Here is a 56,689-nt window from a genome sequence, read left to right as displayed (position 1 = left end):
GACGTCGGCGGACTGCGGTGCCGCGTATCGGCATGGCCGCCCCACCCAGCAGTGAGTGCCTGGCGCACGTGCCGCCGGGCCGTAAGCCTGATTTAGCAACGCCGCAGTAGCCCCTGAGCTGCGCTTTAGTAGCGGCCCAAGCGCTGGCGCACAGCCGACGCTGGACGCTACCGGCTACCTGATGTGGGAGGTGGACTGGGAAAACGCTCCGGCATCCTTTGATGGAGCTGGTGCTTCGCCAAGCTGCCGGGGGTTCGGCCCCGTACGGGGAGCGACTTCGGTCGGCCCGGCCGGTCGTGCCGCGGGTGGGCGTCAGCCGCCGGTCACGCGCACGTAGTCGACGGTCAGTTTCTGCGGGAAGACGGTGCTGCCGTTCGGGTCGCCCGGCCAGTAGCCGCCGACGGCGAGGTTGAGGATGAGGAAGAACGGCTTGTTGAACGCCCACTGCTTGCCGCCGAGGTCGGCCGGGGTGCGGGTCTGGTAGACCCGCCCGTCGACGGACCAGGTGACCTTGTTCGGCGACCAGTCCACGGCGAAGGTGTGGAACTTGTCCGCGAACGCCTCGCCGCCGGGCAGCGTGTACGCCGCTCCGATGCCGCCGGAGCCGGAGTAGCCGGGGCCGTGCAGCGTGCCGTGGACCGTGCCGGGCTCGAAGCCGACGTTCTCCATGATGTCGATCTCACCGCAGTTCGGCCAGCCCACACTGCCGATGTCGGTGCCGAGCATCCAGAACGCGGGCCACATGCCCTGGCCCCTGGGCACCTTCATCCGGGCCTCGACGTGCCCGTACGCCTGCGTGAACCTGCCCGCGGTGTTCAGCCGCGCGGAGGTGTACTCGCAACGGCCGTACCAGCACTGGTAGTTGGCTGGGTTCTCCTTGCGCGCGGTGATGACCAGGTTGCCCTGGCCGTCGAGGGCGGCGTTCTTGTTGCCGGAGGTGTAGTACTGCCGCTCGTGGTTGTTGACGTTGTCGCCGGTCTCCAGCTGCCACTTGCCGCCGTCGACCGCCGCGCCCGCGGGCCCGTCGAAGTCGTCGGAGAACGCGAGGGCGGCGGGACGCGGCGCGGGCGGGGCCGATGCCGCGGCGGGGGCCACGGCGAGGGCGCAGCAGGCCGCGGCGAGCGCGCCGAGCGCCGCGCCGCGTCGGTGGAGGGGGAGGCGGTGGGGGCGGCCGTGGGGGAGACGGCGAGGGAGCGCGGGGGGAAGCACTGTCATCACATCGCTTCGCGTGGGGGAGTGCGCATGACAATCAAGCGTCGGGAAGTGAACGCTGAGAGCGCTCACAGCCCTGCGGTGCCTCTACTTGGTTTAAGGCAAGCGGAATAGGGCCGTCAAGCAGTCGGTCAGCAGTCGGTGCGGACCAACTGCCTTACGCCCGCGGCACCCTGGCGACGGGCCGGGCCCTCGGCCCGTCGCCTGAGGCGTGCGCTACTCGTCGACCGCCGTACCGAACGCGGCCCCGCTGACGGGCACTCCCAGCGTCTTCACGCCGAACGTCCAGGACCCGGCGGCGGTGACGCCGCCCCTGGTGCCCGGGAGGAACCACGCGACCCCGTCACCGGCGTTCTCGCCCGGCGCCGACGCGATCAGGTCGAAGCGGCCGTCGCGGTTCGGGTCCGCGAGCCGCACCTGGGCGCCCCACCGGTCGCCCTTCTCGGCGAACCCGGGGACGCCGTCGGTGTTCTGCGTCCAGGAGGCGACGCCACGCGCGGTCAGGCCGCCCCGCGTGCCGCGCAGCACCCACACCGCGCCCGCGTCCCGGACCGCCCCGACGTCCTCGCCGGGCGCGCCGATCGCGACGTCCGCGTAGCCGTCGCGGTTCGTGTCGTCCACCGACAGGTCGGCGCCCCAGCGGTCGCCCTTCTCCACGATTCCGGGGACGCCCGCGGTGCCCTGGGTCCACCACTTCACCGTCGGCGAGGGGCCGTTCGCGCTGCCGTAGCGGACGCCGACGAGCCCGCCGGTCAGCGTCTCGCCGCCGTCGTCGGGGGAGTCGGGCTCGCCGGTCACCAGGTCGTCGAAGCCGTCGCCGTCGATGTCTCCGGTGGCGGCGACGGGCCCGCCGCGCAGCTCGCGCTCCTTGGTGAGGCCCTCGGCGTGGCCGGAGTAGTACGTCGACCAGCCGTGCCCGGGTTCGCCGCCCGCCGTCACACCGGAGACCACGAGGTCGGCGAAGCCGTTGTCGTCGTAGTCCCCGGTGGTCAGCGACTTGGGCAGCACGACGCGGCGCGCGGCGGCGCGCGCCCCGGCGGCTCCGGTCAGGCGCTGGGACGACTGCCGCAGGAACGGCCGGTCTGCGGGTATGTGCGGCTGGTCGCCGTAGGTGTAGGTGTCCAGCTCGTCGCGGTCGGTGATCGCGAGGACGTCGCCCTCGGTCGCGCCGCTGAACCGGGCGGCGGCGACCCCGGTGCCGAACCGCTCGCCCGCGCGCGGCTCCTCGGCCTCGATCCAGTCGCTGAGGCCCGGCCTGAGGCCCTGCTTGGTGCCCCAGAAGATCGTCACGCGGCCCGCGTCGCGCTGCCCGTCGACGTCCTCGCCGGGTGCGGCGATCACGGCGTCGTCGTAGCCGTCGGAGTTCAGATCGCCGCTGGCGACGGTGGTGCCGAAGCCGTCGCCCGCCTCGGGCGTGCCGTCGCCGCCGGTGGAGGCCTCGCTGAGGCGGGCCACGCGGGTGGTGCCGATGCCCCGCGACGAGCCGTACTGCACGGTGACGAGCCCGGCGCCCTCGTGCCCTTCGACGGTCGCGCCGGGCGCGCCGACCAGCAGGTCCTCGTGGCCGTCGCCGTTGTAGTCGCTGTTGCGGTCGTTGGCGTGCGTGCTGCCCGGCGTGCCCGCGAGCGCGGCGGGGGCGGCGGCCACACCCGCGCCGGTGAGCAGCAGGAAGGAGGCCGCGGTGAGCGCGGCCGAACGGTTCTTGCGCAAGAAAGGCTCCCGTTGAGGAAAGGTGGGGAAGGACGGCGCGGGGAGGGTCCGGAAAGGCCCGTTCCGTGCCTCCGGCGCCCTGTTCGACCAAGGATGGGGTACCAGGGTTGTACGGGGCACGCGTTTCGCCCGCGCGTCGTGGGCCGGTCCCGCGGGGTCAACTCACGGCCGGGGTTACCCGATTGGGGTCGCGGGTAGGGTGCGTCGCGAGATCCGTCGGCAGGTACGGGAGGCGCGCGCATGAATTCCGGTCCGCACGGCACTGGTGGTCTGCCGCCCGCCTTCCTCGCGCCCGGGACCTCGTCCTTCGTGGACTTCCTCGCGGCGCACGCGCCCGACGCGCTGCCCGCCCACCGCGCCCTGCCCGCCCCGCACGACGGCTTCGAGGCGCCGCACGGCACCACCATCGTCGCGGCCACGTACGCGGACGGCGTCCTGGTCGCGGGCGACCGCCGCGTCACGGCGGGCAACGTCATCGCGCACCGCGAGTACGACAAGGTCTTCCCCGCCGACGGGTACTCCGCGATAGCCATCGCGGGCACGGCGGGCATCGCCGTCGAACTCGTCAAGCTCTTCCAGCTCGAACTGGAGCACCACGAGAAGATCGAGGGCACCGCCCTGTCCCTGCCCGGCAAGGCGAACCGCCTCACCACGCTGGTCCGCGGCAATCTCGGCATGGCGCTGCGGGGTCTGGCCGTCGTCCCGCTGTTCGCCGGGTACGACCTGGACAAGGGCGTGGGCCGCGTCTTCTCGTACGACGTCACGGGCGGGCGCAACGAGGAGCGGGAGACCGCCGCCACCGGCTCGGGCTCGGTCTACGCCCGCGGCTCGCTGAAGAAGCTCTACCGCCCGGGCATGTCCGAGGCCGACATCGTCCTGGCCGCCGTGCAGGCGCTGTACGACGCCGCGGACGACGACTCGGCCACGGGCGGGCCCGACCTCACCCGCCGTCTGTTCCCGCGCGTGTGCCTGGTCACCGAGGACGGCTACCGGCAGCTGGCGCAGGACGAGGTGGCCGAGGTGGCCCGGTCCGTGGTGGACGGGCGCCTGGAGGCGCCGAACGGCCCGCGCGCGCCCGTGCTCTGAGCCGCCGCCGATACGGGGCGCCGCGGGGGTCACCGGGCCCCGGTCAGATGGGCGAGGACCCGCTCCGCGCCGTCGGGGCCGAAGGCGTCGTCGACGGCCCCGGCCGCTCCTTCGGCGGCTTCGGCGGACCGCGGCAGGAGGACCTTCTCGTAGGCGGCGACCGCCTGTTCGACGGTGGTGCGGTCGATGAGGGCCCGGGCCAGGTCCGCGCCGTCGAGCATGGCGAGGTTGGCGCCCACGCCGGAGAACGGCGCCATGAGGTGGGCGGCGTCTCCCAGGAGCGTGAGGCCGGGCGTCGGCTTCCAGATGTGGGGGACGGGCAGCGCGTACAGAGGCCGGTTGACGTAGCCCGTGTCGGTGTCGGTGATGAAGCCGAGCAGCCGGTCGCTCCAGCCGGTGAATTGGCTCAGGAGGGCGGCGCGCACGGCGGCGGTGTCGGCGAGGTCGACGCCCGCCCGCCGATGCCAGTCCTCGTCGGCGCGCAGGGCCACGTACACGCGGATGTGTCCGCCGCTGTTGCGCTGGGCGACGAAGCCCCGCCGGTCGTGGAGGGCCATCATGGTGCCCGCGCCGGTGAGGGCGGCGAGGCGCGGGTGGCGGGTGTCGACGTCGTCGAAGCCGGTCTCGACGAAGGTGACTCCGGTGTAGCGGGGCAGCGCGCCCGTCAGGAGCGGGCGGACCTTCGACCAGGCGCCGTCGGCGCCGATGACGAGGTCGGCGTCGGTGCTCGTGCCGTCGGCGAAGCGCAGCCGGTGGACGCCGTCGCCGACAGGCTCGACGCGGGTGAGCCGGTGGCCCCAGCGCACGGTGCCGGGTGCGAGGGAGCCGAGGAGCAGGCCGCGCAGTCGCCCGCGGTCGATCTCGGGGGTGCCCTCGGAGGTGTCGGCCTCGGGCGGGGTGCCGTCGAACACGATCCGGCCGTCGGCGCCGACCACGCGCATCTGCTGCCCCTCGGGCCGGGCCAGGGCGAGGAAGTCGGCGAGCAGGCCGGCGGCGCGCAGGGCGGCTTGGCCCGTGCCGGGGTGCATGTCCAGGGTGCCGCCCTGGTCCCGGGCTGCGGGAGAGGCGTCGAGGTCGTGGACCGTGACGGGGATGCCGTGCCGCTGGAGGACGCGGGCGCAGATCAGCCCGCCGGGCCCGGCTCCGACGATCGCGATGCGGGGGACGGTGGCGTTCATGGAGGTGCCTTCTCTCAAGGTGTGGAGCGCGCGGTGCGGATCGCGGGGTGAGGAGCGCGCGGTGCGGTGAGGAGCGCGCGGCCACAAAAACACACTCATACAGAAAGTGCAACGACACAACTTTTTGCCTCAGTGGTGTTTCTGTAAGATGCAGACATGACTGCCACCGCCGGGCGCCGCGAGCGCAAGAAGGCCGCCACCCGCCGCGCCCTCGCCGACACGGCCCTGGCCCTGTTCCTCGACCGCGGCTACGACGACGTCACCATCCGCGACATCGCGGACGCCGTGGACGTGTCGACCACCACGCTGCTCAAGTACTTCCCCACCAAGGAAGCGCTCGTCTTCGACGAGGACACCGAGCAGGAGGCCGGGCTCGTCGCCGCCGTCCGCGACCGGCCGGAAGGGCAGGGCGTCCCCGAGGCGCTGTGCGCGTACGTCAAGCGGGTACGGATCGACGCCGGTGGCGGGGACGCGCGGTTCGCCGCCTTCCTGCGTCTGGTCAACGACACTCCGGCCCTGAGCGCGTACGGGCACCGCATGTGGATGCGCCACCAGGACGCCCTCGCCCGCGCCGTCGCCGAGTCCACCGGCGCCCGGCCCGACGACTACCGGTGCGCCGCCTTCGCCCACTTCGCCCTGGAGGCATCGGCGTTCGCCCTGCGCGCTGACGATCCCGAGCGCGCGCTGGACGCCGCCTTCGCGCTCCTCGGGGACGGCTGGGGTCCCAGCTAGTGCGCGCGGGTCAACGGGCCCGGCCGCGGCCGATGAGTTCTTGAGGGCTGGGGAGTCTCACCCGTGTCGACGACACTGGAGGGACCCATGGGTCAGCTGTTGAGAGTGCAGAACTTCAACGTCTCGCGGGACGGATTCGGCGCGGGGGAGGACCAGAGCCTGGAGCGGCCCTTCGGCCACGCCGACCCCGGGGCCATGTTCGCCTGGGCCGGTGCCACGGCAAGCTGGCCGATGCGCACGGACCCCGGCGGGAGCCGCGGCCTTGACGACTACTTCACGCGGGACTACGCGCGGGGCATCGGCGCCGAGATCATGGGCCGCAACAAGTTCGGTCCCCAGCGCGGCCCCTGGGAGAACCTCGACTGGCGCGGCTGGTGGGGCGACGAACCCCCGTTCCGTACGCCGGTGTTCGTCATGACGCACCACCCGCGCCCTTCGTTCACCCTCTCCGACACCACGTTCCACTTCGTGGACGACGATCCGGCCGCCGTCCTGGAGCGGGCGAAGGAGGCGGCGGGGGGCAAGGACGTGCGGCTCGGCGGCGGGGCCGCCACCATCCGGGAGTTCCTCGACGCGGGCCTCGTCGACACTCTGCACGTGGCGGTCTCACAGGTGGAGCTGGGGTGCGGGTCCCGGCTCTGGAAGTCGCCCGACGAACTGCTCGACCGGTACCACCTCGACGTCGTGCCGAGCCCGAGCGGGGTGACGCACCACTTGTTCTGGCGGAGGTGACCCGGAGGCGGCCGGGGCCGCTCCGGGCGCGGGCGGCCGGAGGGCCGGCGGGGCGGCGGGGTGGCGTGCCGGCTCAGCCGGTCGCCGCCTCGATCACCTCGTCCAGGATGTCGCGGGACCGCACCAGATCGCCGATCATGCGGTTGATGCGGTCCCGCTCCTCGCTGAGCTGGGCCACCAGGAACGGGGTCGCCGTCTCGGAAGGCCCCCCGTCCGTGTCCCGGATGCAGGGCAGCAGATGCACGATCTTCGAGCTGCACAGGCCCGCGGCGAACAGCTCCTGGATGCGGATGACCCGGTCGACCGCGCTGTCGGCGTACTCGCGGTGGCCGCCGGGCGTGCGCTCGGCCGCCAGCAGCCCCTGCTTCTCGTAGTAGCGCAGGGAGCGTTCGCTCACCCCGGTGCGCCGGGACAGTTCGCCGATCCGCATCGTCCACCTCGCTCGCCGTCACAGGTCCGCGGCCGCGCGGGAACCTGACATGGATGACAGTTTCCACCCTACCGCCGGCGCGGCACCTTTGGCGTGGGCGGCGACCCCGCCCGGCTGCTCGTCGGCATCGTCGCGGTGGCCGGACCCGGCCGGGCCGGACTCAGTCGTCGACGTACTGTGCGGCGAACTCACCCGCCGGGGCGATGGGGGTGATGACGTCGATCAGGACGCCGTTCGGGTCGGCCACGATGAAGTGGCGCTGACCGAAGTCCTCGCTGCGGAGGGCGAGTTCGGGGCGCAGGCCGCCGCGGACGACGAGCCGCTCCCACTCCGCGTCCACGTCCTCCACCTCGAAGTTGAGGAGCAGGCCCCGCGCGGGGGCGCGAAAGCCCTCCGGGATCGTCGAGTGGGTGTGGTCGAGCAGGGCCAGCTCGTAGGGGGAGTCGCCCGGGCGCCGCAGGCTCACGTACCAGTCGGCCTCGAAAGCCGTCTCGAATCCGAGGAGTCGGGTGTAGAAGGCGTGGGACTCCCGCAGTCGCGCGGTGCCGATCGCGGGGTAGAAGCCGGTCAGTTTCATCTGGACCCCCTAGTTCGCATACCATCGGTATGCGAACGAACCTATTCGCGTACCATCGGTATGTCAATGCGAGGGAGGGCTGATGGCGGAGCAGGGCATCCGGGCCCGGCAGCGGGAGCACACGCGCGGGCGGCTCGTGGCGGAAGGGCGGCGGCTCTTCGCCGCCCGTGGATACGCGGCCGTGGGCCTCGCGGAGATCGTCCGCTCCGCGGAGGTCACCAAGGGCGCGCTGTACCACCACTTCACGGACAAGGCCGATCTCTTCCGCGCGGTCCTGGAGGAGGTGCAGCAGGAGGTGGGCCGCCGCGTCGCCGACGCGGCCGACGCGCACGGCGACCCCTGGGCGCGGCTCACGGCCGGCTGCCGGGCGTTCCTCGCCGCGACCGCCGCGCCCGAGGTCCAGCGCGTCATGCTCGTCGACGGGCCCGCGGTGCTCGGCTGGAGCGCGTGGCGGGCCATGGACGAAGCCGCCTCCGTCCGGCACCTCGACGACGCGCTCGCCGACCTCGTCGACAGCGGAGTGCTGAGTCCTCAGCCCGTCGCCCCGCTGTCCCACCTGCTGTCGGGCGCGATGAACGAGGCGGCTCTGTGGCTGGCCTCCTCGACGGACCCGGAGGACCTGGCCCGCACCCAGGCCGCCCTGGAGCGGCTGCTCGACGGGTTGCGCACCGGCTGAGGCGCGGCGCGGGCGCGGCCCCGGGCGGGCTCTAGGGCAGGAACCCTTCCGGCAGCTCGTCGTGCGGGTCGAGGACGAAGCGGTGCTCCCCGGTGCGGAAGGACCGGCCGGTGGTCTCCGTGACCGTACCCGGGCCCGTGGCGGGGAGCGCGCGGCCGGTGAAGACCGTGCCCGCGATCGACTCGTGGCGCAGCACCTCGTCCGGGGCGAGCAGCCCGTCGGCGGCGAGCAGGGCGAGCCGGGCCGACGTGCCCGAGCCGCACGGGGAGCGGTCGAACTGCCCGTCGGCGAAGACGGTGACGTTGCGCTGGACGGGCCCCTCGGGGCGGCGCGGCAGCTCTTCGTGGAAGACGACGCCGTAGACGCCCGACAGATGGGGGCGCGCGGGGTCGAGGCTGCCGGGGTGGCCGGCGAGGGCGGACCGGATCTCCTGCCCCGCGGCGACGAGGCGGGGCAGCGTCGCGCGGTCCACGGTGAGCCCGAGCGCGGCGGCGGGCACGGAGGCGTAGCACGCCCCGGCGTGGACGAGGGCGGCGTCGACGGGGCCCGCCCCGGTGCTGACGCGCACGCCGCGCGCGGTGACGCGGGCGGGCACGTTCCGGAAGGTGACGCCCGTCGTGCGGCCGCCCGCCCGGTGCACGGTGGCGGCGACGCGCCCGGACGGCACGTCGACGCGGACCTGGACGGAGCCGTCGGCGGGCGCGGCCACGATCCCCTCGTCGACGGCCCAGGCGCCGAGCGCCATCGTGCCGTGGCCGCAGGCCGTCGAGTACCCGTCCTTGTGCCAGAACAGGGCGCCGAAGTGGGCGCCTTCGTCGTCGGCGGGGATCACGAAACAGCCGTACATGCCGGAGTGGCCCCGGGGCTCGCGGACCAGCAGCCGGCGGACGTCGTCGAGCGGCCCGCGGCGCGGCGCGGTGGGAGCGCCGCCCGCGCCGACGGCGGTGGCGAAGCGCTCGGCGACGGTGTCGCCGGGGATCGGCGGCAGCCCCTCGCGCACGATGCGGAAGGGCTCGCCTGCGGTGTGGTAGTCGATGGTGCGCACGTCGGTCACGGGTGAACTCCGGGCGGCAGCAAGGGCGTCGGACGGTCCGGGCCCGGGGGAGGCTACCCGGCTCCGGCGGCGGGCCGAACGCGTGGCGGGCGGACCGACGGGGGCCGGATGGCGCAATCTCCCCCTCTTGACTTAAGGACTTGATTGATGGTGCGCGGATATTGACGTGACTCGTTCACAAAATTTATGGTCCGTGGACCCTCGCAGATCACCATGACGGAGAACAATGACGTACTCCCTGGTCACGCGGTCCCGCGCCGCCCGTCTGTCCGCGGCGGCGCTCGCCGGGGTGCTCCTCGCCGCCGTCCCGCCCACCGCCAGCTCGCAGCCGGAGCGGCGCGCGGCGTCCACCGCCACGCCCGCCAACTGCCCCACGGGCGAGGGCTGGTCCCTCGACAGCACCCGCATCGACCCCAAGGACTCCCACCACGCCTTCGTCGGCAACGGCTATCTGGGGCAGCGCGTCCCGCCCAACGGCGCCGGGTACACCGACAGCGAGGCCAAGACCGGCTGGCCGCTGTACACCCCGCGCTACGACGGCTCCTTCGTGTCGGGTCTGTACGCCCACCATCCGCGTACCGCGGCGGACCGGCAGGCCGTCGCCGCCCTTCCCACCTGGACCCCGCTCACCGTCACCACCGGCGGGGAGCGCGGCGACACCTTCAACTCTTCGACGCCGCCCGGCCGCGTCTCCGCCTATCGGCAGCGTCTCCTCATGCGCTGCGGCCTCGTGCGGACCACCCTGACCTGGACCGCCGCCGACGGCCGCAGGACCGACCTGACCTACGAGGTGGTCGCCGACCGCGCGAACCCGCACGTCGGCGCCGTACGCCTGCTGGTGCGGCCGCACTGGAGCGGCGAGGCGACCGTCACCGACCTCGTCGACGGCCGGGGCGCCCGGCGCGTGCGGCAGACCGGCGGCGGGGACCGGACCGGCGGCGACCGGCACGGCCGCTCCGGACCCGCCATGGACGTCGCCTTCCGCACGGACGGCACGAAGGTCGACGGCGCCGTCGCCTCCACCCTGCGCGCCGGGCGCGGTGTGCACGACGCCCGGGAGCGCAGGGCGGCCCCCGCCCGCGGGCTGACCGCACGGCAGAGCCTCACCCTGCCGGTGCGCGCGGGCCGGACCTACGAACTCACCAAGTACGTGGGCGTCGACACCGCCCTGACCTCGCGCGCGCCGCGCGAGGACGCCACCGCGGCCGCCCGCCGCGCCGCGGCGCGCGGCTGGGACGCGTTGCTGCGCGCCCACACCGCCGCCTGGGCCCGCCTCTGGCGCAGCGACATCGAGGTGCCGGGGCGGCGCGACTGGCAGACGTGGGTGCGCTCCGCCCAGTACGGGCTGCTCTCCAGCACCCGCGAGGGCGCCGCGAACAGCATCGCCCCGGCGGGCCTGACCAGCGACAACTACGCGGGCCTGATCTTCTGGGACGCCGAGACCTGGATGTACCCGGGGCTGCTCGCCACCCGGCCCGAGCTCGCCAGGTCCGTCGTCGACTACCGCTACCGCACCCGCGCGGCCGCCCGCGCCAACGCCCGCTCCCTCGGCTACAAGGGGCTCTTCTACCCCTGGAACAGCGGCAGTTCGGGCAACCTCGCCAAGGAGTGCCACAGCGTCGACCCGCCGCACTGCCGCACGCAGATCCACCTCCAGTCCGACGTCTCCCTGGCGACCTGGCAGTACTACCTGGCCACCAAGGACACCACCTGGCTGCGCGAGCGCGGCTGGCCGGTGCTGAAGGGCATCGCCGAGTTCTGGGCGGGCCGGGTCAGCCGCAACGCCGACGGCAGCTACTCGATCAAGGACACCGCGGGCCCCGACGAGTACAGCAACGGCGTCGACGACGCGGTGTTCACCAACGCGGGCGCCGTCACCGCGCTGCGCCACGCCACGCGCGCCGCGGCCCTCATCGGCGAGCGGGCCCCCGCCTCCTGGACGCGCGTCGCCGACAAGATCCGCATCCCGTACGACGCCCGGCGCAAGGTCTTCGAGCAGTACGACGGCTACCGGGGCGGCAAGATCAAGCAGGCCGACACGGTCCTGCTGATGTATCCGCTGGAGTGGCGGATGCCCGAGGGCGCCGCGGCCGCCACGCTCGACTACTACGCGCAGCGCACCGACCCCGACGGCCCCGCCATGACGGACTCGGTGCACGCCGTCGACGCCGCCGGGATCGGCGAGCCGGGCTGCTCCACGTACACGTACATGGAGCGCTCCATCAAGCCCTTCGTGCGCGGCCCGTTCGCGCAGTTCTCCGAGGCGCGCGGGGACAAGGCCGGGGCCGAGGACCCGCTGTCGGGCTCGCCCGCGCACGACTTCCTCACCGGCAAGGGCGGCTTCCTGCAGACCTTCACGCAGGGCCTGACCGGCATGCGCATGCGCGAGGACCGGCTCCGCCTCGACCCGATGCTGCCCCCGCAGTTCGACGAGGGCGTCGCGCTGCGCGGCCTGACCTGGCAGGGCCGTACGTACGACATCGAGATCGGCGCCCGTCGCACCACGGTGCGGCTCACCGGCGGGAAGCCGATGACGCTCGACACGCCGCAGGGCGAGCAGATCGTCAGCGAGGGCGCGCCGGTCGTCCTCAAGACCCGGCGCCCCGACCTCGCGCCCACCGACAACGCGGCCCGGTGCGTCGCCGCGAAGGCGTCGTCGGAGGAGCCCGGCATGTACGCGGGCGCCGCCGTCGACGGCAACACGGCCACCGCCTGGGTGCCGGACAAGGCGACCGGCGCCCTCACGGCGGACCTGGGCGAGCCCGTCCGGGTCGGTGGGGTCACGCCGACGTGGACCGGGACCGAGCCGGTGTCCCACGACGTCGAGGTCTCCCTCGACGGGCGGCACTGGTACCGGACGGCCGACTCCCCGCGGCTCGCCCGGTACGTGCGGGTGACGGTGCGCGGCGAGCCCGGGGCCGAGGAGCGGCCGGGCATCACGGAGCTGACCGTGCGTTAGCCGCCGCCGTCCGCCACTCCCGCACCGACGAGACCCCGGGCCCCACGGCCCGGGGTCTCGTCGTATTCCGCCCCCTCGCGGGGCCTCACGGAGCCTCAGGGCGGGGCTCTCGCTGGGCTGTTCGGTGATCCGTTCTCACTCGTTCGCATCCCTTGATCATCTCAAAGCGGGAAAAGTCGGATAAACAGATCTTGCGTTTCGGCCGGACCGGAACGGTGCCAGTGCCGTCTTGCCGTGCCCGATGCGAAGGGGTCTCTCGATGCAACACAACCTCGGACGGCGCCCGGCCGCGCGCCGTTGGCCGCGCGGCGCGGTGGCCCTCGCGGCCGGTGCGGCGGCCCTGGTCGCGCCGCCCGCCGCGGCGGTCACGGCGGCCGCCCTCGCGGCCTCGCCGACTCCGTCGCCGTCGAGCGCGCCGCCTGGCCCGGCGTCAGGTCCGGTGGCAGGTCAGGCATCAGGTCCGGTGTCCGGCTCGGCGACCGGCTCGGCGGCCGCCGAGGTGCCGCCGTCCGCGTCCGCGTCGTCCGCGTCCGCGCCCGCATCCGCGTCCGCGCCCCCGCCCCCGCCCTCCGGTGACGCCGCGTCACCCAGCGCGGGCGCGTCGCCCTCGCCCTCGGGGTCCCTGCCCGCGTCCGCCTCGCCGACCCCGGCGGCATCGGCCGCCCCCTCGGGCACGCCCGCCGCTACGCCGGTGCCCTCGGCCTCGGCGTCCCGCACGGGCACGGGCACGCCGCGGCAGGGCCCGCAGGCGCTGCCCCGCGAGGCTTCGCCCGCCCGGTCGGCCGCGGCCCCCGCGCGGACGGGCCCGCCCCCGCGCGCCCCGCGCGCCCCGCACGACCCGCCGGTTCCGCGCGACGAGGCGGAGCCCGGGCGCACCACCCCACGGGCGTCCGCCCCGCCGCCGTCGCGGTCCCCGGAAGCCCGCAAGCACCGCGGCCGCCCGGCGTCGGCCGCCAGGGCCGACCTGGAGGTCCGCTCGCGCCCCGGGGCGGGCCCGGAGCGGCGCGCCGCGGGCTCGGCCCCGGCGCCGGACGGCGTGTACGACTACCGCATCACCGCCGTCAACCACGGCCCCTCGCAGGCCGTCGGCGTCACGGTCCAGGACCGGCTCCCGGACGCCCTCGTCTTCGTCTCGTCGGCGGACGGCTGCACCGCGAGCGGACGGACCGTCACCTGCGGCCCCCTGCCGGAGCTGGCCGTCGGCGCGTCCCACACCTGGGTGGTGACCGTGCGCCTCGCCGACGACTACGAGGGCGACGGCCGGGACATCGTGAACCTGGCCTCGGTGTCCTCGCAGACCCGCGACCCCGACGCGAGCAACAACACCACGTCCGTGACCGGCCTGCCCGTTCCGCCGGACTGGGCCCGCGCCGACCTGTCGCTGACCAAGACGGCCGTGCTGCCCGACGGCCGCTCCTGGGTGCGGCCCGGCGAGACCTTCACGTACCGGATCACCGTGCACAACAACGGTCCCGGCACGGCGCGCGGCCTTCGGGTGACCGACCCGCTGCCCGCGGGCCTGCGCTTCGTCGGCTCCCCGGACGGCTGCGCCCCGGACGGCGGCGGACGCCTCGTCGTCTGCCCGGGCCCCGACCGGCTCGCCTCGGGCGCTTCGGTCTCGTACGCGCTCACCGTCCGCGTGGCGACGGCGCAGACCCGCCACCTCGGCAGGATCGAGAACGTCGCCACGGTCACCTCCACGACGAAGGACCCGGACCCGAGCGACAACCAGAACCCGCCGTACACGGTGTACGTCAGGACCGGCGACCACGGCGAACTGCCGGACACCGGCCGTGAGGTGCCCGCCTGGCTCGGCTGGGTCGCGGGCGCGGCGGTGACCTGCGGCGGCCTCCTGGTGGCGGCCGTGCGGCGCCGCGGGGCGGGGGAGGGGCCGCGGCGATGACGACCTCCCGGCACCCGGCGGGCCCGCGACGGCTCGCCGCCCTGCTGCTCGCGCTCGGCGCCCTGCTCTGCGGGGCGCTCGCCCCGGCGGCGGCCTCCCTCGCGCGGGCGGAGCTGGCCTTCCCGGTCCACGAGAGCTTCGACAACGGCAACGACCTGGGCACCGCCACGGGCAGCGCCACCTATCAGAACGGCTGGCTGCGGCTCACCCCCGCCCAGACGTCCAAGGCCGGTTCGTGGCAGATGAAGGACTCGTTCCCCACGAGCCTCGGCATCGTCGCCGAGTTCACCTACGCCACCTACGGCGGCACCGCCTTCGACGGCAAGCGCGGCGACGGAATGGCGTTCTTCCTCGCCGACGGTTCGGCGGCCACCGGCACCGGAGCGCTGGGCGGCGCCCTCGGCTACGCCTGCTCAGGCACCGCGTCGCGCTGCACGAGCAACGGCGTGCCCGGCGCGTTCCTCGGCGTCGGCATCGACGAGTTCGGCAACTTCTCGGCGAGCATGACCGGGGCGAGCGGCCCCGGCACCCAGGCCAACAAGATCGTGCTGCGCGGCGGCGGCAACGGCACCTCCGGCTACAAGTACGGCACGGCGGCCAGCGGTCCCGGCAGCACGGTCGAGACGGGCAGCCGCGCCAACTTCCGCACCGTGCGGGTCACCGTGCAGCCCCAAGGCGGCAAGCTCCTTGTGTCGGTCTGGTCCGACTCGGGACCCGGCACCGACTTCACCAAGGTCATCAGCGACTTCGACGTGTCGACCGTCACCGGTCAGCCCGCCCTTCCGTCCACCCTGCGCGTCGGCTTCTCCGCGGGCACCGGCGGCGCCACGAACAACCACGAGATCGGCGACCTCAAGATCAACGTCCCGACGGACCTCAGCATCGCCACGTCCGGCAAGCCCGCCACCGCCGCGGCCGGGAGCAGACCCCTCACGTACACCGTCACCGTCACCAACAGCGACGCCAACGCGGTCACCGGCGCGGCCGTGAAGGACGCCGCCCCCGGGCTCACCGACGTGACGTGGACGTGCTCGGCGAGCAGCGGCAGCGCCTGCGGCAAGGCCTCCGGCACCGGCCCCCTCGACACCACCGCCGACCTGGCCCGCAGCGGCACCGTGACCTACACCGTCACCGGCACCGCCCCGGCCCAGCCGACGACCCTGACCAACACGGCGACCGTCATCGCCCCCGGCGACCGGACCGACACCGACCCGGCCGACAACACGGCGACCGCCTCCACGACCGTCACGGCGCGAGCCGACGCGTCGATCGTCAAGGAGGGTGTCGGCAAGGGCCCGGTGCGCCCCGGTGAGGAGTTCGAGTACCGGATCACCGTCCGCGACAACGGGCCCTCCGACACCACCGACGTCAAGGTCACCGACACCCTGCCGACCGGCCTGACGTTCGTGTCCTCCGCCGACGGCTGTACCGCGTCCGGACAGACCGTCACCTGCCCCACCAGGGGCAGGCTGGCCGCGAGCGCCTCGGTGTCCTGGACGTTCCGCGTCAAGCTCGACGCCGCGTACCAGGGCGACGGCTCCGATCTCGGCAACGTCGCGAAGGTCACGCACGGCGTCACCGACCCGAACACGGCGAACAACACCAGTACGGAGGCCACGCCGCCCGGCGGGGTGCGGGCGCCCGCCGCCGACCTCGCGACCGTCAAGAAGACGACGACCACCGCGCAGATCGCCCCGGGCGAGGAGTACGCGTACACGGTGACGGTCACCAACAAGGGCCCGTCCGTCGCCCGCGCCGTCAAGGTCACGGACCCCCTGCCGACCTCGCTCGCCTTCGTGTCGTCCGCCGACGCCTGCACGCTGTCGGGTCGCACGGTCAGCTGCGGACCGGTCGCGACCCTGGCGCCGGGAGCCTCCGTGTCGTGGACGTTCCGGGTGCGGCTCAACGCCGACTACAGCGGCGACGGCACGGACGTCCTCAACGTCGCCACGGCCGACGCCGACACCGCCGACCCCGACACCGGCAACAACAGCGGCAGCGCCACCGTGCCCGGCGGCAAGGTCAAGCCGCCGACCGCCGACCTCGAATTCGGCAAGACGGCCGAGAACACCCCCGCATGACGGGTCCCGCCGCGGTGGCGGGACACCTCCCCTTTGCGCGTCCGTACAGCGGTGTACGCGACCGGAGCACGAACGGAACCGATGTGAGATGAGTACGACACGACATCGCCGACGCGCCCTCGTGGGCGTGGCGGTCGCCGCGCTGGTCTGCGCGCTGCCGCAGTGGTCCGGCCAGGACCCGGCGCGGGCGGCGGCGCGGTCCGGCGCCGCGCCGCGGGTGACCACGGAGCTGAGCCGCTCCCTGCCCGCGGCGGGCCGGGCGGACACACCGCCCGGCGGACTGATCACGTACACGCTGACGGCCAAGAACAACGGGCCTTCGGTGGCCCGCAACGTGACGGCGTCGGACACCCTGCCCGAGGGCATGTCGTTCGTCTCGTCCGCCGACGGCTGTTCGGCCAGCGGCCGCACGGTGACCTGCGGCCCGGAGCCGCAGCTCGGCGTGGGCCAGACCAAGAAGTGGACGTTCCTCGCCCGGCTGAGCTCCTCCTACGACGGCGACGGCTCGGACCTCGGCAACAGCGCGTCGGGCACGTCGGACGCCACCGACCCCGACCCGGAGAACAACAAGCCGGACCCGGTCAAGCCGCCCGGGCCCTTCACGCCCGAGTCGGACGTCTCGACCGTGAAGACGGCCCTCGGCACCGGGCCGATCGTGCCCGGCGAGGAGTACGAGTACGAGATCGAGGCCTCCAACGCCGGTCTCTCGGACGCCCGCAACGTGAAGGCCACCGACACGCTGCCCGACGGCGTCACGTTCGTGTCGTCGGCCGACCCCTGCACGGCGTCCGGACAGCAGGTGACGTGCGGCCCGCACGCGAAGCTCGTCCCCGGCGCCTCCGTGAAGTGGACGTTCAGGGTCAAGCTCAGCGCCGCCTACCAGAGCGACGGCTCCGACCTGCGCAACACCGCGACGTCGACGTCCGACTCCAAGGACCCCGACCTCAGCAACAACACCAGCAGGGCGGTGCTCCCGCCGGGCGGCGTGACCGAGCCCCGGGCCGACCTCTGGGCGGGCAAGGAGCCCACGACCACCACGCCCATCGCGCCGGGCGAGACCTTCGAGTACGCCGTGACCGCCACCAACGACGGACCCTCCCGGGCGCTCGACGCGAAGGCGACCGACACCCTGCCCGCGCGCCTCGCCTTCGTGGGCTCGGCGGACGGCTGCACCGCCTCCGGGCAGGAGGTCACCTGCGGGCCGCAGGCCGTCCTCGAACCGGGCGCGTCGAAGACGTGGACGTTCACCGTCCGGCTCGACTCGGAGTACACCGGCGACGGCAGCGACATCCGCAACACCGCGACCGTCTCATCGGACACGGCGGACCCCGTCCCGGCCAACAACACCAGCGCCGAAGCGGGCCTGCCGGGCAGCAAGGTCAACAAGCCCACGGCCGACCTGGCCGTGACCAAGACCGCCGTCGGCGACACCGCGCCGCGCCCCGGCGAGACCTTCGACTACAAGATCACCGTCACCAACCAGGGCCCCTCGGCCGACGCCTACAACGTCAAGCTCACCGACGACCTGCCCGCGGGCCTGTCGTACGTCTCCTCGTCGCCCGCGGGCTGCACGGTCTCCGGGCAGGTCGTGAACTGCCGGCGCACGACGCCGCTCAAGGTCGGCGAGACGGTGGAGTACGTCCTCACGGTGAAGGTCGACCCCGCCTACCAGGGCGACGGCAGCGACATCAAGAACACCGCCCACGTCACCGCCGACAACATCGACCCGAGCAGCGACAACGACACCGACACCGCGGGACCGCCCGACGGCGGGGTCGCGGCGCCCGCCGCCGACCTGGCGATCGTGAAGAAGCCCGCCACGGACACGCCCGTCGCGCCCGGCGAGACCTTCGACTACACGCTGACGGTCACCAACAAGGGCCCGTCCCAGGCCGAACAGGTCCAGGTGTCCGACGTCCTGCCCACGGCGCTGCGCTTCGTCTCGTCGGACGACCCGTGCACCGCGGGCCGCACGGTCACCTGCGGGCCGCTGGCGACCCTGGCGCCCGGCGCCTCGGTCAGCTGGGTCTTCAAGGTGAAGCTCGCCGCGACCTACACCGGTGACGGCGACGACCTCGCCAACACGGCCACGGTGTCGTCGGCGACCAAGGACCCGGTCAGTGACAACAACTCCAGCACCACCGGACCGCCCGGAGGCAAGGTCACCAAGCCGACGGCCGACCTGGAGGTGACCAAGCAGATTCCCTGACGCCCTTCCGGCGTCAGTACGAACCCCTGTGGGGCGGGCCGGACAGGCCCGCCCCACAGGGGTGTTCGCACGCTCTACGCCGTGCCGCGCACGTGCCCGTCGCGGGCCGCGCCGAGGCCCACCACGACCTGCGGGACGAGCAGCACCAGGAGGACGACGACCGGGATCGTCCAGTCGTGGGACACGTCGTGCACGGCGCCCAGGATGGCGGGCCCGGTGGCGGCCAGGACGTAGCCGAAGCACTGCGCCATGCTGGACAGCTGCGCGACGTGCCGGGCGTCCGGCGCCCGCTGCACGAGGAACAGCAGCGCGAGGCTGATCGCCGCGCCCTGGCCGAGCCCGAGCAGGCTCATCCACACGTACGCGCCGCCGACCGGGGCGGCGAGGAGGCCCGCGTACCCGGCCGCGCACAGGACCGCGCCGAGCGTCGCGAGCCGCGCCGCGCTGAGCCGCCCGCCGACGACCACCGGGGTCACGAACGAGCCCGTGATGCCGAGCAGCGCCGAGAACGACAGCATCCACCCGGCGTCACCCGCGCTCATCCCCGAGTCCTGGAGCAGGGTCGGCAGCCAGGCAGCGGCGGCGTAGTAGTTCAGCGACTGCAGACCCATGTACGCGGTGACCTGCCAGGCCAGGGGCGAGCGCCACAGGCCGCGCACCGGGTGCGCCGCCTGCCGGGCCGCCGCCGCGCCGACGCGGGTGCGCGAGCGCACCTGCGGCAGCCACACCACGAGGGCGAGCACGGCGAGGGCGCCCCAACAGGCGAGCGTGGTCCGCCAGTCCATGCCCGAGGCGTCCCGCACCGGCAGCGTGACACCGGCCGCGAGCGCGGCGCCGCCGAACAGCGACATCGAGTACAGGCCCGTCATCAGACCGGCGCGCCCCGGGAAGTCCCGCTTGATCAGGCCGGGCAGGAGCACGTTGGCGACGGCTATGCCCGCGCCGATGACGACCGTGCCCGCGAACAGGGCGACCACCGAGTCCAGCATCCGCAGCGCGGTGCCCGCGCAGATCAGCGCCATGGTGCCGAACAGCGAGCGCTCCATGCCGAAGCGGCGGCCGAGGCCCGGCGCGACCGGCGCGAGCAGGCCGAAGCAGAGCAGGGGAAGGGCGGTGAGCAGGCTGGTGGCCGTGGCCGACATGCCGCTGTCGTCCCGGATGACGTCCGCCAGCGGGGAGACGGCGACCAGCGCGGGGCGCAGGTTCAGGGCGAGCAGGACGACCCCGAGACCGAGGTACAGGGCGCGGCGCCCGGTGACGCCGTGCGGGCCGTGCGGGGCCTGACCGGGCGCCGTGTCGATGGTGTCGTCGTCCCGCGCCACGGTGGCCGTGGCGGCGGGCGCTTCCCTGCGCATGCCGTGTCTCCTGAAGGGGTGGGGTGTCAGTGGGCGGACGCGGGGGTGTCCGCGTCCGCGTCGTCCGCGCCGGGGCCGTCCAGCGGCCGCTCGCGCAGCGCGGCCATGCCCTCGGCCAGGTGGGCGAGCACGGCCGACTCGGCCGCGGCCGGATCCCGCGCCTCGATGGCGTCGAGGATCGCCTGGTGGGCGCCGATCTGGTGGCGTACGGCCTCGGGGACCGGGGCGCCGACCACCGACTGGAGGGTCGAGCGCAGCGCGTCGCTGAGGTGCCCGTACAGATCGGCGAGGACGCTGTTGTGGGCGGCGTCCGCCACCGCCCGGTGGAAGGCCATGTCCGCGTCGATGAACGCGTCGATGTCACCGGCCTCCCAGGCCCGGCCGCGCTCGGCGAGGGCCGTCCGCAGCACGTCGAGGTCCTCCGGGGTGCGGCGCTCGGCCGCGTACCGCGCGGCGTCCCGCTCCAGGGACGCCCGCACCTCGTACGCCTCCAGGTCGCCCGCCTCGCGCAGCCGCCGCTGCACCGCCGCGCCGAGACCGCTGCTCGCGCGCACATAGGTGCCGTCGCCCTGGCGGGGTTCGAGCATCCCGGTGTGCACCAGGGCGCGGACGGCCTCCCGCACGGTGTTGCGGCCGACGGAGAGCTGCTCCACGAGCTGCGGCTCGGCCGGGATCTTCGCCCCGACCGGCCACTCGCCGTCGGCGATGAGGCTCTCCATCTGGGCGATCACGAGATCGACGAGGTTGGTCCGTGCGGTGGTGCGCAGCGGCATCGGTCGGGGCCTCTCTGCCGAACGGTTCTCTCCTGGACGCGCATCTCTTCTGGACGCACGTCTCTCCTGGATGCCCAAACATGGGAACATCCCATGTTTGTGGGTGTCAAGCCGCCGGGACTATGCCGACCCCTGGAGGAACAGCGCGAGCAGCGCCGCGACCAGGGTCAGCGTCGCTCCGAAGGCACCGCCCGCGCGCAGCAGGGCGGCGGGCACGGACGCGCCGTCCCAGCGGGCGAGCAGCGCGGTGGCGACGGCGGCGAGGAGCGCGACGAGGACCGCCGCGACCAGCGCGAGGGCCAGCAGGGCCCAGGGGGCGGGGGTGGAGGTCATGAGGGAGGTTCCTTCCCGTGAGGAGCGGATGCCCGATGGGAAGGAAGATGTCCGAAGTCCCGTACGGCGACGTTCAGTTGGACCAAGATGAACAGGTCCGAACGACGAGGGGGCGCTGTCCGTGGAGGGGCCGGTGGGGGAGAGCGGGGACGGGCCGGGGCCGTTGGAGCCACTGGCTGACCTGAAGGCGCGGCTGCGGAGCCTGCGGGCGCGGCGGCGCCTCTCGATGATCACGCTCTCCCGGCGGGCCGGCCTTGGCCGGACGACCGTGAGTCAGGCCCTGAACGGCACGGGGGTGCCGACCGACGCGACGGTGGCGGCGCTGGCCGCCGCGCTCGGCGGTGACCCGGAGGAACTGCTGCGGCTCCGCGACCGGGCCGTACCGCCCGCCGCCCCGGCCGAGGCCGCCACCGTCGGCTCTTCCGGCGCGCGGGAGCGGTTCGAGGCGTGGTACCGGACGTACGTCGCCCACCGGTACGGGCAGCTCTCGGTGATCGGCCTGGACCTGTCGCGGCCGGAGCGGAACTGCTGGCCGCTGGACGCCGCCTACCTCAGCCTGGAGTTCGCCACGCCCGCCCACGGGCTCCCGCCGGGCGCCTACGGCGTCGACCGCGTCGACGGGGCTGCGGTGAGCGTCGAGCGCGCCGAGCAGGCCCTCGCGGGACGGCTGCGGACGCTGGTACGGGGCCTCGCGGGCAGCGGCAAGACCACCCTGTTGCAGTGGCTCGCGGTCGCCGCCGCACGCCGTGAACTCCCCGGCGAACTGGCCCACTTGAAGGACTGCCTGCCGTTCGTGCTGCCCCTGCGGACCCTGGTCAGGCGCGGTGAACTGCCCGCCCCGCACGAGTACCTGGCCGCCACCGGCTGCCCGCGCGAGGACGCCCAGCCGCCCGGCTGGGCCGACCAGGTCCTCCTCGACGGCCGGGGGCTGCTGCTCGTCGACGGCCTCGACGAGGTGCCGCAGGCGCAGCGCGCCCGGACCCGGCAGTGGCTCCACGAGCTGCTCGCGGCCTATCCGCGCGCCGCGTACGTGGTGACGACCCGGCCCTCCGCCGTGCCCGAGGGCTGGCTCGCCGACGGCGGCTTCGCCGAGCTGACCGTACGGCCGATGGGCGGCCGGGACGTGGCGGTGTTCCTGACCCGCTGGCACGACGCGGCCGCCGCCGACGCCGCGAGCACGCAGGAGCGCGACCACCTCGCCGCGCTCGGGGAGTCGCTCAAGGACACCGTGCGCTCGCAGCGCGAGCTGTCCCGTCTGACCACCACGCCGCTGCTGTGCGCCCTGGTCTGCGCGCTCCACCGCGACCGGCGCGGTCATCTGCCGCACGGCCGCATGGAGTTGTACGACGCCGCCCTGTCCATGCTGCTGCACCGGCGCGACCGCGAACGCGACATCGACGCCCCCGAGGGCCTTGGCCTCACCGAGCACCAGAGCGTCCAGATCCTGCAACGCCTCGCCTACTGGCTCATCCGCAACGGCCAGGACGAACTCGACCAGGACACCGCCGTCGACCTGATCGCCGGTGCGCTGCCCGCGATGCCGCACGTCGCCCGGCAGGCCGACGCGGAGGGCGTCCTCACCCACCTCCTCGCCCGCTCGGGGCTGCTCCGCCAGCCCAGCGCGGACACCGTGGATTTCGTCCACCGCACCTTCCAGGACTACCTCGGCGCCAAGGCCGCCGTCGAAGCGCGCGACATCCCCCTCCTCGTCCGCAACGCCCACGACGACCGCTGGGAGGACGTCCTCCGCATGGCCGTCGCCCACGCCCGCCCCGCCGAACGCGCCGGCCTCCTGCGCCGCCTGATCGCCCGGGGCGACCGCGTGGCCAAACACCGGGTGCGGCTGCACCTGTTGGCCACGGCTTGCCTCGAGTACGCGACGGAGCTGGATCCGGTGGTGCGGGAGGAGGTGCGGGGGCGCACGGCGGACTTGCTGCCGCCGCGCAGCGACGCGGAGGCGCGGGCGTTGGCGGAAGTCGGGCCGGTCATCTTGGATCTGCTTCCCGGGCCGGAGGGCCTAGAGGACGACGAGGCGGATGCGGTTGTCCGCACAGCCAGCTTCATCGGCGGCGACGCGGCCCTCACGGTCATGAAGAAGTTCCGGACGAGTGCGGTCCTCAGGGTACGCAACGTCCTGCAGTCGAGCTGGCACAGCTTCGACACGGCTGACTATGCCCAGGAAGTCCTGGGCCACATGCCCAGTCTCAGCCTTTTGGACATCCACTCGCCGGAGCAGCTGTCTTTGCTGCACACCTTGACCCCGCCCCAGGGCCTTCACTTCCACGGCGACTTCACGGCCAGCGACATCGTGTCGGCGGGTAACCCGGAAAGGCTTCGCATGCTGTACCTCGTGAGCAATTCCGTGCTGCGAGACGTGGAACTCCTCCGATCGTTCCCTTCTTTGGAATATGCGAGTCTGACCGACTGCGACAATCTCACGGACTTCTCCGCCCTGGCTCGTGCGAACATCAGGCGCTTCTACCTCAGCGGAGAACGCATGCAAGGTGGGGCGGGGCTTCAGCATCTGCCGGACCTGGAGTTTCTGGCACTCAACGTGGATCTTGAGCCCGGGGCTCTGCGGACGCTTCCGATCCATGTGGGTCTGGACAGCCTCATGCTCGGCGACAGGGCGTGCAAGTGCCTCGGCACGCTGGACGGGATCGGCCGGTGGGCGGGCCTGTCCACTCTGAACCTGTGTGGTTCTGTCGACGGACTGCGTCTGGCGGCGTCGCTGCCATGCCTGAACCGACTCATGCTGCAACTCGAGGCCGGTATGGCCATGCTCGAACAACTGCCACCGGCACCGCAGATCCGGAGCCTGATGCTGAATTGCAGTGATGGCGTCGGCGACCTCGCACGTGTGCGAAGCGCCCTGCCCAACCTCACGACGTTGGAGATCTACTGCTGGAACGAGCACCGGAAGGTCGACCTCACCCCCTTGCGCGGCATGCCCGACCTGACCGTCACCCTTCACAACGCAGAGGAAGTGACCGGCGCCGAACACTTCCCGCCCGGCGCCGTCACCCGCTACCCCCGCCCCCGTACGAACCCCCGAAGCACCTCCCGCACCGCCTCCGGCCGCTCCAGCCACGGCTCATGACCAGCCCCGTCGACCCGGGTCAGCGGCACGTCGAGCCGGAGTGCCAGGGCTTCGAGGGCCGACAGCGGGCGGGGGTCCTCGGTGCCGCCGAGGATCTCCACGCGGGCGGGCAGGCAGCGGCGCAGGGCGTCGAGGTGCTGGTCGAGCGGGTCCGCGCGCCCCGCCCCGCCGAGTTCGCGGTTCATGACCCAGTTGACGGGCCGCCGCTGCCGGGCGTCCTGGGCGGCCCAGTGCCAACCGCGTTCGGGGTCGGCGTGGTCGGTGAACCAGGACAGGGTGAGCAACTCGACCTCCTGGTCCTCCGTGCGGCGCGCGAGCCCCAGTAGGGCACGGAGCCGGGACTGCTGGGCCGCGGACATGCGGCGGTCGCGTGCCGCCCGGTCGCCCGCGCGCCAGTCGCCGACGAACGGCCCGCACAGCAGCAGCATCCCGGCCACCCGGTCCGGATGGGCCAGACAGAACCGGCTGGCCAGGTCGGCGCCGTAGGAGTGCCCGATCAGCACCGCCGATGCCGCGCCCCAGGCGTCGAGGAGCTCGGTGAGGTCGGCGACGTGCCGGGCGAGCGTGTGACGGCCGTACCAGGGGGACCGGCCCGTGCCGCGCTGGTCGTAGCGGTACACGGGCGCGAGGTCCGCGACCGTCGCGGCGACGGGGCCCAGGTAGTCCGGCAGGCCGGGGCCGCCGTGCAGCAGGACGACGGGTGGCTGCCCGGTCCGCTCGCCCAGCGCCGTCCAGTGGATGCGAGCCGCGTCGGTCATCGGCGCGACGCCCTGCTTCTCCGTCAACTCACTGCCCCTGTTCGATGATCGTCTTCAGCATGGTGGCAGCCTCGGCGCCGCGAGGGAACATGGCCCGCTCGTACGCGGTGAGCGCGGTCTCGATGTCGTCGGGGTGCGCGGCGATGGCCCGGCCGAGTTCGGCGCCGTCGAGCATGGCCAGGTTGGCCCCCTCGCCGTTCGGGGCCGCGAGGTGGGCGGCGTCGCCGAGGAGGGTCACGCCCGGTACCCGGTCCCAACGGTGCCCGGCCGGCAGGGCGTGGAGGGCGCGCAGGACCGGCGGGGTGTCGGTGTCGGTGATCAGCGCGGTGAGCTCCGGCGCCCAGCCGGCGAACTCCCGCGCGATCCGTGCCGTGGTCGCGGCCGCGTCGGCGAAGTCGAGGGCGTCGAACCAGTCCTGCGGCTCCTCAAGTCCCACGTAGGCGTGCAGGGTGTCGCCCGTCTCGCGGTGGGCGAAGATCTCCCTGCCCGGCGTGAGCGTGATCACCGACCCGCCGCCGACCGCCTTCGCGGTGGCCGGGTGCCGGGTGTCGGCGTGGAAGAGGTAGGTCTCGACGACCGATTTCCCTGTGTACGCGGGGGCGGCGGCGCTGAGCAGCGGGCGGATGCGTGACCAGGCGCCGTCCGCGCCGACCAGCAGGCCGGTGACGACGGTGCCGCCGTCGGCGAACGTCACCTCGTGGCGGCCGTCGCCGAGGGCGCGGGCACCGCTGACCTTGTGCCCCCACCGCACGGTGCCGGGCGGGAGCGAGTCGAGCAGGATCCGGCGCAGTTCCCCGCGCTGCACCTCGGGGCGTCCCCCTGTCCCGTCGTCCGCCGTCTCGTGCAGGACGGCCCCGTTCGGATCGAGGACCCGCATGGCCTGGCGGCCCTCCAGGACGATGCCGCGGAACGCGTCCATCAGGCCGGCCGCGGCGAGCGCGAGCTGCCCGTTGTAGTCGTGGATGTCGAGCAGTCCGCCCTGTGCGCGTGCCGTCGGCGAGTCCTCGGCCTCGTGGACCGTGGCCGGTATGCCGTGGAGGTGCAGGACGCGGGCGAGCGTGAGGCCGCCGAGTCCGGCGCCGACGATCGTGACGGGGGTGGGCATGGGGCGGCACCTTTCCGGGTCGGGGCCGCCCGGTGGACTCCGGTCGGCCGTCCCGCGAAACGGTGCTGGACCCCGCCGACGGGCCGCCGACAACGGGCCTGTCGTCCCCGACAGCGGACCTACAGCTTCCGGCCCTGCGGTTCCCCGTGCCGCCGTCTCACCTCGTACGCGCCGAGCACGATCGCCACCGTCAGGAGGCTCAGCCAGAACTGCGCCCGGCTGTCGGGCAGGAAGGCCATGGCGAGGATGACCGCCGCCATCGCGGCGATGGTGACGCGGCTCAGCCACGGGTAGCCCCACATGCGCAGGGTGAGCCGGTCCGGGGCCTCGCGCTCCAGAGTGCGGCGCATGCGCAGCTGGGCGACGGCGATCGCCAGGTAGACGAACAGCGCGATGGCGCCGTAGGAGTCGATGAGGAACTGGAAGACGACGTCGGGGGAGATCCACGCCGCGACGACCGACGCGTAGCCGACGGACGTGCCCGCGAGGATCGCGCGGCGGGGCACCCCGCCCCGGCTGAGCCGCGTGAAGCCGCGCGGCGCGTCACCGCCGCGCGTGAGCGCGAAGAGCATCCGGGACGAGGTGTAGAGCGCGGAGTTGAGGCAGGACAGGACCGCCACGAGCACGACCGCGTTCATGACGGTCGCCGCCGCGGGCACGTCGAGGCGCTCCAGGACCGCCGCGTAGGGACTGACCTCCACGGCCTCGTCGGTCCAGGGCACCACCGCGACGACGACGAGGATCGACAGGACGTAGAACGCGACGACCCGCAGCACGATCGACCGGATCGCCGCCGCGACGGCGCGCTCGGGCTCGGTGGACTCCGCCGCCGCGATGGTCACGATCTCCGCGCCGGTGAAGAACCCGACGCACGGCACGACGGCGGCGAGCACCGCGCCCACGCCCTCGGGCGCGAAGCCGCCGTGCGCGGTGAGGTGGCCGAGGCCGCCGGACGCCTCGGGCCAGAGCCCGAGTACGTACAGCGCGCCCAGGAACAGGAACACCACGATGGCGAGCACCTTCACGGACGAGAACCAGTACTCGAACTCGCCGAAGGAGCGCGCGGAGACCATGTTCGTCGCGGTGAGCAGGGCCATCAGGACGAGGCTGATCGCCCACAGCGGCGCGTCCGGCAGCCACAGCCGGACGATCCGCCCGCCCGCCACCGCCTCCACGGCGACCACGATCACGAAGAAGTACCAGTACAGCCACCCGACGGCGAACCCGGCCCGGGCGCCGAGCGTCTCGCGCACATGGGCGTAGAACGAGCCGAGCGCGGGCCGGGCCACCGTCATCTCGGCGAGCATCCGCATGATGAGCACGGTCAGGACGCCTGCGGCGAGGAAGGAGAGGACGGCCGCGGGCCCGGTCTGCCGCACGACCACGCCGCTGCCCACGAAGAGCCCGGCGCCGATCACCCCGCCCAGGGCGATCAGGTTCATGTGCCGCCGCTGGAGCCCCTTCTCCAGACCGCCCTGGCCGGGAGTGTTGTCGTCCGGTGGGGCCGAGGTGTTCCGTGTGTCCGTACTCACGACAGGCGACGCTAGGCGGCCAACCCTGCGGGGGTGTTGCCGCGGTGTTGCGGGTGCGTGGAGGCGGCCGCCCCGGCGGGGTCAGACCGCGGCGCCGGTCAGCCGCGCACTGATCTCCGCCGCGTCCAGGACGCGCGCGAACCCCTTGCGCAGCACGGCGAGTTCCGGCTCCTGGCGGGTCTCGTCGTCGGTCGCGGTGACGTCCGCGCCGAACACCACGTGGTAGCCGCGCTCGTACGCCTGCCGCGCCGTCGTGCCGCAGCAGTAGTTGGTGAGCGTCCCGGTCACGACGACCGTGTCCCGGCCGAGGTTGCGCAGGATCGTGTCCAGCGGGGTGTCGTAGAACGCGCCGTACGACGGCTTGCGGATGACGACCTCGTCCTCGCGGGGGCCCATCTCGTGCCAGATCCGCGCGGGCCCCGGCCTGGTCCAGTCGTGGGAGCCGTGCGGCAGGTGGCGCAGGGCGTGCGGACGGTCGAGGCCGAGGTGCGTGTCGTCGAAGACGGTCCAGACGACCGGCACGTCCGCCGTGCGGCAGTGCTCCACCAGGCCGCGCAGCCGGGGCGCCATGCGCGTGGCGGCGGGCACCCAGTACGGGCTGAAGCCCGGGCGAACGAACTCGTCCTGCATGTCGATGACAAGGAGCGCCGAGCGCTCGGGGCGGATCGGGAAGGACGCCTGCCCGCGCTCGTAGCCGTCCCTGGCCCGCGCCGTCACCCATTCCTCGGTGAACACCGTCGCACCTCCACAACTGGTCGTGTCCCGAACCGATGCACAGAGGCGTACGGACGTACAGACGTACAGGCGTACAGCTATGCATCGATTCGAGGTATCTCGATTCGAGGTGGACGATAGCAGCATCCGGCGCTCCGCGGCGCGTGCCGGTGCGAGATCCTGGACGGATGCTGACTCCAGAGGAAGTGCGGGACCTGCTGGTCCCGCGGGTCGTGGGGAAGTGGGACGAAGGAGGGTGCGTCGCCCTGGAGGTCACGGACCTCGAAGTCGTCGTGCGGGGGCGGAAGTTCGACGTGTACCTGGAGGTCGTCGCCCCCGATGGCCGCTGGTCGGTCCGCTCCGAACGCGACAGCAGCGACATCAACGTCTTCAACGGAAGCCCGCCAGAGGACCTGCTGGCGTGGATAGCGCGGTCGTTGCGGATCGACGTCTCCGAGTGGTGGCACACCAAGGGGAGGGAGGCCTACGCGAGGAAGCAGGGCGTACGGATCGACGGTTGAGGCGCCCGCGAGCACCGGTGATCGCGGCCTCGGTGGCGCCGGGAACGGGCTGATGCCGTGCCGTGAAGTGATCTATGGGGCACCGTTACATGATCTTCGGATAGCCGTAATGACGGGTGAACTAGGTTTATTCCGTACCCGCCGGGCAGCACGGACGACGGGGACAAAACGGGACCGCACCGCGCGGCACCGCCCGACGGCGGAGCCACGCCGTGCACGCGAACAGACTCATGACCGTGAAGGGGAACACCGTCGTTATGCGCACCACCACCCACCGCCGCAGCGCCCTCCGTACCGCCACCGTCTCGGTCCTCGCCGGTACGGCCCTCCTGGCCCCGGCCGCGGCCGCGCTTGCGAGCGCGCCCGCCCCCGAGCGCCCCGCCGCGGTGCAGAGCGTCGCCGCCAAGTCGGTGAAGATCGACATCGGCGCCGGCGTCACCCTCACGGTCAAGGGCGGCAAGCCGTACTACAACGGCAAGGCCCTCAAGCCGGGCCAGACCGTCGACGACGGCATCTACCTGCACCTGAGCGCCGACGGCAAGCGCCTGTACAGCAAGACGCAGGGCGGCGGCACCCCGTACGCCATCTGGGACGTCAAGACCGGCAAGAGCCTCGGCACCCAGAAGGCGAGCCCCACCGCCAAGGCGAAGGCCGCGCTGACCGCCAAGCCGTCCGCGACCTCCGTGAAGGCCTGGCAGGAGCTGCGCGTCAGCGGCAAGGCCACCGGCATCAAGGCGGGCGCCAAGGTCGGCCTCCAGCAGAAGCAGCGCGGCACGTGGAAGGCGCTGCCCGCCTCCACCACCGTCAACAAGTCCGGCGCGTACACCCTGCGCGTCAAGCTCGGCCTCAAGGGCAAGAACGAGCTGCGCATGAAGAGCGGCGCCACCCTGTCGCCCGTCTTCACGGTGACGGTGCGATAGCCCTTCGGCACCTGACCCACCCGGGCCCCCGGCGCGTCCCTCAGTGGACGCGCCGGGGGCCCGAGCGCGTTCACCGGCCGCTTCCCGCGGTCCGTAAACCGCGTGCCATCGGGCAGTTGACCAGGGGATCCTGGGGCGGGCGCACGCCGCCCCGCCGCCCTGCCGCACAACGGAAAGGTGCCACCGTGCCCCTCGTCCCCGCCGACCCCACCGTCCTGCACCCGATGCCCGGCCAGCCCCGCGTGGTGCTCCTCAAGCCGCTGATCACCTCGCCCCTCATCGAAGTGGGCGAGTTCTCGTACTACGACGACCCGGACGACTCGACGGGCTTCGAGACCCGCAACGTGCTGTACCACTACGGGCCCGAGAAGCTCGTCATCGGCAAGTTCTGCGCCCTCGGCGAAGGCGTGCGGTTCATCATGAACGGCGCCAACCACCGCATGGACGGCCCGTCCACGTTCCCGTTCCCCATCATGGGAGGTTCCTGGGCCGACCACTTCGACCTCATCAGCGGGCTTCCGGGCCGCGGCGACACCGTCGTCGGGCACGACGTGTGGCTCGGCTACCGGACCCTGGTGATGCCGGGTGTCCGCATCGGCCACGGCGCGGTCGTCGCCTCCGGCTCCGTCGTCGTCGACGACGTCCCCGACTACGGGATCGTCGGCGGCAACCCGGCCCGTCTGCTGCGCCACCGCTTCAGCGCCGACGACATCGCCCGACTGCTCGAACTGGCCTGGTGGGACTGGCCGTTGGAGCACCTCACGCAGCACATCCCGGCGGTGATGTCGGGCAGTGTCGCCGACCTGGAGGCGGCGGCGCCCCGGACGTAGCCCTCCCAGCAGCTCTGGACTTTCTGTCCAAGGCGTGTACGTTTGGTCCAGAGCTGCTGCGGAAGCCGTCACGGCAGTTGCTGCGGCAGTTGTCACGGCAAGGGAGGGGGCCGCCCCATGAGCGCCGAGAGCGTCGAGAGCACCGAGGGCACCGACGACGTACGCGAAGCCGAGCGCGACGCGATCATCGCCGCCCTCGCCCCGGTGGTCGAAGGCCTCGTCGCCACCTTCGGCTCGCTGTGCGAAGCGGTCGTCCACGACTACCGGCGGCCGGAGAAGTCCGTCGTGGCGATCGCCGGAGCCGTCACAGGCCGCAGCGTCGGCGGCTCGATGAGCGAGATCGGCATGGGCATGCTGGCACGCGGCGACGCGGCGGCCGACGAGCTGAACTACCTCACCCGCACCCAGGACGGAAAGCTGGTCAAGTCGTCCACGATGCTGCTGCGCGACGGCGGCGGCGCGGTGTTCGGCGCGCTGTGCGTCAACCTCGACATCACCGCGGTCCAGCAGGCGAGCGCCCTCATCGGCGAACTCGCGGGCGTGGCGGTGCGGCCGGAGGTGCCGACCACGACGTTCGGCGACGACGTGGAGTCCGTCGTCAGCTCGATCGTCGACAGCCACCAGCTCCGGCAGAGCCGCCCGTGGAGCGAGCTCGACCGCGACGCACGCGTCGAGCTCTTCCGCGGTCTCGACGACCAGGGCGTCTTCGCCGTACGGGGCGCGGTCCCGCAGGTCGCCGCCCGCCTCGGCATCTCCCGCGCCTCCGCCTACAGCTACCTCGCCAAGTCCCGCGCCCAGGGCGCACCGCCGCCCGGGCCCGACACCTCACCAGGAGCACCCGCATGACGAGCACCCCCCTGGTCACCCTCGACGACGTGCGCGCCGCCGCCGACCGGATCAAGGGCGTGGCCCACCGCACGCCCGTCCTCCGCTCGCGCACCCTGGACGCCCGCGTGGGCGCCGAGACCTTCCTCAAGTGCGAGAACTTCCAGCGGATCGGCGCCTTCAAGTTCCGCGGCGCCTACCACGCCGTGTCCCGGCTCACGCCCGAGCAACTGGCCAAGGGCATCGCCTCGTTCTCCTCCGGCAACCACGCCCAGGCCATCGCGCTCGCGGCCCGCGAGCGGGGCAGCAGAGCGGTGATCCTCATGCCGGAGGACACCCCGCTCTCCAAGCGCGAGGCCGCCGAGGGGTACGGCGCCGAGATCGTCACGTACGACCGCTACGCCGGCGACCGCACCGCCATCGGCAGGCAGCTCGCCGCCGAGCGCGACCTCACCCTGATCCCGCCGTACGACCACCCGGACGTCATCGCGGGCCAGGGCACCGCGGCGCTCGAACTCCTCGAAGAGGTGGGGGCGCTGGACGGCCTGGTCAGTCCGGTGGGCGGCGGCGGTCTGATCGCGGGCAGCGCCACGGCCGCGAAGGGCCTGGACGCGCGGATCCGGGTGATCGGCGTGGAGCCGGAGGCGGGCGACGACACCAAGCGGTCCCTGGAGGCCGGCCACCGCGTCTCCGTGCCGGTCCCGCGCACCATCGCCGACGGCCAGGCCATCGAGACGCCCGGCGAGCTGACGTTCCCCATCAACCAGCGCCTCGTGGACGAGATCGTGCTCGTCTCCGACGACGAGATCCGCGACGCGATGCGGTTCGCCTTCGAACGCCTGAAGATCGTCATTGAGCCCAGCGGCGCGACCGGCCTCGCGGCCCTCCTGGCCGGGCGCCTCCCGCAGGTCCCGCCGCGCGTCGGCGTCATCATCTCCGGCGGCAACATCAACACCCGCCGCTTCGCGGAACTCTGCGGCGACTAGACGACTAGGCGCTGTGACAGCCGGGAGGCTCCGCCGGGACCGCCGTGTCCGTGACCGCCTCGACGAACGCGCGGACCCGGGCGTCCTCCTGGCTGGTGCGCCACACCATGGCGCGCTCCATCGGAGGCATGTCGGTGAACGGCAGATAGGTGATGTCGGGGCGCAGTCGGTACGTCGTCATGTCGGCGCCGCCCACCGTGACCGCGCGCCCGGCCGCGACCATGGCGAGGACCTCGGTGAAGGTGTCGCACCGCTCGGAACTGCGGGCGATGGGACGACCGCTGGGCGTCCGGCGGGCGTAGAAGTGGTCGATCCAGTACTCCGGTACGGATGCGGCGAGCGAGGCCCAGGTCTCCCCGGCGAGGTCCTCCACGCACACCGAGGACTGCCGGGCCAGGGGGTTCTCCGACGACACCGCGAGGTGCAGCGTGTGCCGGACGACGACCGGGCCCACGGTGAGGTCCGGCTCCTCCACCGGCAGGGGGATGACGACGATGTCCGCCTCGCCGCTGCGCAGTTGGGCGCAGTGGTGCCGCATCTGGGTCTCGACCACGCGGACCGCGCAGCCGGGGTGACGCTCCCGGAAGACGTTCGCCACGGCCTGGCAGATGTTCCCGGCGAGCACGCCCATGAACCCCACCGTGACCACGCCCTGGAGGCCCCGGACGGAGTTCTTGAACCGGTCGACGGCCTCCTGGATCCCCTGGAAGTGCGGGGCGATGTCGGCACGCAGCCGCTCGCCGGGCCCGGTCAGCGCGACCTTGCGACTGGTGCGTTCGAACAGCGGGACGCCGAAGCGGCGCTCCAGCTTCTTCACGGTCTGGCTGACCATCGCGGGCGACAGCCGCAGCCGCTCCGCCGTGCGGCCGAAATGCAACTCCTCGGACAGCGCCAGGAAGATCTCCATCTCGTACCGTTCCATCCCCCGTGCCTCCCCCTTCAGACGCCGCCCAGCGGGGCGGCGCAGTGCTCCCCCGTAGGCCGAATCCAGCCCACGCGGCCCAACTTTACGCAGGTCAAAGGCGTGAGGTAAGCGGGAGTGAACGTTGGGTTCAGTGCTTCGCCATTGATCCGCTCCGGGCCCCGGAAGGAGGGTTGGCACGTCGGCGCGATCGCCGGGCCGACCGCTTCGCAGCCCTGGGAGACCTCATGGACAAGCTCTTTACCGGCCTGACTCTCGGCAAGCTCGACCTGCCGAACCGCCTCGTGATGGGCCCGATGACGCGCTCGCGCGCCAACGACGCCGGTGAGATGCCCGCCCTCGCGGCCGAGTACTACAGCCAGCGCGCCTCCGCGGGGCTGATCATCAGCGAGGCGACCCAGGTGAGCGCCCTGGGCAAGGGCTACATCAGCACGCCGGGTCTGCACACCGGCGAACAGGTCGCCGCGTGGCGCACGGTGACCGACGCGGTGCACGCCGCGGGCGGCCGGATGTTCGCACAGCTGGTGCACTGCGGCCGGATCGGGCACCCGAGCCTGTACGAGAGCGGCGAAGCGCCCATCGGCCCCTCCGCGATCGCCTCCGGCGAGCGGCTCTTCACGGGAGCGGGCATGGTGGACCACCCGGTGCCGCGCGAGATGACCCCCGCCGATCTGGAGCGCACCCTGGGCGAGTTCGTCGAGGCCGCCCGCAACGCGATCGACGCCGGGTTCGACGGCGTCGAGGTGCACGCCGCCAACGGCTTCCTGCTGCACCAGTTCCTCTCGGACAACACGAACCGGCGCACCGACGCGTACGGCGGCCCGGTCGAGAACCGCATCCGCTTCGTCGTCGAGGTGATCGAGGCCGTCGCCGCCGCCGTCGGGCCCGAGAAGGTCGGCGTCCGCCTCTCCCCGGGGATCACCTTCAACGGCATGGCCGAGAGCGACGCCGCGGCGGTCTATCCGGCGCTCGCACGGGCCCTGCGGTCCACGCCGCTGGCGTACCTGCACGTCCTGGAGATGGTCACGCGCGACATCACCAGGGCGATCCGCGGCGAGTGGCGCGGCACGCTCCTGCTGTGCGCCCACCCCACGCCCGAGTCGTTCCCCTCGACCCCCGAGACCGGCGCCGCCGCGGTCGAGGAGGGCATCGCCGACGCCGTCGTACTGGCCACCGCGTGGCTCGCGAACCCGGACCTGCCGGAGCGCATCAGGCAGGGCGGCCCGTACAACGAGGCCGACTCCACGACGTTCTACGGCGGCGACCACCGCGGCTACACCGACTACCCGACGCTCGGCGCCTGACCGTCCCCCGCCTCCGCGGCACCACCGCACCACGGCCGGACCACACCCCCGTACAGAAGGAGCGCCGCGATGCGCGCACTGTTCCACGGACCACAGGGACTTCACCTGGCGCCCGCCCCGGACCCGGAGCCCCGGGACACGCAGGCGCTCGTCGAGGTCGCTGCCGTCTCCCTCAACTTCGGCGAACTGGCCTTCCGTTCGCCGGACACACCCGCGGAGCACATTCCCGGCTGGGACGCGGCGGGCGTCGTCCGCAGACCCGCCCGCGACGGCTCGGGTCCGCCCGCGGGCACCCGCGTCGTCGGCTTCGGCTGGTCCGGCGCCTGGGCCGAGCTGCGCGCCGTCGACACCGCGGACCTCGCGGTCGTCCCCGACGCGGTCGACCTGGGCGCGGCCAGCGCGCTGCCGGTCGCCGGGGTCTCCGCCCTCCAGGCGGTGCGGCGTCTCGGCGCGGTCGAGGGCCGTCGCGTCCTGGTCACCGGCGCGTCCGGGGGCGTCGGCCGCTTCGCGGTGCAGCTCGCCGCGCTCGCGGGTGCGCACGTCATCGCCTCGACGGGCAGCCCGGAGCGCGCCGCGGGCCTTCGCGAACTCGGCGCGGCGGAGACGGTCCAGGGGCCGAAGGGCCTGACCCGGCCGGTGTACGGCGTCCTGGACACCGTGGGCGGAGCACAGCTGGCCGAAGCGTTCTACCGGATCGAGGACGACGGTGTCGTCCAGGCCGTCGGCCGGGCGTCCCGCGAACCCACCACCATCGACTTCGAGCTGGCGGGCACGAGGTCGGCGCGCGGGCGCCTGGAGAACTTCAACGTCACGGCGCCTTTCGGCAAGGACCTCGACCACCTCCTGGGCCTGTTGGAGGAGGGCCGCCTCGACCCCCAGATCGGCTGGCGCGGCCCGTGGGAGGCCGCCGCGGAAGCCGCCGACGCCCTCCTCGGCCGCCGCGTCCGCGGCAAGGCCGTTCTCGACGTGAAGGAATCCCCGGCGGACCGATGACTCCGCCCGGCCCGCCCGCAGGCCATCGGGACCATGTCCCTGCGGGGCGGCTGCCTCCCGTCGGGGCCTGTCCGGCAGCTGCCGCCGGACAGGCCCCTGGTGCGCGGCTCAGCGCTTCAGCGTGAAGGTGAAGCCGTCGGAGACCTTGCCGGTGAGGCGGACCGCGGAGACGAGCTTCCCGTCCGTGATCAGCCTCTCGACCTCGGCCCGGGAGAGGCCGCAGCCTTCGGCGATCAGCCGCACCGGCCGGAGGGGTATCCGCGCCGCGAAGCGGACCGATATGTCGACCGCCTCGCGGTCCAGATGGTCGGATCCGCCGGTGTCCAGACGCCAGGCGCCGTCCCAGTCGAGGGCGACACGGTTGCGGCGCCGCAGGAGCGGATCCTGGAGCAACTCGGCCGCCAACGAGGGGTCGTTGGCGTGCAGCCGGTCGAGCAGCTCAGGCCGTACGGAGCGCACCTGCGCCCGCTCGAAGACCGTGAGCTTGGCCGTGTCCCCGCACGAGGCGCAGAGCACGAGGAGCCAGGCGTCGATGAGCTTGTGGTGGGCGTTGACGCGGAACTTGCCGTTCGCCCGGAAGCGATCGGACGCGCACGCGTGGCAACGGCGGAGGACGAGCGGAAGGCAAGTGGGCATGACAACCCAGGTGTTGAGCACAGAAGTACACCGGTTCCCGTGAGAAGACCGCAGCAGAAAGGAGCGCGGCGCACAGGTGCGACGCGCGACGCATCAGCGCTCGGGGGGTCTCACAGGGTGTACAACGGCACGTCCTTGCCTGGGCCATCTGGTCCGGCAGCACCGTAGTGGGCCGCGACGGCGCCGCTCCACCGATTTTCGAACGGCTAGCCCGACCCGGCCGCCGCCACCAGGGCCGCGCCCGCCCGGGTGCGCGCGTACAGCACCTGGCGGCCCGCCCGGTGCGCGCTCACCAGGCCCGCCGTGCGCAGGAGCGTGAGGTGCTGGGAGACGCCGCCCGGGGTGAGGCCGGTGCGCCGGGCGAGGGCGGTGGTCGACGCCGGCGCGGCCAGCTCGGCCAGGAGGGTCGCGCGGGAGCGGCCCACCACCCCCGCGAGGGCATCGGAGACCGGGACGGGCCGGGACTCCCAGAGCGTGCCGACCCCTCGCGGCGGATAGCGCAGCGAGGGCTGCCACGGCTCGTTGAGGACCGAGAAGACGCGCGGCCACACGAAGGCGGACGGCACGAGCAGCAGACCCCGGCCGTCCAGGGGGCGCGAGCCGCGGGCGGTGCGGTGCTCCAGCTGGAGCGTGCCGCCCGCCCAGGCGACCTGCGGATCGAGATCGGCGAACAGCTGCCGCGCGCCGCCCGCCACCAACCGGCCCGCCCGATAGCGGATGTCGTTCTCCAAGAGGGTGAGGATCCGCGACCAGTACGGGGCCAGGGCCAGCTCCCAGTACGCCTCGATCGCGTCCGAGATCCGGCCGAGCTCCCCGGCCGGATCCGCGCGCAGCGCCGCCATCCGCGCGGGCGGCACGTCGGCCTTCGTCCGCAACAGCGCCGGGGGAGTGGCCCGTACGGTCGCCAGCTCCACCGCGAGCGACGGCAGCGGCGTCGTGGGCGGCGGGCAGAGGAAGCCGGGGACGTAGCCCGCCCACGGAGGACGCGGCGGGACGGGGACGAGGTCGAGCAGCGGGGACAGATCGGCGTCCGCGGCGGCCAGGCGCGGCCGCACCTGCTCCACCCACGCACGGTGCAGGCCCTGTTCGTCCGCGCCCTTCAGCACCCGCACGCTCGCCACCACCTCCCACAGCGGCGACAGCGCGAAGCGCGTGCGGACCACGTCCTCCATGCCGAACTCGATCTCGATCATTCAGCTCAGGCTAAATCAGTGGGCGGGGCCCCTGTGATCGCGCACCGTGTCGCGCATGAACCCAGCCTCCGGCTCCCCGTGGCGCGTACGCGACTTCCGTACGCTCTTCGCGGCCAGCGCCCTCAGCCACCTCGGCACCAACGTCGGTCATGTGGCGGTGCCGCTCCTCGCCGTCACCGTCCTGGACGCGGGGCCCGGCCAGGCGGGCGCGCTCGCCGCGCTGTCCACCGCCGCGTTCCTGCTGATCGGGCTGCCCGCGGGGGCGTGGGTCGACCGGCTCCCGGCGCGCCGCGTCCTGGTGGCCGCCGACGCCGCCCGCGCGGTGCTGCTCGCCTCCGTCCCGGTCGCCTGGTGGCTCGACGCGCTCTCGCTGCCGCAGCTGTACGCGGTCGTGCTCCTGAACGGCTGCGCCACCGTGTTCTTCGACGTCGGCTCGCAGAGCGTCCTGCCCGACCTCGTCGGCCGGGAACGGCTCGTCCCGGCGAACACCGCCGTCGTGAGCCTCATGGCGGGCGCCAACATCGCGGGCCGGGGCGCGGGCGGCTTCCTGGTGCAGCTCCTCACGGCCCCGCTGGCGGTGGCGGGCGGCGCGGTGGCCTACCTCGCCTCCGCGGCGGGCCTCACCGGCGTCGGCCGCGGGCGGCCGTCCCCGGAGCCGAAGGGCGACCGGCGACGGCTGCGGGCTGAGGTCGGTGAGGGCCTGCGGCACGTCTTCGGCAGCCGCGAACTGCGCGCCCTCGCCCTCACCGCCGCGCTCGGCAACCTCGGCGCGCAGCTGGTCAACGCGATGCTGCCCGTCCTGTTCACCCGCGAACTGGGCCTGTCGGCCGGGGCGCTCGGCCTCTACTGGGCGGTCGGCGGCGTGGGCCTGCTGCTCGGCGCCGCCTCCGCCCGCCGCCTCGCGGCCCGGCTGGGGCACGGCCGTGCCCTGGCGCGCGCCGGGCTGTGGTGCGCGCCCGCGACCCTGGCCGTGGCGCTGATCGGTCAGGGGCCGTGGCTCTGGGTGGCGGGCGCGGGCTGGCTCACCGCCACCGTGAAGACGGGCATCGACAACGTCCTGGGCGTCACCCTCCGCCAGCAGCTGACCCCGGACCCGCTCCTCGGCCGTATGAACGCCACCTTCCGGTTCCTGCTCACCGGAGCGCTCGCCGTGGGCTCGGTGCTCGCCGGAGTGCTCGGTGAACTCGCGGGCGTCCGCGTGGCGGTTTGGGCGGGCGCGGTGTGCATGGCGTGCGCGTTCCTGCCGGTCTTCCGCTCGCCCCTGCGGACGCTGCGGCAGCTCCCGGAGGCACCGGCCCCGCCCCGGCCCGCGGCACCGGCGGCGCTCACAGCCAGCGCCGCGCTGCCTCGACCGTGTCGCCGCCGTTGCTGTTGAACGCGATGGCGGCCTGCGGCGCGTGACGGTGGATCAGATTCACGATCTGCTCGAACAGTGGAAGGAGCGGCTCGGTCTTGCGGATCCCGCCGCCGACGACCACGACGTCCCACGGGCGCTCGGTCAGGGACTTGACCAGGGTGGGTTCGGCCGACTCGTCGAAGACGACCACCGACTCGGCCGCGTCGATGCCGAGCTCGGCGAACCGGGAGAGTTGCCCGTCGAGCACCGCGCGCACGGCTTCCGCGTCGACACCGGGAATCGCTTGGGGGTCGTAGCCGACTACGAGTACGCAGGACATGTGATCAATCTACCGAGCCGGTCAGGGCCCGCTCCGGCGGGTGCCCTGCCGAACCCCCGGCCCCGACCTGCGCGCCTGGCGTGCCCAGGGACGGCGTCCGCTGTGCCCACCGCACGACGAGGGGTGCCGCGAGGCCCGTCACGGCGAACAGCGCGCCCACCACGTACCAGCCGGGGCGTCCCCATGTGACGCAGAGGGAGATGAGCAGGGCGGGGCCGAGGCCTTCGGCGAGACCACCTCGTGGGCCGGGGCATGCACCGCCTCCACCGGTGCGCCGTCGCCGAGTGCGCCACGGCCTTCGCCGACACCTCCCGTACGGGACGCCGCCGTTACTGCTCCCACCCGTGCGCCAACCGCGACGCCGTACGCCGCCACCGCGCACGCGCCGGCTCCCGCCCGCCGTCCAGGTGAGGCCCGGGCCGCTGGAAGCCCGGGTCGGCGTCTAGTGCGTAGGCACCAGAAAGCGCGCGTGGCTGGTCCGGGCGCACCAGCACAAGACGGCGGCAGGGAACGATGCCTGGCGAGGCGCCGGAAGGAAGGGTGGAAGGCGCGCGAATTCCGCGCCTTCCCCTCTACCCAGTGGCGTCTGGAGTGATCAGCACGTGGCGACCTTTCTCTACCGCGTCGGACGGTGGGCCTTCCGGCGGCGCCGGCTCGTGGGCTGTCTGTGGCTGGGTGCCCTGGTGCTCGCCCTCGCGGCCGCCGCCATGGCCCCGGCCGCGGAGGACGAGGACCTGTCCATGCCCGGCACCGAGTCGCAGAAGGCCTTCGACCTGCTCGACGAGCGCTTCCCGCAGAGCAACTCCCAGGGCGCCGAAGCCCGTTTGGTCTTCCGGGCCCCGGACGGCCGGCGGGTGACGGCCGAGGAGAACAAGGCCGCCGTCGAGGACGCGCTCGGCCGACTGGACGGGGGCGACCAGGTCGCGTCGGCCACCGACCCCTATGAGACCGGCGCCGTCAGCAAGGACGGCACCATCGCCTACTCCACGATCACGTACACCGCGGACGCGGCCGGCCTGACCGGACCGACGAAGAGCGCCCTCGAGGGCGCCGCGAGCCGGGCCCGGGACGCGGGACTGACCGTGGAGATCGGCGGCTCGGCCCTGGAGGCGGAGGAGTCACCGGGCGGTACGACCGAGATCGTCGGCGTGGTGGTGGCGGCGGTGGTCCTCGTCCTCACCCTCGGATCGCTGGTCGCGGCCGGACTGTCCCTCCTCACCGCCTTCGTGGGCGTGGCCATCGCCTTCGGCCTGGTCTCCGCCCTCGCCGTGCCGTTGGGTCTGACGTCCACCGTCGCCATCCTGGCGCTGATGCTGGGGCTCGCGGTCGGCATTGACTACGCGCTCTTCATCACCTCCCGCTTCCGCGACGAGCGCGCCCGGGGCAGCGAGCCGGAGGAGGCCGCGGGGCGGGCCGTGGGCACGGCCGGGTCCGCCGTCGTCTTCGCCGGCGCGACCGTCTTCATCGCCCTGGTCGGCCTCGGGGTCGTCGGCATCCCCGAACTCACCAGGATGGGCCTGGGCGGCGCGGGCGCCGTCGGCCTCGCCGTGCTCGTCGCGCTGACCCTGACGCCCGCGCTGTTCGGCTTGTTCGGGCGCCGCGTCCTGTCCCGCGCCGTCCGCAAGGCGGCCCGGCCGGGCAGCGAGCACCGGGCGCCCGCGGCGGCCGGCCGGCCAGGCCTCGGCACCCGCTGGGCGCGGTTCGTGCTGCGCCGCCCCCTGGCCGTGCTGCTGATCGCGGGCCTCGGCCTCGGCGCGCTCGCCCTGCCGGCGCTGAGCCTCGAACTCGGCCTGCCCGGAGACGAGTCCAAGTCGGTGGAGACCACCCAGCGCCGCGCCTACGACCTGCTGTCGGAAGGCTTCGGCCCCGGCTTCAACGGCCCGTTGACCGTGGTCGTGGACACGTCGAAGGCCACGGACCCCCGGGCCGCGGCGGACCTGGTCGGCACGACCCTACGGGGAGTGGACGGGGTCGCCTCGGTCGGTTCCCCGGTGCTCAGCCCGGCCGAGGACACGGCCGTCCTCACCGCCGTCCCGCGGACCGCGCCGAACAGCGGCGAGACCAAGGACCTGGTGCAGGCGATCCGGAGCGCGGCCTCCGACGTCGAGGGCGACACGGGTGCCGACGTCCTGGTGACCGGCAAGACCGCGATGAACATCGACATCTCCGAAGCCATGTCCGACGCCCTCCTTCCCTATCTGACCGTGGTCATCGGGCTCGCGGTGCTCCTCCTCACGGTGGTCTTCCGCTCGCTCCTGGTCCCGGTCAAGGCCGCGCTCGGCTTCCTGCTGTCGGTGGGTGCCGCCTTCGGCGTCCTCGTCGCCGTCTTCCAGTGGGGCTGGGCGGCGGACCTGATCGGCATCGAGCAGACCGGACCGGTGATGTCGCTGATGCCGATCCTCATCATCGGCATCGTCTTCGGGCTCGCCATGGACTACGAGGTCTTCCTCCTGACCCGCATGCGGGAGGTGTACGTGCACGGCGCGTCCCCCGGCGAGGCGATCGTCAACGGATTCCGGTACAGCGGACGGGTGGTGGCCGCGGCGGCGGTCATCATGGTCAGCGTGTTCGCCGGATTCATCGGGATGAGCAACCCGACCATCCAGACGATGGGCGTCGGCCTGGCCGCCGCCGTCGCCTTCGACGCCTTCGTGGTCCGGATGGCGATCGTGCCCGCGGTCCTGTCCCTGCTCGGCCACCGGGCCTGGTGGCTGCCCCGTATCCTGAACCGCGTGCTGCCGAACGTGGACATCGAGGGCGAGAAGCTGAGCACGCGTGCCCAGGGCTCCACGACCGCGCATGACGTGACCGCGCATGACGCGACCGTGCATGACGTGACCGCGCATGACGCGACCGTGCCGGAGTCCACCGCGCCGGGCGCGGCGGTGCAGCGGCTCCCCGTCGGCCGGCACCGGCACTGAACCGGCCATGACGAACACGGCGGATGGCGGCCCGCGACCACGCGCCACGTGGTGGCGGGAGGCAGCGGTCACGGCGACGGCGTTCACGCTCACCCTGCTCGGCGGTGTGCTGAACGACGAGGGCAGCGCACTGGCACCGCCCTCGGCCGCCGCCTGGCTCATCGCCGTGGTGTCCTGTGCCGTGCTGCCGCTGCGGCACCGGGCGCCCCTGGCCGCCATGGCGGTCACCACCGTGAGCGGCGCCCTCGCACTGCCCTTGGGGCTCCTGCTGAGCCCGCTCATCGTGGCGCCCGCCGTGATCACCGCCTACTCCTACGCGCTCGCCGCGCGCAGTGAACGGCGGGCGGCGGGCGCGGTGCTGCTCATCTCCGCGGCGCTGCTCGTCGCCTCCACCCCCTTGTTCGGGGACCTCTCGTGGAAGGACGCGAGCAGGGTGGGAGCGGTGGCTGCGTTCCCGCTGGTGGCCGGAGTGCTCGGCAACTCGGCGCAGAACCGCAGGGCCTATCTGGCGGCCGTGGAGGAGCGGGCCCGGCGGGCCGAGGAGAGCCGGGACAGCGAGGCCCGCCGACGCGTGGCCGAGGAACGGGTGCGCATCGCACGGGAGTTGCACGACCTCGTGGCCCATCAGATCACCCTGGCCAACGCACAGGCCACGGTCGCCGCCCACCTCTTCGACACCCGCCCCGAGCAGACCCGCAAGAGCCTGCGGGAACTCGTCGAGACCACCGGCGACGCGCTCGACGACCTGCGGGCCACGGTCGGTCTGCTGCGTCAGTCCGGGGACGCGGCCGCGCCCGCCGAACCGGCGCCCGGCCTCGCCCGCCTCCCCACGCTCCTCGAATCCTTCCGCCGCGCGGGTCTGGAGGTGTCGGTGCACCAGGAAGGCACGGCCAGGCCGCTGCCGCCGGGCGTGGACCTCACCGCCTACCGCATCGTCCAGGAGGCCCTGACCAACGTGACCAAGCACGCAGGCACCGGCAGCGCCCGGGTGCGCCTCGCCTGGAACCGCGACCGCGTGACGCTCACCGTCGCGGACGACGGAGCGGTCGACAGCGCGGATGGTGCAGCGAACGGCGGAGCAGGCACCCGGCCGAGCGCGACCACGGCCGCGGACCGCCCGCCCGGCTACGGTCTGATCGGGATGCGCGAACGCGCCACCGCGGTCGGGGGACACCTCTCCGCGGGCAGGCGCCCGGAAGGGGGCTTCCTCGTCTCCACCCAACTGCCCCTCCCGCCCGCCAAGCGCGACGAGCGGCCGGGCGCCGCGGAGGACGGGCCGACGGGCGGCGGGCAGGGGGACGCGCCGTGACCCTCCGAGTGCTGCTCGCCGACGACCAGGCCCTGCTGCGCGGTGCCTTCCGGCTGCTCCTCGACTCCGCCGACGACATCGCCGTGGTCGGCGAGGCCGCGGACGGCAGGGAGGCGGTGAGACTCACCCGGGAGCTGCGCCCTGACGTGGTCATCATGGACATCCGCATGCCCGAGACGGACGGTCTCACCGCCACCGCGGAGATCTGCGCGGATCCGGAGCTGCGGGGCAGCCGCATCCTGATCCTCACCACGTACGAGACCGACGAGCACGTCGCCCAGGCGCTGCGGGCGGGGGCCGGTGGCTTCATCGGCAAGGGCATCGGGGCCGAGGACCTGCTGGACGCCGTGCGGACGATCGCGGACGGCGAGACCCTGCTGTCCCCTGCCGCGACCCGCTCCCTGGTCGCCCGTTTCCTGGCCACCCCGGACGCCGCCCCGGCACGCCACTCCGACCGGATCGCCGTGCTCACCCCGCGCGAACGCGAGATGGTGGCCCTGGTCGCGACCGGCCTGTCCAACCAGGAGATCGCCGAGCGGATGTTCCTCAGCCCCTTCACCGTCCGCGCCCACGTGCAGCGCGCCATGACGAAGCTGGAGGCCCGCGACCGGGCGCAACTCGTCGTCATCGCCTACCGGACGGGCCTGGCCCACGCGGACCCCGACGACGCCTCCCGCTAGCGCGCCTTCTCGACCAGGCCGTCGCAGAAGGCGGCGACGTCGTCGCCGATGAGTTCCAGGACTCCCTTGCCGGTCGCCGCGCCCTCCTCGAAGAAGTCGACGATCCCTGCGAGCGGGTCTCCGTCCGGCAGGCCGACCGGTCCGACCTTGAAGAGGTACTTCTGCATCTCCTTGTAGACGATGCGGTAGTCCGGCGGCAGGGCCTGGACCCGCGCCATGTGCGCCCGCCACTGCCTCTTGCCCCGGACGATGTCCTGGATGCTCACGTCAGCCCCCTAGCCGGCCCAGTTTCCTCGCGACGTTCCTGTTCAACTGCTCGCGCCACCGGTCGTGATGGCCGTGAGCCCCTTCCCCGCCGGCCAGTGCCGTGCAGAAGCCGGCGATGTCGTCGCCGAGCACCTCGTGGACGCTCCGCCCGTCCGCCGCCGTCTCTTCGAGCAGCCCCAGGGCGTCGTCGAGCATCGGCATCAGGTTGCGCCCCGTGAAGTCCGCGTGGGGAGAGGCATGGAACGTGATCTGTTCCCACGCCGCCCGGTATTCGGTCGGCAGTGCCTGCGCCCGGTCCTCGTACGCCTTCCATTCCCTGGTCAGGTCACTGCCCGTGACGGTCTGCCAGAAGCTCATCGCCCGCCCTCCTTGAGCTTGTCGATGCGTGCGGAGAGGTACTCCCACTTCACCCAGAACGCGGCGAGCTCTTCGCGCCCCGCGTCGTTGAGCGCGAAGAACTTGCGCGGGGGGCCCACTCCGGAGGGACGCTTCGTCACCTGGACGAGTCCGTTCCGCTCCAGACGCACCAAGATGGTGTACACCGTCCCCTCGGCGAAGCCGAGTTCGTTGAGGCGGCGCGTGGTGGTGTACCCGTGGACCGCGGGAGGGTGCGTCTCAGGTCACGGCAGGGCGGCGAACGCGGGCAGCGTCAGGGCTGAGTGGGCCGGTCGTAGCGGTGCGGAGGGGAGGGTGACGAGGTCGCGCAGCATGGCGTCGCGCTGCTCCAACGCCTGTGCCGTGGTGGGGAAGAGGGTGGCCCCACCGCTGTCGACCAGGGCCTGGTTCATGGCCACGAAGGCGCGAACGTCACGTTCGTAGGCGGCGAAGGCCGCGGTGTGGTCCCGGTGCGCGGCCAGGGAGTGGGCGAGCATGTAGGCGCCGACGAGCGCGAGGCTCGTGCCCTGCCCGGTGAGGAACGAGGGGGCGTACGCGGCGTCGCCGACGAGCGCGACGCGGCCCTGTGACCAGTGCGGCATGCGGATCTGCCCGGCCGTGTCGAAGAACAGGTCGTCCGCCTCGCGCATGGCGTCGACCAGGCCCGGGACCTCCCACCCCGCGCCCGCGAAGACCCCGGCGACCAGGTCCCGCTGGGCGTCGGGGTTCCGCAGGGCGCCGAGCGGCGGCTGCGGCCGGTGGAAGTTCAGGAAGGCGTGCAACTCGTCGTGGTCCCCGACGGCGTAGAGGGCGGCGGCCCTCCCCGGGGTGTTCCACAACACGAGCTCGCGGGAGAGTCCGAGGGTGTTCGGCATGGTGAAGATGGCGAAGCAGTAGCCGAGGTAGCGGTGGAAGCGCTCCTCGGGGCCGAACAGGGACTCCCGGGTGTGCGAGTGCATGCCGTCGGCGCCGACCACCAGGTCGAACGTGCGCTGTCGCCCGCTGCGGAACGTGACGTCGACGCCTCGCGCGGACTGGTCGAGGGTGTCGATGGAGTCGCCGAACAGGAATTCCACGTCGTCGCGGACCAGCGCGTGCAGGAGCGCCGCCAGATCTCCCCGGCGCACCTCGATGTCCTGGCCCTCGACGCTGCCGACGACGGCGCTGGGCTTGAGCGACACCACGGTGCCGCCGTCGGCGTCGAGGAAGGTGCAGCGGCGCGAGTCGATGTGCGCGTCCCGCAGCCGCGGCAGGATCCCCATCCGCCGGACCACCTCGATGGCGGTCCCGCGGACGTCGATCGGATAGCCGCCGTCGCGGAGCGCGTCCGCCTTCTCCACCACGGTGACCGCGCACCCGGACCGGTGCAGCCAGTACGCGAGGGCGGGCCCGGCGACGCTGGCCCCGGAGATCAGCACGGTGCGTCGGACGCGTACGTCGTCGGGCAGGCCGGTGGGTGTCATGCCTGGGTTCCCTTCTTCGTGAAACGGATGACGAGCAGGGACAGTGCGGCGATGAGCCCGGCGACGGCGAAGCCGGCGGCGAAGGCCGATTCGGTCGGCAGGCCCGTCGCCGGGTCGGCCCCGGAGTCGAGGATCGCGCCGCCGACCTGGACGCCCAGAGCGATGCCGATCACGCGGGTCACCACCAGCAGACCGGTGGCGATGCCGGTGTCCTCGGTCTCGACGGCGGTGGCGGCGCGGGTGAGCAACGCCGTGTTGCCGAGGCCCGCGGCGATCGCGATCAGCACCTTGGCGAGAACGAGCTGCCACGCCGCGGTGTGCAGCGCGGCCAGGGCGATCGTCGTCGCCGCCGTGACGAGGGCGCCCACAACGAGCACGGTCCGCAGACCGAACCGCCGTGCCGTGACGCCGCCGACCGAGTCGCTCACCGCCCCGGCGACGGCGCCGGGCAGCAGGAGCAGTCCGATGTCGGTGGTGCCGAGGCCGAAGCCGTACCCCTCGGCCGGGAGCGCGAACAGCTGCGGCAGCAGAAAGGTCACCATCCCGAAGCCGGCGGTGAGGATCAGGGTGAGCACGCACGCATGCCACATCGCGGGCTTGGCCAGCATGCGGAGGTCGACCATCGGCGAGGCCGCCCTGCGCTCGACGGCGACCCATCCGGTCGCGAGGGCGGCCACGGCCACCGCGACGGCACCGGCCCCCAGCGGCGGAAGCCCCGCGCCCGTCACCCGTACGAGCCCGAGCATGAACACGAGCAGCGTGCCGCTCAGGAGCACCACACCCGGCCAGTCGATCCGGTGCTCGGACCGGACCGGCGGATCGGACGGCATCAGGTGGGCCACGGCCACCGTCGTCGCGACGACCACGCTCGTCGGCAGCGCGAACATCCAGTGCCAGGACAGCCCTTCCGCGAGCGGCCCGGCGATCAGCGTGCCCACCATCCCGCCGCCCGTGAACAGCGCCATGACCAGGCCGATCGCAAGCCGTGACGCTCCTGCCGCGAGGTGCTTGCGCACCAGGATGAAGGAGAGGGGCAGCGCGCCGACCATGACGCCCTGCAGCACCTGACCGAGCAACAGCACCGGCAGGTTCGGCGCGAGCGCCGCCAGCAGACCACCGGCCGAGACCACGGCCATCAGCCGGATCAGGACCCGCTTCCCGCCGTAGCGGTCGCCGAGTTTGCCCGCGACGGGTGCGACGACCGCGCCGGTGATGAGCAACGTATTGCCGATCAGCGCTCCTTCGGCCGGGCTGACCCCCAACTCGCGTTGCAGCTGGGGGAGCGCGGGCTCCACCACGGACTGCAGCGTGCCGAGGGCCAGTGCCAGGACGCCGAGGGCGCCGATCGACCACCTGCTGACGCGGACCGGGGAAGCCACGGCTTCACATGTCGCCACCTGCTGATCACTCCAGACGCCGCTGGGCCAAGGGGAACGCGTGAAGTCCACGCGCTTCCCAGACTTGCCTCTGGCGTCCGGCCGGGCATCGTTCCCTGCCGCCGTCTTCACCTGGTGCGCCCGGACCAGGCACCCCCACCTCCTGGTGTCAGCGCACTACAGGGTCAGTCGGCCAGGCGCTCCTCGATGAGGGCCTTGAAGTCCTCGTAGGAGGCGGGCGTCGCGACCAGCTCGCCGTCGACGACGAACGTCGGGGTGCCGCGCGCGCCGAGCCCGAGACCGTCGCGCTGGTCGGCCTGGACGCGTCCGGCCGTGTCGGGGTCGGCGAGCGCCGCGTCGAACTTGCGCATGTCCAGGCCGAGTTCCTCGGCGTAGCCGCGGAAGACGTCCTCCTTCCAGTCCTGCGACTCGCCCCACTCCTTCTGGGTGGTGAAGAGCTTGGTGTACATCGCTTCGAACTCGCCCTGCCGGGCGGCGGCCTCGGCGGTGCGGGCGGCGAGCTCGCCGTTGCGGTGGCCGGGCATGGGGAAGTAACGGGCCACGAAGGTGACCCGGTCGCCGTACTCCTCGCGGAGCTTCTCGACGACCGGGTACATCGCGCCGCACCCCTCGCACTCGAAGTCGAGGAACTCGACGACGGTCAGCTCGCTCTTCTTCGGGTCGGTGAGGCGGTGGCTGTCCGCGCGCACGGCCTTCGGCTCGGCGGCGGGCCGCACGTCCGTGCCGCCGCTGCCGCCGCCGTCGGAGACCAGCAGGGCGGTGCCGAGGACGGCGGCGAGGACGGCCGCGATCACGGCGGTGACGATCAGGTTGCGCTTGAGCTTGTTCATGGTTCCTTGGTGCGGAGTGCTGGGAGGGGGTCGGTCACGGAGGGGAGGCGGGCCCGGGGGCCGTCCTCACACCGCCTTGCCCCCGGTGCAGGCGGCCCCCGGCTCCGGGGTCTGCGCGCCCTGCACGTACTTGTCGAAGAACGCGTTCACCCGCGGATCGGAGGCGGACGTCACGCTCAGCTGCTTGCCCCAGGCGGACAGGGTGAGGGGCGCGGACTGCTCGGCGTACGGGCTCATCAGCGAGTACGGGGTCTTCTCCACCCTCGCCTTGAGGGCGCGCACTTCGGAGTCGTCGGCCTTGTCGCTGTACGTGACCCAGACCGCGCCGTGCTCCAGGGAGTGCACCGCGTTGGTCTCGTCGATCTCCTTGTCGTACAGGTCGCCGTCGCAGTTCATCCAGACGGGGTTGTGGTCGCCGCCCGCCGCCGGGGAGCTCTTGTAGTCGACGGGCGTGGTGACGTGGTTGCGGCCCAGGTCCTTGAAGGACTTCTCGCCCTTGATCGGGGCGGCCGCCGCGCGCTCCTGCTCCTTGTCCCGGGTCGCGGAGCGGTCCACGAGGTACCAGCTGCCCGCTATCGCGCCGACCATGACGACACCGCCGCACGTCCAGGTGGCGATGCGGTACCGACGTTGGCGCGCCGCCTCGGCGCGGCGCAGCTCCTCGATCTTCGCGCGGCGGTCGGCGCGCTGCTGCTTGGCTCCTGCAGAACCCATGGCATGTCCTTGTCCCCGCCGCACGGAGGCGTGCGGCGGTGCGTTGCGACTGGTCGGCGGCCTGCGCGCCGACGGTCGCGGCGGCAGGAGGAAACGGCGGGCACGGCCGTACGGCGACGGGCGCCGGGCCGTGCGGAGGGCCGCTCCTAGGTCCGCTGGACCTGCAACTGATGGATGCCGGGGGTGGGCGCGGGAGCGTCCGGCGCCCCGCGCGCGGCCGCGGACTCCGCCACCCAGGGGGCGGCGGTCACGTCCGTCGACAGCGGGAGCGGCCCCGGCGCGGCCTTGGCCGTGGCGACGGCGGCTCCGGCCGCCGGGCGGCAGTGCGCCTCGCCGGGCCCGTGCTCCAGGTCGGGGCAGGTGTGTTCCCGACCGGATAGAACGTTCGTACTAGTCGCGAGAGAGGTTGTCCCACTCGCCAGGGGCGCGGCGGAGGTGACCGGCGGGGGCGCCGCCGCGTTCGACGCGTGGCCGCACACCGGCAGCATCCACACCAGCACGGCGAAGAGGGCCGCACAGCGCACCACGAGCAACGGAGCGGCGCGTCTCGCCGCGCTCCCGGTGCCCCGCCGCCGATTGCTCATCGCGGAGATCGTAGCCAAGGCGCTCCCGGGCCGGGGAGAGGGGCCGCGCCCAGGCGGTCGGTGACGCAGGTCACAGGCGGCCGGTGTCACGCTCGCGGCTCGGGCCGTGTCCTATGGGCGCCCGCAACGAGAGGAGCATCGCCGTGAAGGCCATGATCGTGTGTGTTTCCGTGTCGCACGGCAACACGAAGAAGGTCGCCGACGCCATGGGGCAGGCCCTGGAGGCCCCTGTCGTCGCCCCCGAAGACGTCGACGCCGCGGAGCTGGCCACGTGCGACCTCGTGGGGTTCGGCTCGGGGGTCTTCTCGATGGCCCTCCACCCACGGCTGCGTGAGTTCGCCGCGTCCCTCCCGAAGGGGGAGCGCCGCAGCGCGTTCGTGTTCGCCACCAGCGGGTTTCCCGAAGCGCCTTTCCGGCCCTTCACCCGGCCCCTGTTACGGCTCCTCGAGCGGCGGAACTTCGACGTGGTCGACACCTTCTCCTGCCGGGCCTGGGACACCGCGGGTCCCTTCAAGCCCGTCGGCGGCATCAGGAAGGGGCGGCCCGACGCGGCCGATCTGGAAGCGGCGCGGGCGTTCGCCGCGGGCCTTCCGGGGCGGATCGACGAGACGTCGTTGCGGGGTCCCCAGAGGGCGTAGCCCCTGTCGCGGGCTTTGCCGTTCCTTTACAGTGACTGTAGAAGCGAGCGCCACGTCGGCGCTCGCCGACCTCGATCCACACACACGTCACGAGAAGGAGCCACAGACCCGCGATGGGTGAGCCTCCCAGTACCAGCCGTGCCATCCCCTGCCCGCAGCCAGAGGTTGAGGGAACGGGGGTGGCACGGTGACCGAGGTCCTGCTGCTGCTCCTGGCCCTGCTCCTGACGCTCGCCTGTGCCGTGTTCGTGGCCGCCGAGTTCTCCCTGACCACCGTCGAGCGCGGTGATCTGGAACAGGCCGCCGCGGCGGACGAGCGGGGCGCGCGGAGCGCCCTGCAGGCCGTGCGGAGCCTGACCTTCCAGCTCTCCGGCGCGCAGCTCGGCATCACCGTCACCTCCCTGGTGATCGGCATGCTCGCCGAGCCGTCCCTCGCGGCCCTGCTGCGCGGGCCGCTGGAGAGCGCGGGCCTCGGCGGGGCGGCCCCGTCCGTGGCCACGGTCCTCGGGGTGGTCCTTTCCACCGTGGTCCTGATGGTCATCGGCGAGCTGGTGCCGAAGAACTGGGCGATCTCGCGCCCGCTGGCGGTCGCCAAGGTGGTGGCCGGTCCGCAGCGCGGCTTCACCGCGGCGTTCGGGCCCTTCATCCGGCATCTGAACAACACCGCGAACCGGTTCGTACGCCGCGTCGGCCTGGAGCCCGCCGAGGAGCTGGCCTCCGCCCGCACCCCGGACGAACTGGTCGCCCTGGCCCGGCACTCGGCCGCGGAGGGCGCCATCGAGCACGACTCCGCCGAGCTGTTCGTCCGCACCCTGCATCTGAGCGAGCTGACCGCCGAGAACGTGATGACGCCACGCGTGGACGTCCGCGCCCTCGAGGTCCACGCCACCGCGCAGGACGCGGCGAACCTCACCCACGCCACCGGCCTGTCCCGCTTCCCCGTCTACAGCGACAGCCTCGACGAGGTCGTCGGCAGCGTCCACATCCGCGACGTCCTCGCCCTCGACCCGGACCGGCGGCGGCTCACACCGGTCACCGACCTGGCGACCGAGCCGCTCCTGGTGCCGGACAGCCTGCCCGCCGACCGGCTCCTGGAGCGCCTGCGGGCGACCAGGACCATGGCCGTCGTCATCGACGAGTACGGCGGCACCGCCGGGGTCGCCACGGTCGAGGACATCGTCGAGGAGGTCGTGGGCGAGGTCCGCGACGAGCACGACCCCGAGGAGGCCCCCGACCTGGTGGCCGCGGCGGCGGACCGGGACGGCCGGGCGGCGTGGGAGGCCGACGGCGGCGTCCGCATCGACCAACTCGACGCCATCGGCCTGACCGCGCCCGACGGCCCGTACGAGACCCTGGCGGGACTGATCGCGACCCGGCTCGCCCGCATCCCCGCCCAGGAGGACGGCGTCGACGTCGACGGGTGGCGGCTGACCGTCCTGACGGTCGAGCACCACCGCGCCGACCGCGTGCGGATCCTCGCGCCCGCCGCGCTGCCGGTCATGGAGGACGCCCGATGACCACCGTCCAGCTCCTCATCGGCGCCCTGACCCTGCTGACCAACGCCTTCTTCGTCGGCGCGGAGTTCGCCCTGATCTCCGTACGCCGCAGCCAGATCGAACCCCGGGCCCGCGGCGGCCACCGCCGGGCCCGCGTCACGCTGTGGGGCATCGAGCACATCTCCGCGATGATGGCCACCGCCCAACTCGGCATCACCGTCTCCTCGCTGGTGCTCGGCGCAGTGGCGGAACCGGCCATCGCCCACCTCCTGGAGCCCGCCTTCGAGGCGGCCCGCGTCCCCGGCGCGCTCGTCCACCCCATCGCCTTCGTCATCGCCCTGGCGGCGGCGACGTATCTGCACATGCTGATCGGCGAGATGGTCCCCAAGAACATCGCGCTCGCCGCCCCCGTCCCGACCGCGCTGATCCTCGGCCCGCCCCTGGTCGCCCTCACCCGCGCCCTGCGGCCCCTGGTCTTCGGCGTCAACGCCTTCGCCAACGCCCTGCTGAGGCTGCTGAGGGTGGAGCCGAAGGACGAGGTCGAGGCCGTCTTCACCGACGACCAACTCGCCCGCATGGTCGTGGACTCCAGCCAGGCGGGCCTGCTGTCGAGCGCGGACGGCGAGCGGCTGCGGGACGCCCTGGAGCTCGGCACGCGCCCGGTCGGCGAGATCCTCGTCCCGGTCGCGCGCATGCGCACCGTCGACGAGGCCGTCACCCCGGCCCGCCTCCAGCAGGTGGCCGCGGCGGCCGGCTTCTCGCGCTTCCCGGTCACCGGCGCGGGCGGGGCCCTGCTCGGCTATCTGCACATCAAGGACACCCTCGGCGTCACGGACCGCGAACAGCCCTTCGCCCGCGCCGTGCTGCGCCCGCTCACGCGGGTCAGCATCGACACCCCGCTCGACGACACCCTCACCGCGCTGCGCGCCACGGACAGCCACCTGGCCGCCGTCACCGGCGACAAGGGCACCGTCATCGGATTCGTCACGATGGAGGACGTCCTGTCCGAACTCGTCGGCCCCGGCCCCGCCGTCCCGGCCGACGTGTGAGCGGTGGGTCACACGCCCGAGGGTTGAACGGGCCACAAGGGGAGTGGGAGGGTTCTGGGGATGTCCAGCGCCTTCCCCACCCCCACAGTTGAAGTAAGACGCGAGTGCAGGCTCCTGGGTTCCTTCGGGAGGGCCCGTGACTGACACGCTCCGTCTGCCCCGCGTACCGGCCCGTACGCCGGACCGGCACGCGCCCGAGCCGCAACCGGTCCGGCCGCAACCGGTCAGACCGGTGCCGCCCAAGCGGGACTCCTTCTTCGACAACGCCAAGTACCTGGCGATCGTGCTGGTGGCGATGGGGCACGCCTGGGAGCCGCTGCGCGACGACAGCCGCGCGGCGGCGGCGTTCTACATCACGGTCTACGCCTTCCACATGCCCGCGTTCATCGTCATCTCCGGCTACTTCTCCCGGAGCTTCGACGCGAGCCCGGGGCGTCTGAAGCGCCTGGTGACGGGCATCGCGGTGCCGTACGTCCTCTTCGAGGCCGCGTACACGCTGTTCAAGCGGCGGGCGGACGACGACCCGACGTACCCCGTCAGCCTGCTCGACCCCTGGTACCTGACGTGGTTCCTGGCCGCGCTGTTCATCTGGCGCCTGACGACGCCGGTGTGGAAGATCGTGCGCTGGCCCGTGCCGCTCGCGCTCGCCATCGCGGTGCTCGCCTCCGCCTCCCCCGAGATCGGCGACGACCTGGACCTCCAACGGGTCCTGCAGTTCCTGCCGTTCTTCGTCCTCGGCCTGTGTCTGAAGCCGGAGCACTTCCGCATCGTGCGCCGCCGCGAGGCCCGCATCCTGGCCGTCCCCGTCTTCGCCACGGCGCTCCTGTTCGCCTACTGGGCGGCGCCGCGCATGAACGCGGCCTGGTTCTACCGCCGCGACAGCGCCCAGGAACTGGCCGCCCCCGCCTGGGCCGGCGCCGTCATGACGCTGGCGATGTTCGGCTGCTCGCTGCTCCTGGTGGCCTGCTTCTTCGCCTGGGTGCCGGGCCGCAGGCTGTGGTTCACCGCCCTCGGCGCGGGCACCCTGTACGGCTACCTCCTGCACGGCTTCCTCGCCAAGGGCTCCCGGTTCTGGGACTGGTACGACCACGACTGGATCCATCGGCCGCTCGGCGCGGTCGCCGTCACCCTGATCGCCGCCACCGTCGTCACCTTGCTGTGCACCCCGCCCGTCCAGCGTCTGTTCCGCTTCGCGATGGAACCGAAGATGGCGTGGGCCTTCAAGGAGACCCGACGGGGCAAGGGCCGCCACGCGAGCCCTGGCAGAAGAGCCCGGAGCGCGATATGAGCCACCTGAGTACGTCGTCCGTCCGCATCGGAGCGCTCGCTCCGCTCACCCGGCCCGGCTGGGCGGACGCGGGCCGGCATCTGCTCGCCGGCATGGAGCTGGCCGTCCGCGAGGTCAACGACGCCGACGGGATCGGCGGACGGCCACTGGAGCTGGTGGTCCGGGACACCGCGGCCGATCCCCACAAGGCCGCGGCGGCCGTGGACGAGCTGGCCGGCCTCGGCGTGGCCGCCCTGGCGGGGGAGTACCACAGCGTCGTCGCCCGTGCCGCTGCCGCCAGGGCCGACGCCCTGGGCCTGCCGTTCCTCTGCTCGTCGGCGGTCCTCGACGCGCTCACCGACCAGCCGACGGACCGGGTCGCGCGGCTCGCCCCCGCGCAGTCCCACGGCTGGCGGATCTACGCGGACTTCCTCCTCGCGGCGGGCCACCGCCGCATCGCCGTGGCGGCCCAGCCGAGCGTCTACTGGGCGTCAGGGACCCGCATCCTGCGCGATCACCTCGCCCCGCGCGGCGGCACCGTCATCGAGCTCGACATGAGCGCGCTCGCCCCCGAGGCGGTGGGCGACGAACTCGTCGACCACGGCGCGACAGCCCTCCTGCTGCTGGTGGGCCACCCGGAACCGGCGGTGCCGATCGTGCGGTCCGTCCGCCGCGACCAGCGCCTCGCCGAGATCCTGATCGGCGCTCCGGCGGGGCAGCCCGAGCTGCCCGAGTGGGGGACGCTCCTGGGCGGCGACGGCGCCGGGATCCCGTTCCTGCGCTATCTGCCCGAGCACTTGGGCCCGCTCGGAGCGCGCGTCGCGAAGACCCTCCGTGAGGAACTGGCCCAGGAGCCCTCCTTCGTAGCCTTCGAGGGCTACGACACGGTCACCGTCCTCGCGGACGTCCTGCGTGCCCACGGCACGGACCGGGCGGGCACCGCCGTGCCCTGGCCGCACGTCGCGGTCGAGGGCACGCGGGGGCCGATCCGGTTCTCCCGCGCGCCGGGCATAAGCGCCTGGCAGTGGGCCTGGCCGCCGGTCCACGTCGCGGACCGCGACCCGGCGGCGGCCGACCGCTTCCGGATCCGCCACGTCGGCTGAGGACGACGGGCGGGGCCGCCGGTCCTCCTTCGGCAGAGGTGCGAGCACTCGTGGCTGATGACCCTGTCCGTATCCGCTGTGGACCGGGGGCGGTCAGGGAGGTCCCGCGTGAGAGAAGGGCGTGCCACCGTGACCTGTTCCGCCCCCGGACGACGCGTGCGGACGCGGCCGACCACTTCCGCGAGCTGGCCGCGGGGGTGGTCTCCGATCCGGAACGGGCCAGGACCGACACGGTCGTCGAGCACGGGCTGATCACCGGCTTCCACGTCTACGAGGACAGCCTCGCCATCGCCGCAGCCTGCACCGCCTGAGTGCAGCGGCCGCGGACCGTCGCGTAGTGGGTGGCGATCGGTCAGGTGATGGTCAGCTCGATGGTGACGCTGCCGTCGGTGGCGGCGAGGGTGTAGGTGCCGTTGCCCGTGAACGGCTTGGAGCCGCGGGCGAGACGGCCGTCGGCCTCGTCGACCTCGGCGTGGACGGTGGCGATGTCGCCGGCGCCGAACGGGAGGTCGATGGCGTTGGCGAACAGGGTGCGGGGCGGGGCGTCGTTCCTGACCTTGCGCTGGGTCCACAGCCGGAACCGGGTGCCGTCCTCGGTCTGGAGCCAGACCTTGCCCCGAGGCTCGGGGTCGTCGCTCTCGCCCGGGTTGGCGAAGGCGATGGTGTACGAGGCCCGCGCGACCCTCTCGGGGGTGGCCGGCGCGTCGGCGCGGGCGAAGTCGGTGCCGCTCAGCTGGTCCCACCCGCTCGCGATGGACCGGGGCCGGGTGACCACCTCGTCGTTCCTCATGTCGTACTTGAGGTACTGGTCGCCCTTGAAGAAGTACGTGTAGCGGTCCGAGACGGCGCCCGGTGCCTTGGGGAAGACCTCGCGCCGGGTGGTCGCGTCGATGCCGCTGTCGAATCCGGCCCGCTCCAGACCGGGCCAGGCCGCGGCGATGCGCTTCGGGCCGTCGGCTATCTCGCCGGTCCTGGCGTCGTACCTGACGTACTGGTCGTCCTTGAAGAAGTAGACGAAGTAGTCATAAGGGCGCTCGCCCTCCTGCTTCCTGGTGAACCACAGGGCGGCGTCGAGCCCCTCGCCGAAGCCCACCTTGTCGAGCTCCGGCCAGAGTTCGGCGATGGACACGGGGCCCGCGATCAGCTCGTTGCCGCCCAGGTCGTACTGGGCGCACTGGTCGCCCTTGAAGAGATAGACCTCTCCGCTGCCCATCAGCCACTCGACCGCGGCGTCCAGGTTGTCGGCGAAGACGGTGTCCGCGAGGTCGGACATCCCTTCCGCGACGGCTCGCACGCCGTGCGGGGCGGCGTCCTTGGCCATGTCGTAGGAAACGAACTGTCCGCCGTGGAAGAAATAGGCGTTTTCGTCATGCAGGGTCAGCGCGGCCTGGATCACGCGTGCTCCTAGGGAATGTGCGGATGATGATCATCCGCTAGCTCCCCCCGGCACTCGCGACCAAACGCCCGAAGGAGACGAATGGCCGATACCTCACCAGGGCGTTGGCCGGATCCGTGACCGGGCAGGGCGCGTGGTTCACGGGGACGTCGATTGACGCGCGCGGGCAATCGGCGCCTCGGTGTC

The 56,689-nt window shown here is 73.2% G+C and carries 52 protein-coding genes and 2 pseudogenes; 27 read left to right on the top strand and 27 right to left on the bottom strand.

Translation table 11 applies throughout. The features are described 5' to 3' along the window. Nucleotides 1–312: 312 nt before the first annotated feature. Both CP982_RS05575 and CP982_RS05570 read right to left on the bottom strand, forming a co-directional pair. Nucleotides 313–1,215, bottom strand: a complete 903-nt coding sequence (locus CP982_RS05575) for a glycoside hydrolase family 16 protein (RefSeq protein ID WP_150509456.1) — start codon at nt 1,213–1,215, stop codon at nt 313–315. 213 nt (nt 1,216–1,428) lie between these two features. Continuing rightward, nucleotides 1,429–2,922, bottom strand: a complete 1,494-nt coding sequence (locus CP982_RS05570) for an FG-GAP repeat protein (RefSeq protein WP_150509455.1) — start codon at nt 2,920–2,922, stop codon at nt 1,429–1,431. Between the two features lie 240 nt (nt 2,923–3,162). Between CP982_RS05570 and prcB the strand changes: the two genes are divergently transcribed. Beyond that, nucleotides 3,163–4,008: a proteasome subunit beta gene (prcB, locus tag CP982_RS05565; protein WP_150509454.1), complete on the top strand. Its 846-nt coding sequence runs from the start codon at nt 3,163–3,165 to the stop codon at nt 4,006–4,008. A gap of 29 nt (nt 4,009–4,037) precedes the next feature. Here prcB and CP982_RS05560 read toward each other — a convergent pair whose 3' ends face one another. After that, nucleotides 4,038–5,186, bottom strand: a complete 1,149-nt coding sequence (locus CP982_RS05560; protein WP_150509453.1) for an FAD-dependent oxidoreductase — start codon at nt 5,184–5,186, stop codon at nt 4,038–4,040. A gap of 156 nt (nt 5,187–5,342) precedes the next feature. On the opposite strand from CP982_RS05560, the gene CP982_RS05555 reads away from it, so the two are divergent. Together CP982_RS05555 and CP982_RS05550 are read left to right on the top strand one after the other, a co-directional pair. Then, complete coding sequence (locus CP982_RS05555; RefSeq protein ID WP_150509452.1) at nt 5,343–5,918, top strand: TetR/AcrR family transcriptional regulator; 576 nt, start codon at nt 5,343–5,345, stop codon at nt 5,916–5,918. 87 nt (nt 5,919–6,005) lie between these two features. Continuing rightward, on the top strand, nt 6,006–6,650 hold the full coding sequence (locus tag CP982_RS05550; RefSeq protein WP_150515333.1) for a dihydrofolate reductase family protein: 645 nt from the start codon (nt 6,006–6,008) through the stop codon (nt 6,648–6,650). 73 nt (nt 6,651–6,723) lie between these two features. On the opposite strand, the gene CP982_RS05545 is transcribed toward CP982_RS05550, so the two are convergent. Together CP982_RS05545 and CP982_RS05540 are read right to left on the bottom strand one after the other, a co-directional pair. After that, nucleotides 6,724–7,080 carry a MerR family transcriptional regulator gene (locus tag CP982_RS05545; RefSeq protein WP_150509451.1) on the bottom strand — a complete coding sequence of 119 codons (357 nt, stop codon included), beginning with the start codon at nt 7,078–7,080 and terminating at the stop codon, nt 6,724–6,726. Nucleotides 7,081–7,240: 160 nt separating this feature from the next. Next, nucleotides 7,241–7,657, bottom strand: a complete 417-nt coding sequence (locus tag CP982_RS05540) for a VOC family protein (protein ID WP_150509450.1) — start codon at nt 7,655–7,657, stop codon at nt 7,241–7,243. An 82-nt stretch (nt 7,658–7,739) separates the two neighbouring features. Here CP982_RS05540 and CP982_RS05535 point away from each other — a divergent pair, with 82 nt between their 5' ends. Next, nucleotides 7,740–8,333: a TetR/AcrR family transcriptional regulator gene (locus tag CP982_RS05535; RefSeq protein ID WP_212669180.1), complete on the top strand. Its 594-nt coding sequence runs from the start codon at nt 7,740–7,742 to the stop codon at nt 8,331–8,333. A gap of 31 nt (nt 8,334–8,364) precedes the next feature. Here CP982_RS05535 and CP982_RS05530 read toward each other — a convergent pair whose 3' ends face one another. After that, nucleotides 8,365–9,387, bottom strand: coding sequence for a proline racemase family protein (locus CP982_RS05530; RefSeq protein WP_150509448.1), 1,023 nt, complete (start codon nt 9,385–9,387; stop codon nt 8,365–8,367). A gap of 226 nt (nt 9,388–9,613) precedes the next feature. On the opposite strand from CP982_RS05530, the gene CP982_RS05525 reads away from it, so the two are divergent. Beyond that, nucleotides 9,614–12,346 carry a glycosyl hydrolase family 65 domain-containing protein gene (locus tag CP982_RS05525; RefSeq protein WP_150509447.1) on the top strand — a complete coding sequence of 911 codons (2,733 nt, stop codon included), beginning with the start codon at nt 9,614–9,616 and terminating at the stop codon, nt 12,344–12,346. A 447-nt stretch (nt 12,347–12,793) separates the two neighbouring features. On the opposite strand, the gene CP982_RS05520 is transcribed toward CP982_RS05525, so the two are convergent. Then, nucleotides 12,794–13,069, bottom strand: coding sequence for a hypothetical protein (locus CP982_RS05520; RefSeq protein ID WP_170316371.1), 276 nt, complete (start codon nt 13,067–13,069; stop codon nt 12,794–12,796). Between CP982_RS05520 and CP982_RS05515 the strand changes: the two genes are divergently transcribed. The 3 genes from CP982_RS05515 to CP982_RS05505 all read left to right on the top strand — a co-directional run bounded on the left by CP982_RS05515 (nt 13,038) and on the right by CP982_RS05505 (nt 18,539). Continuing rightward, nucleotides 13,038–14,249, top strand: a complete 1,212-nt coding sequence (locus CP982_RS05515; RefSeq protein WP_150509446.1) for a DUF11 domain-containing protein — start codon at nt 13,038–13,040, stop codon at nt 14,247–14,249. The two genes, CP982_RS05520 and CP982_RS05515, sit on opposite strands and share 32 nt — an antisense overlap. Further along, nucleotides 14,246–16,330: a lectin-like domain-containing protein gene (locus tag CP982_RS05510; RefSeq protein ID WP_150509445.1), complete on the top strand. Its 2,085-nt coding sequence runs from the start codon at nt 14,246–14,248 to the stop codon at nt 16,328–16,330. Before CP982_RS05515 ends, CP982_RS05510 begins: the two co-directional genes overlap by 4 nt. 88 nt (nt 16,331–16,418) lie before the next feature. Next, nucleotides 16,419–18,539, top strand: coding sequence for a DUF11 domain-containing protein (locus CP982_RS05505; RefSeq protein ID WP_150509444.1), 2,121 nt, complete (start codon nt 16,419–16,421; stop codon nt 18,537–18,539). Between the two features lie 74 nt (nt 18,540–18,613). Here the strand turns inward: CP982_RS05505 and CP982_RS05500 are convergent, their stop codons facing one another. From CP982_RS05500 to CP982_RS05490, 3 genes are all read right to left on the bottom strand, one after another. Beyond that, on the bottom strand, nt 18,614–19,894 hold the full coding sequence (locus CP982_RS05500) for a CynX/NimT family MFS transporter (RefSeq protein WP_150509443.1): 1,281 nt from the start codon (nt 19,892–19,894) through the stop codon (nt 18,614–18,616). 26 nt (nt 19,895–19,920) lie between these two features. Beyond that, the gene (locus tag CP982_RS05495) at nt 19,921–20,667 is read right to left on the bottom strand and encodes a FadR/GntR family transcriptional regulator (RefSeq protein ID WP_150509442.1); all 747 of its coding nucleotides are present in this window, start codon (nt 20,665–20,667) and stop codon (nt 19,921–19,923) included. Nucleotides 20,668–20,787: 120 nt separating this feature from the next. Further along, nucleotides 20,788–21,000 carry a hypothetical protein gene (locus CP982_RS05490; protein WP_150509441.1) on the bottom strand — a complete coding sequence of 71 codons (213 nt, stop codon included), beginning with the start codon at nt 20,998–21,000 and terminating at the stop codon, nt 20,788–20,790. Nucleotides 21,001–21,163: 163 nt separating this feature from the next. Here CP982_RS05490 and CP982_RS05485 point away from each other — a divergent pair, with 163 nt between their 5' ends. Further along, nucleotides 21,164–24,100: an NACHT domain-containing protein gene (locus tag CP982_RS05485; RefSeq protein ID WP_242785892.1), complete on the top strand. Its 2,937-nt coding sequence runs from the start codon at nt 21,164–21,166 to the stop codon at nt 24,098–24,100. On the opposite strand, the gene CP982_RS05480 is transcribed toward CP982_RS05485, so the two are convergent. The 4 genes from CP982_RS05480 to CP982_RS05465 all read right to left on the bottom strand — a co-directional run bounded on the left by CP982_RS05480 (nt 24,028) and on the right by CP982_RS05465 (nt 28,230). Then, a complete protein-coding gene (locus CP982_RS05480; RefSeq protein ID WP_229878858.1) occupies nt 24,028–24,885 on the bottom strand; it encodes an alpha/beta fold hydrolase in 858 nt (285 codons plus the stop codon). The two genes, CP982_RS05485 and CP982_RS05480, sit on opposite strands and share 73 nt — an antisense overlap. A gap of 1 nt (nt 24,886) precedes the next feature. After that, nucleotides 24,887–25,963: an FAD-dependent oxidoreductase gene (locus CP982_RS05475; protein WP_150509440.1), complete on the bottom strand. Its 1,077-nt coding sequence runs from the start codon at nt 25,961–25,963 to the stop codon at nt 24,887–24,889. A 119-nt stretch (nt 25,964–26,082) separates the two neighbouring features. Next, on the bottom strand, nt 26,083–27,495 hold the full coding sequence (locus CP982_RS05470) for an amino acid permease (protein ID WP_229878857.1): 1,413 nt from the start codon (nt 27,493–27,495) through the stop codon (nt 26,083–26,085). A gap of 81 nt (nt 27,496–27,576) precedes the next feature. Next, nucleotides 27,577–28,230, bottom strand: coding sequence for a cysteine hydrolase family protein (locus CP982_RS05465; RefSeq protein ID WP_229878856.1), 654 nt, complete (start codon nt 28,228–28,230; stop codon nt 27,577–27,579). Between the two features lie 167 nt (nt 28,231–28,397). Between CP982_RS05465 and CP982_RS05460 the strand changes: the two genes are divergently transcribed. The 5 genes from CP982_RS05460 (at nt 28,398) to CP982_RS05440 (ending at nt 32,291) form a co-directional block, all read left to right on the top strand. Next, entirely contained in the window at nt 28,398–28,730 is a 333-nt protein-coding gene (locus CP982_RS05460) for a hypothetical protein (RefSeq protein WP_150509438.1), read from the top strand. A 236-nt stretch (nt 28,731–28,966) separates the two neighbouring features. Next, a complete protein-coding gene (locus tag CP982_RS43090) occupies nt 28,967–29,650 on the top strand; it encodes a hypothetical protein (RefSeq protein WP_170316370.1) in 684 nt (227 codons plus the stop codon). 224 nt (nt 29,651–29,874) lie between these two features. Then, nucleotides 29,875–30,480 carry a CatB-related O-acetyltransferase gene (locus CP982_RS05450; RefSeq protein ID WP_221514680.1) on the top strand — a complete coding sequence of 202 codons (606 nt, stop codon included), beginning with the start codon at nt 29,875–29,877 and terminating at the stop codon, nt 30,478–30,480. Between the two features lie 117 nt (nt 30,481–30,597). Beyond that, complete coding sequence (locus CP982_RS05445) at nt 30,598–31,326, top strand: helix-turn-helix transcriptional regulator (protein ID WP_150509435.1); 729 nt, start codon at nt 30,598–30,600, stop codon at nt 31,324–31,326. Then, nucleotides 31,323–32,291: a pyridoxal-phosphate dependent enzyme gene (locus CP982_RS05440; protein ID WP_150509434.1), complete on the top strand. Its 969-nt coding sequence runs from the start codon at nt 31,323–31,325 to the stop codon at nt 32,289–32,291. The genes CP982_RS05445 and CP982_RS05440 overlap by 4 nt, the downstream gene beginning before the upstream one ends. Nucleotides 32,292–32,295: 4 nt before the next feature. On the opposite strand, the gene CP982_RS05435 is transcribed toward CP982_RS05440, so the two are convergent. After that, a complete protein-coding gene (locus CP982_RS05435; protein ID WP_170316369.1) occupies nt 32,296–33,213 on the bottom strand; it encodes a LysR family transcriptional regulator in 918 nt (305 codons plus the stop codon). A 227-nt stretch (nt 33,214–33,440) separates the two neighbouring features. Between CP982_RS05435 and CP982_RS05430 the strand changes: the two genes are divergently transcribed. Next, nucleotides 33,441–34,517: an alkene reductase gene (locus CP982_RS05430; protein WP_150509433.1), complete on the top strand. Its 1,077-nt coding sequence runs from the start codon at nt 33,441–33,443 to the stop codon at nt 34,515–34,517. Between the two features lie 69 nt (nt 34,518–34,586). Then, complete coding sequence (locus tag CP982_RS05425; protein WP_150509432.1) at nt 34,587–35,510, top strand: zinc-binding dehydrogenase; 924 nt, start codon at nt 34,587–34,589, stop codon at nt 35,508–35,510. Nucleotides 35,511–35,618: 108 nt separating this feature from the next. On the opposite strand, the gene CP982_RS05420 is transcribed toward CP982_RS05425, so the two are convergent. Then, nucleotides 35,619–36,167 carry a DUF1062 domain-containing protein gene (locus CP982_RS05420; RefSeq protein ID WP_150509431.1) on the bottom strand — a complete coding sequence of 183 codons (549 nt, stop codon included), beginning with the start codon at nt 36,165–36,167 and terminating at the stop codon, nt 35,619–35,621. A gap of 185 nt (nt 36,168–36,352) precedes the next feature. Beyond that, nucleotides 36,353–37,339 carry an ArsR/SmtB family transcription factor gene (locus tag CP982_RS05415; RefSeq protein WP_150509430.1) on the bottom strand — a complete coding sequence of 329 codons (987 nt, stop codon included), beginning with the start codon at nt 37,337–37,339 and terminating at the stop codon, nt 36,353–36,355. Between the two features lie 55 nt (nt 37,340–37,394). Between CP982_RS05415 and CP982_RS05410 the strand changes: the two genes are divergently transcribed. Beyond that, entirely contained in the window at nt 37,395–38,714 is a 1,320-nt protein-coding gene (locus tag CP982_RS05410; RefSeq protein WP_150509429.1) for an MFS transporter, read from the top strand. On the opposite strand, the gene CP982_RS05405 is transcribed toward CP982_RS05410, so the two are convergent. Continuing rightward, entirely contained in the window at nt 38,665–39,015 is a 351-nt protein-coding gene (locus CP982_RS05405) for a hypothetical protein (protein WP_150509428.1), read from the bottom strand. The two genes, CP982_RS05410 and CP982_RS05405, sit on opposite strands and share 50 nt — an antisense overlap. 234 nt (nt 39,016–39,249) lie before the next feature. Here CP982_RS05405 and CP982_RS05395 point away from each other — a divergent pair. The 4 genes and pseudogenes from CP982_RS05395 to CP982_RS05380 all read left to right on the top strand — a co-directional run. Continuing rightward, nucleotides 39,250–39,426, top strand: a pseudogene (locus CP982_RS05395) (CGNR zinc finger domain-containing protein); the annotation flags it as partial. Between the two features lie 191 nt (nt 39,427–39,617). After that, the gene (locus CP982_RS05390; protein WP_150509427.1) at nt 39,618–41,936 is read left to right on the top strand and encodes an MMPL family transporter; all 2,319 of its coding nucleotides are present in this window, start codon (nt 39,618–39,620) and stop codon (nt 41,934–41,936) included. Between the two features lie 7 nt (nt 41,937–41,943). Beyond that, the gene (locus CP982_RS05385) at nt 41,944–43,245 is read left to right on the top strand and encodes a sensor histidine kinase (RefSeq protein WP_150509426.1); all 1,302 of its coding nucleotides are present in this window, start codon (nt 41,944–41,946) and stop codon (nt 43,243–43,245) included. Beyond that, nucleotides 43,242–43,925, top strand: coding sequence for a response regulator transcription factor (locus CP982_RS05380; protein WP_150509425.1), 684 nt, complete (start codon nt 43,242–43,244; stop codon nt 43,923–43,925). The genes CP982_RS05385 and CP982_RS05380 overlap by 4 nt, the downstream gene beginning before the upstream one ends. Here CP982_RS05380 and CP982_RS05375 read toward each other — a convergent pair. The 8 genes and pseudogenes from CP982_RS05375 to CP982_RS05340 form a co-directional block, all read right to left on the bottom strand. Further along, a complete protein-coding gene (locus CP982_RS05375; protein WP_150509424.1) occupies nt 43,922–44,191 on the bottom strand; it encodes a DUF1048 domain-containing protein in 270 nt (89 codons plus the stop codon). The two genes, CP982_RS05380 and CP982_RS05375, sit on opposite strands and share 4 nt — an antisense overlap. 1 nt (nt 44,192) lies before the next feature. Continuing rightward, complete coding sequence (locus CP982_RS05370) at nt 44,193–44,549, bottom strand: DUF1048 domain-containing protein (protein WP_150509423.1); 357 nt, start codon at nt 44,547–44,549, stop codon at nt 44,193–44,195. After that, nucleotides 44,546–44,788, bottom strand: a pseudogene (locus tag CP982_RS05365) (PadR family transcriptional regulator); the annotation flags it as partial. The gene CP982_RS05370 and the pseudogene CP982_RS05365, both read right to left, overlap by 4 nt. 24 nt (nt 44,789–44,812) lie before the next feature. Next, nucleotides 44,813–46,030, bottom strand: coding sequence for an FAD-dependent monooxygenase (locus CP982_RS05360; RefSeq protein ID WP_150509422.1), 1,218 nt, complete (start codon nt 46,028–46,030; stop codon nt 44,813–44,815). Then, nucleotides 46,027–47,409, bottom strand: a complete 1,383-nt coding sequence (locus CP982_RS05355; protein ID WP_229878855.1) for an MFS transporter — start codon at nt 47,407–47,409, stop codon at nt 46,027–46,029. The genes CP982_RS05360 and CP982_RS05355 overlap by 4 nt, the downstream gene beginning before the upstream one ends. Nucleotides 47,410–47,591: 182 nt before the next feature. Next, nucleotides 47,592–48,257: a DsbA family protein gene (locus tag CP982_RS05350; RefSeq protein ID WP_150509421.1), complete on the bottom strand. Its 666-nt coding sequence runs from the start codon at nt 48,255–48,257 to the stop codon at nt 47,592–47,594. A gap of 66 nt (nt 48,258–48,323) precedes the next feature. Beyond that, nucleotides 48,324–48,971 carry a thioredoxin-like domain-containing protein gene (locus tag CP982_RS05345; protein WP_150509420.1) on the bottom strand — a complete coding sequence of 216 codons (648 nt, stop codon included), beginning with the start codon at nt 48,969–48,971 and terminating at the stop codon, nt 48,324–48,326. Nucleotides 48,972–49,117: 146 nt separating this feature from the next. Then, complete coding sequence (locus CP982_RS05340; RefSeq protein ID WP_150509419.1) at nt 49,118–49,555, bottom strand: hypothetical protein; 438 nt, start codon at nt 49,553–49,555, stop codon at nt 49,118–49,120. Between the two features lie 152 nt (nt 49,556–49,707). On the opposite strand from CP982_RS05340, the gene CP982_RS05335 reads away from it, so the two are divergent. From CP982_RS05335 to CP982_RS05310, 6 genes are all read left to right on the top strand, one after another. Continuing rightward, nucleotides 49,708–50,193, top strand: coding sequence for a flavodoxin family protein (locus tag CP982_RS05335; RefSeq protein ID WP_242785946.1), 486 nt, complete (start codon nt 49,708–49,710; stop codon nt 50,191–50,193). 187 nt (nt 50,194–50,380) lie between these two features. Beyond that, a complete protein-coding gene (locus CP982_RS05330; RefSeq protein ID WP_150509417.1) occupies nt 50,381–51,709 on the top strand; it encodes a hemolysin family protein in 1,329 nt (442 codons plus the stop codon). After that, nucleotides 51,706–52,737: a hemolysin family protein gene (locus tag CP982_RS05325; protein ID WP_150509416.1), complete on the top strand. Its 1,032-nt coding sequence runs from the start codon at nt 51,706–51,708 to the stop codon at nt 52,735–52,737. Before CP982_RS05330 ends, CP982_RS05325 begins: the two co-directional genes overlap by 4 nt. A 232-nt stretch (nt 52,738–52,969) precedes the next feature. Continuing rightward, nucleotides 52,970–54,025 (top strand): acyltransferase family protein, encoded by a 1,056-nt coding sequence (locus CP982_RS05320; protein ID WP_229878885.1) that lies wholly within the window; start codon nt 52,970–52,972, stop codon nt 54,023–54,025. After that, complete coding sequence (locus CP982_RS05315; RefSeq protein ID WP_150509414.1) at nt 54,022–55,107, top strand: ABC transporter substrate-binding protein; 1,086 nt, start codon at nt 54,022–54,024, stop codon at nt 55,105–55,107. The genes CP982_RS05320 and CP982_RS05315 overlap by 4 nt, the downstream gene beginning before the upstream one ends. A gap of 50 nt (nt 55,108–55,157) precedes the next feature. After that, entirely contained in the window at nt 55,158–55,418 is a 261-nt protein-coding gene (locus CP982_RS05310; RefSeq protein ID WP_150509413.1) for a hypothetical protein, read from the top strand. A gap of 41 nt (nt 55,419–55,459) precedes the next feature. On the opposite strand, the gene CP982_RS05305 is transcribed toward CP982_RS05310, so the two are convergent. After that, complete coding sequence (locus tag CP982_RS05305; protein ID WP_150509412.1) at nt 55,460–56,503, bottom strand: hemopexin repeat-containing protein; 1,044 nt, start codon at nt 56,501–56,503, stop codon at nt 55,460–55,462. Between the last annotated feature and the right edge of the window lie 186 nt (nt 56,504–56,689).

It is taken from the genome of Streptomyces spectabilis, from assembly GCF_008704795.1.
Classification (GTDB): Bacteria; Actinomycetota; Actinomycetes; order Streptomycetales; family Streptomycetaceae; genus Streptomyces; species Streptomyces spectabilis.
Note: the sequence above shows the minus strand (reverse complement) of the source record. Positions and strands in the feature narration are given on the sequence as shown.

Bases quoted from the DNA above. Each gene is read 5' to 3' on its own strand.
- CP982_RS05575 (WP_150509456.1), bottom strand. From the start codon at position 1,215: ATGACAGTGCTTCCCCCCGCGCTCCCTCGCCGTCTCCCCCACGGCCGC.
- prcB (WP_150509454.1), top strand. From the start codon at position 3,163: ATGAATTCCGGTCCGCACGGCACTGGTGGTCTGCCGCCCGCCTTCCTC.
- CP982_RS05560 (WP_150509453.1), bottom strand. From the start codon at position 5,186: ATGAACGCCACCGTCCCCCGCATCGCGATCGTCGGAGCCGGGCCCGGC.
- CP982_RS05555 (WP_150509452.1), top strand. From the start codon at position 5,343: ATGACTGCCACCGCCGGGCGCCGCGAGCGCAAGAAGGCCGCCACCCGC.
- CP982_RS05550 (WP_150515333.1), top strand. From the start codon at position 6,006: ATGGGTCAGCTGTTGAGAGTGCAGAACTTCAACGTCTCGCGGGACGGA.
- CP982_RS05545 (WP_150509451.1), bottom strand. From the start codon at position 7,080: ATGCGGATCGGCGAACTGTCCCGGCGCACCGGGGTGAGCGAACGCTCC.
- CP982_RS05540 (WP_150509450.1), bottom strand. From the start codon at position 7,657: ATGAAACTGACCGGCTTCTACCCCGCGATCGGCACCGCGCGACTGCGG.
- CP982_RS05535 (WP_212669180.1), top strand. From the start codon at position 7,740: ATGGCGGAGCAGGGCATCCGGGCCCGGCAGCGGGAGCACACGCGCGGG.
- CP982_RS05525 (WP_150509447.1), top strand. From the start codon at position 9,614: ATGACGTACTCCCTGGTCACGCGGTCCCGCGCCGCCCGTCTGTCCGCG.
- CP982_RS05510 (WP_150509445.1), top strand. From the start codon at position 14,246: ATGACGACCTCCCGGCACCCGGCGGGCCCGCGACGGCTCGCCGCCCTG.
- CP982_RS05505 (WP_150509444.1), top strand. From the start codon at position 16,419: ATGAGTACGACACGACATCGCCGACGCGCCCTCGTGGGCGTGGCGGTC.
- CP982_RS05500 (WP_150509443.1), bottom strand. From the start codon at position 19,894: ATGCGCAGGGAAGCGCCCGCCGCCACGGCCACCGTGGCGCGGGACGAC.
- CP982_RS05495 (WP_150509442.1), bottom strand. From the start codon at position 20,667: ATGCCGCTGCGCACCACCGCACGGACCAACCTCGTCGATCTCGTGATC.
- CP982_RS05490 (WP_150509441.1), bottom strand. From the start codon at position 21,000: ATGACCTCCACCCCCGCCCCCTGGGCCCTGCTGGCCCTCGCGCTGGTC.
- CP982_RS05475 (WP_150509440.1), bottom strand. From the start codon at position 25,963: ATGCCCACCCCCGTCACGATCGTCGGCGCCGGACTCGGCGGCCTCACG.
- CP982_RS05460 (WP_150509438.1), top strand. From the start codon at position 28,398: ATGCTGACTCCAGAGGAAGTGCGGGACCTGCTGGTCCCGCGGGTCGTG.
- CP982_RS05450 (WP_221514680.1), top strand. From the start codon at position 29,875: ATGCCCGGCCAGCCCCGCGTGGTGCTCCTCAAGCCGCTGATCACCTCG.
- CP982_RS05445 (WP_150509435.1), top strand. From the start codon at position 30,598: ATGAGCGCCGAGAGCGTCGAGAGCACCGAGGGCACCGACGACGTACGC.
- CP982_RS05440 (WP_150509434.1), top strand. From the start codon at position 31,323: ATGACGAGCACCCCCCTGGTCACCCTCGACGACGTGCGCGCCGCCGCC.
- CP982_RS05435 (WP_170316369.1), bottom strand. From the start codon at position 33,213: ATGGAACGGTACGAGATGGAGATCTTCCTGGCGCTGTCCGAGGAGTTG.
- CP982_RS05430 (WP_150509433.1), top strand. From the start codon at position 33,441: ATGGACAAGCTCTTTACCGGCCTGACTCTCGGCAAGCTCGACCTGCCG.
- CP982_RS05425 (WP_150509432.1), top strand. From the start codon at position 34,587: ATGCGCGCACTGTTCCACGGACCACAGGGACTTCACCTGGCGCCCGCC.
- CP982_RS05415 (WP_150509430.1), bottom strand. From the start codon at position 37,339: ATGATCGAGATCGAGTTCGGCATGGAGGACGTGGTCCGCACGCGCTTC.
- CP982_RS05410 (WP_150509429.1), top strand. From the start codon at position 37,395: ATGAACCCAGCCTCCGGCTCCCCGTGGCGCGTACGCGACTTCCGTACG.
- CP982_RS05405 (WP_150509428.1), bottom strand. From the start codon at position 39,015: ATGTCCTGCGTACTCGTAGTCGGCTACGACCCCCAAGCGATTCCCGGT.
- CP982_RS05385 (WP_150509426.1), top strand. From the start codon at position 41,944: ATGACGAACACGGCGGATGGCGGCCCGCGACCACGCGCCACGTGGTGG.
- CP982_RS05370 (WP_150509423.1), bottom strand. From the start codon at position 44,549: ATGAGCTTCTGGCAGACCGTCACGGGCAGTGACCTGACCAGGGAATGG.
- CP982_RS05360 (WP_150509422.1), bottom strand. From the start codon at position 46,030: ATGACACCCACCGGCCTGCCCGACGACGTACGCGTCCGACGCACCGTG.
- CP982_RS05350 (WP_150509421.1), bottom strand. From the start codon at position 48,257: ATGAACAAGCTCAAGCGCAACCTGATCGTCACCGCCGTGATCGCGGCC.
- CP982_RS05345 (WP_150509420.1), bottom strand. From the start codon at position 48,971: ATGGGTTCTGCAGGAGCCAAGCAGCAGCGCGCCGACCGCCGCGCGAAG.
- CP982_RS05340 (WP_150509419.1), bottom strand. From the start codon at position 49,555: ATGAGCAATCGGCGGCGGGGCACCGGGAGCGCGGCGAGACGCGCCGCT.
- CP982_RS05335 (WP_242785946.1), top strand. From the start codon at position 49,708: ATGATCGTGTGTGTTTCCGTGTCGCACGGCAACACGAAGAAGGTCGCC.
- CP982_RS05325 (WP_150509416.1), top strand. From the start codon at position 51,706: ATGACCACCGTCCAGCTCCTCATCGGCGCCCTGACCCTGCTGACCAAC.
- CP982_RS05315 (WP_150509414.1), top strand. From the start codon at position 54,022: ATGAGCCACCTGAGTACGTCGTCCGTCCGCATCGGAGCGCTCGCTCCG.